This window comes from Erythrobacter sp. SDW2 (assembly GCF_021431965.1).
Classification (GTDB): domain Bacteria; phylum Pseudomonadota; class Alphaproteobacteria; order Sphingomonadales; family Sphingomonadaceae; genus Parerythrobacter.
Map to the genome: position 1 here is coordinate 1,246,171 of NZ_CP090370.1, position 53,860 is coordinate 1,300,030.

The window sequence follows — 53,860 nt, forward strand, 5'->3', positions numbered from 1 at the left end:
AGGTCGTCCCTAATTCTTGACTGAGCAGGAGTACACCAGCCGCTCGTTAGGCTGCTCCGGCAACACGCTCGTGACCGCGCTTTGCAGGTCGCCCAGCTTGGCGGCGGCGTCGTCGGTCTGGCAGGTCGGCGTCGAATAGGCCCCGCGCGCCTTGCGGGCCTCGGCCATGGCGCTGGCGGTGAGCAGGTAGCGGTCGGTGCGGTAGGTGCGGGTTTCGGGATCGTAGCGCGCGACCGAGACGGCGGCTTCCTCGTTGGGCACGAACACCCGGCTCCATTCGCCCGACTTGAAGCCGTACTGCGTGCGGCCGTTGACGCAGCCCCCGGCGGTCCAGTCGAATTCGACCATTTCGGCCGGGTCGCCGGTGATGCGGCTGCGCTCGGGAACAAGGGTACAGGTAAGCCGGGCGTCGGCTGCGACCGTGGCCGCGCCGGTCGGGGCGCCGGTCCGGTCCTCGGTCATGGCCTCGGCCACGCGGCGGTCGATCTCGTCGAGGCCGGGGCGGGTGAACCATGCTGCCAGCGCCGCGATCAAGGCCACCGCCGCGATCGTGCCCGCAATCATGCGCTCCCTTTCGGCCTCTGCCTGGCCGCGAAGCTGGAACAGCGTGTAGGCCGCACCGGCACCGACCAGCAGCAGCACCATCGCCAGCGCCATCTGGTTTTCGCGGTCGGCCTGCACCGCCATCCCGGCCTCCATCTGGGCGCGGGTGCGCTTTTCCCGCTGGTCTTCGCTGCGGGCGGCAAGCGCGGCCTGGGCCTCCTCCTGCGCCGCGCGGGCGCGCGCCTGTTCCTGGGCATCGAGCTCGGCGAGCGAGCGGCATGGCTGGGTGTTGACCCGCGCCGTGACGCCGTTGTCGCGCAGGAACGGCAGCAGCTCGCGATTGGACACGGCGAAGTAGAACTCGGCATCGGTCCCGTCGCTCTCCGCGCCGAAGCTGTTGACCCCCAGCACCCGGCCGCATTGGTCGAGCAGGGGCCCGCCCGAATTGCCGCGCGCGATGGGGGCGGTGTGGAGGATCGAATCGAATTGCTTGGCCGGGCGCTGGCCACTGATGAAGCCGGTCGAATTGACCGTGCCCTGCGGCTTGAAGATATCGCCGATCTCCAGTCCCTGCGCCCGGTCGACATTCATCGGATAGCCGACGGAGACCACCTCCGCGCCGTCACGCTCGCGCGCGCCCGCGAGAGTCAGGGGTGGCAGGCGCAGCGTGCCGGTGATCTCCAGCAAGGCAAGGTCCCGCTTGGGGTCTATTGCCAGCACCCTGGCATAGCTGGCATCGTCGCCATCGCTGGGGACGATGCCGATGCGCAGTTCGTCATCCATGGAGGCTTCGCGCACGACATGGGCATTGGTGACGATCTTGGTCGAGCTCACGGCAAAGCCCGTTCCGTGGCTCACCGGATAGACCTGCGAGCCATCGGTGCCGATGATGACGACCCGCACCACCCCGCGCGCCGCCGCCTGAATGTCCGCCGGGTCGGCCCCGGCCGTTTGCGGCAAGGCCGCCAGCACAAGGGCGAGCAGGGCGGCGGCAAGGGGCTTCAACCGGGTCAACATTGCGGCTGCATAGGATAGAGTGCAGAATGCGCGCCAGAGGATTCCTTGTGCAGGAGAGCGATATGCGGGTGCTGGCAGGAGTATTGATCGTGGTCGCAGCGGCAGGAGCAATCCCGGCATGGGCGCAAGGCGACATCCCTGGACCGTTCGCCTGCAGCCTCGGCGATTCGCAGGTTGTGCTCTACGCCAATGAGGACGCCAGCGAATATGCCGGCGAGCTGGCGCCCGCGGGCGACTATGCCGCCATGGACAGCGGCGAACCGCGCCTGCTGACACTGCGCCAGAAATACAATGGCTGGCGCACAGTGTATGAGAATGCCGAGATGACCATGGTCATCAACGCCGATGCAGCGCAGCTCTATGGCGCGTTCGGCACCAGCGAATGCTTTGCCTCGCGTTCGGTCGCGGTCGGCGAAAGCTGGCGCGGCGGCGGGCAACTGGTCTCCGGCGAAGGGCAGCGCTGGACCGAATGGGCCGCACCCGGCGGCGCGATCACCTGGGGCGGCAATGTCCGCTCCGGCCCGGGTCAGGAATTCAAGCGCGTTGCCGGGGTGCCGCTGGGGGTAAACGTCGAAACCATTGCGGTAACCGACCGGACATGGCTCGACGAATACCCGTGGTACAAGGTCCGCCTGCCCGACGGCACCGAAGGCTACATCGCCGGGGGCCTGCTGTGCAGCCGCGAGGGCCGATCCGGCATGTACAACGAACGCGATTGCACCGGCTGACGGTTTGACCGCAAGCAGCGGGACGCGGCATAGCGCGTCGGGGTCTAGGCAGTTCCTGCACCAAGCAGGAGACGACCCATGACCTATTCCATCACCGGCCTCGACCCCGCCGACTTTTCGCCACTTTTCACCCTCTCCGACGCCGAATTGGCCGAGCGCGGCGGCGTCCGCGTGACCGCTTCGGCAAGCCGCGGCTTTCCATGCCGGGTCAGCCTCGAGGATGCGCGCGAGGGCGATCAGCTGATCCTGCTCCACCACACCAGCCACGATGTCGCCACGCCCTATCGCAGCAGCTATGCCATCTACGTGCGCGAAGGGGTGCAGCCGGCGCGGTTCGTGGACGAGATGCCGCCGGTCTTAGCCGGTCGTCCGCTGGGCCTGCGCGGGTTCGATGCCGAAGGGATGCTGAGCGACGCGCGGCTGGCCCTGCCCGGGGAAGCCGATGGCAAGATCCGCGAGTTGTTGGCCAACCCCGATATTGCCACTATCCATGCCCATAATGCGGCCCACGGATGCTTTGCCGCCCGGGTCGAGAGGAGCGCGTGATGGACAGTGACAGCAAATGGGCCGCCGTCCTGCGCCGCGACCGTAGTTTCGACGGGCGCTTCGTCACCGGGGTGCTGACGACCGGGATTTATTGCCGCCCCAGCTGCGCCGCGCGCCATCCGCAGCGCGATAACGTCCGCTTCTTCGCAAGCGGGGCGGAGGCGCGGGCAGCGGGCCTGCGCGCCTGTAAGCGCTGCCTGCCCGATGATGTGGGCCGTGACGAGGCGGCAGTGCTGGCGGCGATCGACGAGATCAAGGCCACAGGCGGATCGCCGACGCTGGACGAACTGGCCCAGCTGACCGGCTATTCTCCGACCCATTTCCAGCGCGTCTTCACCCGCGCCACGGGTCTGTCCCCCGCCGCCTATGCCCGCGCCTTGCGCGAGGAGCGGGCCAAGGAGGCACTGGCAGGGGCAAACCGGGTGACCGACGCGATCTACGACGCCGGATACGAAGCGCCGAGCCGCTTTTACGCGGCGATGGAAGGGAAACTGGGCATGAGCGCGAGCGACTGGAAGAACGGCGGCGCAGGTCGCACGATTCACTATGCCGTGATCGAAACCACCATCGCCCCGATGCTCGTCGCCGCGACGGAGTGCGGCGTATGCTGCCTCAGCTTCCATGAGGGCGAGGCTGAGCTGCGCGCCCGCTTCCCCAAGGCCGAGCTGGTACCGGGCGGCGAGGAATTCCGGGAATTGTTCCAGCGTGTCGTCGCCGCGGTCGAGCAACCGGGCACGGGCGCGGACATCCCGCTCGACGTCAAGGGCACGGCGTTCCAGCAACGCTGCTGGCAGGCTCTGCGCGAGATCCCGCCGGGCGAGACCCGCAGCTATGGCGAGCAGGCCGCTGCCATCGGCAACCCCAAGGCCAGCCGCGCGGTCGGCAGCGCCAATGGCGCCAACAACATTGCTGTGCTGATCCCCTGCCACCGTGTCATCGCGCATGACGGCACGCTGGGCGGCTATGCCTATGGCCTCGAAATCAAAACCGAACTGCTGAAAAGGGAAGCCAAATGAGCAAGTACGAAACCTTTGCGGCACTGCACGTGCCGGGCGACCCGCTTATTATATTCAACATCTGGGATGCAGGCAGCGCCAAGGCCGTCGCGGCGGCGGGCGCGAAGGCCATCGCCACCGGCAGCTATGGCGTGGCCGAAGCGCATGGCTACAAGGACGGCGAGGCATTTCCGTTCGAACTCGCGCTGACGAATTGCCGCGAAGTGGTGAGCGTGACCGAGCTGCCGGTGAGCATCGACATGGAAGCTGGTTACGGCAGCACGCCTGAGCAGGTTGCCCGGTCGGCTGCCGCAGTGGCCGAGGCAGGCGCGGTCGGCGTAAACCTCGAAGACCGCGCACCGGGCGAAACGACACTCCGTCCCTTGGAGGAAGCCGCCGCGCGGGTCCGCGCCGTCGCCGGTGCCGGGCTGTGGGTCAACGCCCGCACCGACGTCTATCTCGGCAAGAAGCCCGACGACTACACCACCGCCATGATCGACGATGTCATCACCCGCGCACAGGCCTATGCCGACGTCGGAGCTGGCAGCCTGTTCGTCCCCTTCCTCGGCGACCACCCGACCATCGCCGCGATCTGCGAGCGTTCACCGCTCCCGGTCAACATCCTGTGGGCCCCGGGGCGCGGAACCAAAGCGGAATTGGCGGCACTGGGCGTCGCCCGTATCAGCTATGGCCACGGGCCCTGGGCTGCGGCGATGAACTGGCTGGGTGACAAGGCCAAGGCGGCCTTTGCTGGCGAGTTGTCGGAGTATTGAGGGTTAAGCGAATGACAACCATACCCTGCTAACCCGGAAGCGGTCCGATGCTTGTGCACAAAAAGCCGGAGCGTCGTCAGCAGGGGGGGGCACAGTTGTCACGCGACCGGATTCCGCAGGTTGACGCTGTGCGCGGCATTGCTGCGGCTGCGGTGGCGTTCGTGTTCCACGTCCATTTCCTGCTCGGCGACTATCGCACCGGGCCGCTCGACGGACTGCCGGTCTTCACCTGGCTGCATGCCTATGGCTGGACGATGGTGGACCTGTTCTTCGTCGTCTCAGGCTATATCTTCGCCCATGTCTATGCCAGCGGCGAGGTTTTCACGGCGGGCGCGCGACAGTTCTGGGTGGCGCGGTTCGCGCGGCTCTATCCGCTGCACCTGCTGACGCTGGTAATCGTCGCCATTGTTCTGGCGCTGGGCACCCCGGTGACCGGCGGCAGCATCCGGACCGACGGCTGGCACTTCGCGCTGAACCTGCTGATGCTGCAGGAAAGTGGCCTCAACGACCGGTTCAGCTTCAACATTCCGACCTGGTCGATCTCCGTCGAGATGCTGTGCTACGCTATCTTTTTCCTCGTCGCCGGGCTGCATTTCAAGTGGCTCGTAACATGGTCGGCCATGCTGGCGCTGGGCGGACTGGCCTTGACCATCTCGGGCGACCCCAGCGTAGTGCATATCGCGCGCGGCATCTGCGGCTTCTTCGCCGGGATCATCGTCTATCGCCATCGCAACGCACCTGTCGTCGTGCCCTTGGCCTTGTTGGCTGCCGGCGCAATTCTGTTCCTCCTGCCGAAGGTGTTCGACAAGGGCAGCGTCCTAGCCCTGACCTGCTGGGCCGGGGTCCTGATGCTGGCACCGAAGGTGGCGTTGCTCGGCTGGCGTCCGTTCACCTGGCTGGGCGATCTGAGCTATTCGATCTATCTCATCCATGCACCGGTGTTCTGGTCGCTCAATATCTTCGTGTTTGGCGGCGAGCGGGTGCCGGACGAGATGCAGCCAGTTGCGCTGGCCGGCGCAGTTGCATTGATCTTGCTGCTATCCGATCTCAGCTATCGCTTCTTCGAAACGCCGGCACGCCGGGCGATCAACGCCTTCGGGAAGACGCAACCGCCGCGGGCGGCGCTGGCGACCTGATTCCCTCTCAGACGTTCAGCCATTCAGTCGTGATCTCGCCCCTGTGGCCTTCCGGTGCGAGTGTGGCGCGCAAGGCGTGTAGCATTGGCGGCAGCGCCTGAGTAAAGGCGTAAGGCGGATTGACGATGAACAGGCCGGCGCCGTTGTAGATGCCGGTCTGTTCGGCATCATACAGCCAATGCTCGATCCCAAGGAATTTCGGGATACCGAGCCTCTGCAACTTGTCCTTCCAGCGCTGGTGCGCGGCGCGCTCCTTGAGCGGGAACCAGATCACCGTCACGCCATGTGCCCACTTGCGATGCGCGGCGGCGAGGGTCGCGGAGATGCGGGCGCGTTCGTCGGTCCGCTCGTACGGCGGGTCGACCACCACCACGCCGCGCGGCGTCCTGGTCGGCAGCATCGCCAGCCATAGTTCGTAGGCATCCCGCTCGTGCACGGCTGCGGGTGTCCCGCGCATTGCGCCCCGCAGGGCATAGGCATCTTCGGGATGTTTTTCGTTGAGGATCAGCACATCCTGCGGTCGCAACAGCTGCGCGAGTATCCGCGGCGATCCGGGGTAGAGGTGCGGTTCCTCCAAGCGATTCACCGCGCGGACGGCAGCGCGGTAGTCGTCCAGTAGCGGGTCGGCATCGGCGAAGGCCCGCATCACGCCATGTGCCGCCTCGCCGGTGCGCCGGGCCTGCTCGCCGCCAAGGTCGTAGAGCCCGCCGCCAGCGTGGGTATCGATCAGGGTCAACGGCCCCGGCTTAAGCTGCAGGGCCTGCACCAGGGCGATCAGCAGGCTGTGCTTCACCACATCGGCGCTGTTCCCGGCGTGGAAGGAATGGCGATAATTCATGAGAGTGCGGAAACCCGACGATCTGCCTTTTTGCAAGCCACCCGGCGTGCCTAGACAGAAATTTCCCGGTACTCGCCCGGCGCGATCCCGGCAACCGTCCACTCGCCGATCGACCAACGCACCAGCCTGAGGGTGGGGAGCCCGACTGCCGCCGTCATCCGGCGCACCTGCCGGTTGCGGCCCTCGCGGATACTCATCCTGAGCCAGCCGTCGGGGACCGACTTGCGCTGCCTGATCGGCGGGTCGCGGAGCCATAGCTCCGGCTCGTCGATGCGAGCAACCTCGGCCGGGCGCGTCATGCCGTCCTTGAGCACCACGCCTTGGCGGAGACGCTCAAGCTCCGATTCCTGCGGGTCGCCTTCGACCTGGACGAGGTAGGTCTTGGGCAGCTTGAAGCGCGGATCGGCGATGCGCGCCTGCAAGCGCCCGTCATCGCACAGCAGCAACAGCCCCTCGCTGTCGCGATCGAGCCTTCCGGCAGGATAGACGCCCTTCACCGCGATGAAGTCCGACAAGGTCGAGCGAACCGTCGGTGACCCGCGGTCGGTGAATTGCGACAGGACGCCATAGGGTTTGTTGAACAGCAGCAGTCGGGCCATGCCTGGGCCATACCGCCCGATTGCGGCTGTGTCTCGCAGTGAGGTCGCTACCCCCCCCTTCCTTCGCTGCGTCGAGCCCGTGTTAACCTCTGCCCCCTATCCGCGAATGGAAACGGGACAGCCACCCCCGGCCAATTGACAGCACAGGTGATTTGCGTTCCTTCCGATGCATACCGATTGACGAGGTTCGCATGACCACCCTTACTCACGACCAGCCGCTGTCGCGCAGAGTGCTCGATTTTCCGCTGGTGACGATGATAGCAGCTGGCGCGCTGGTGTTGGGCACCACGGCCGGTCTCGGCTTTGTCGTTGCGCGATTGCTCGAGAAGCTGGGCATGGCCCAGGGTGCGGCGGGCACCATCATCGGTGTGGTGCTGCATGTGCTGGTGCTGTTCGGGCTCTACAAACTGGTCATCCGCAACTTGGGCGCGCGCAAGCATGATGACCTGCCACTGGCAGGCGCGCTGCGCGACCTCGGGTTGGGCGGCGCCGGGGCCTTTGCCCTGATGACGTTGATCGTCGGACTCGCCGCAGTGCTTGGTGTTTACCGGATCGAGGGTTGGGGCGGGATGCAAAGCTGGCTCTGGCTGTTGTTCATTGCCGGGATCAACGCAGCATTCTTCGAGGAACTGCTGTTCCGCGGCGTGCTGTTCCGCTGGCTCGAGGAATTTGCCGGCAGCTGGGCGGCGTTGCTGGTCAGCTCGGCGATGTTCGGCGCACTGCACATCGGCAATCCGGGAGCGAGCTGGTTCAGCAGCTTCGCCATCGCGATGGAAGCGGGGATACTGCTCGGCGGCGCCTATATGCTGACCCGCTCGCTATGGGCGCCGATCGGCATTCATTTTGGCTGGAACGTGACTCAGGGGCTGGTGTGGGACGTGCCGGTTTCAGGCATCGATGTCGACGGGCTGGTCAATGCGCGGCTGGGCGGCAATCCGATCATCTCGGGTGAGCCGTTCGGGCTGGAGGCTTCGATCATCGCGCTGGTGGTGGCGACGACCTTCGGCATCTGGCTGGTCAAGCTGGCGATGGACCGGGGCGAGGTAATGAAGCCGTGGTGGTCGCGCGCCTGAGCTAGCGCGCCCAGCCTTCGCGGGCTGGCTCAAGCGTGTCGAGAAAAGCTTCGGCGCTGGCGAGGTATGCGGCTTGCCGTCCCTCGCCCATGCGGTCCCACGTAGAGTAGACCTGCCCGATGCGCGGGTTGCTTTCGAGCCGGTCGCGGTGGCGATCCATGAAATGCCAATAGAGCGCATTGAAGGGGCAGGCACCTTGGCCGGTTTTCTTCGAAACCGAGTAGGTGCAGCCCGAGCAGTAGTTGCTCATCTTGTTGATGTAATTGCCCGAGGCGGCGTAGGGCTTGGACGCCAGCCGCCCCCCGTCGGCATAGAGCACCATGGCGCTGACGTTGGGCAGTTCGACCCATTCGTAGGCGTCGGCATAGACCGCAAGGTACCAGTCCTGCACCGCCTTGGGCTCGATCCCCGCGATGAGCGCGAAATTGCCCAAAACCATCAGCCGCTGGATGTGATGGGCGTGGGCGTTGGAGCGGGTCGAGCGAACGCAATCGGCGAGGCAGCGCATGTCCGTCTCGCCGGTCCAGTAGAACTCCGGCAGCGGGCGGGTGGCCTCCAGTTCGTTGGCTTCGGCAAGCCCCGGCATTTCGTGCCAGTAGAAGCCGCGGACATATTCGCGCCAGCCGATGATCTGGCGGATGAAGCCCTCGACCGCGTTGAGTGGCGCGCGGCCCTCGCGGTACTCCTCCTCCGCGCGGCGGCACAGCTCGACGGGATCGAGGAGGCCGAGGTTGATGCTAGTCGAAAGCATGGAGTGGAACAGGTCATCCTCGCCATGCACCATAGCGTCCTGATAGTCGCCGAACTGCGGCAGCCGCTCGACGAAGAAGGCATCCGCAGCCTGCTCGGCCTCGTCGCGGGTGACGGGCCACTGGAACGGCTCGAGATCGCCGAAGTGTTCGGCAAAGCGCCCCGACACCAGGTCCAGAACTTCGCGAGTCGTCTCGTCCGGCTCGAACAGCGGGCGCTGCGGGGCGGAGAGGCCTTCCTTCGGCGGCTTGCGGTTCTCGCTGTCGTAGTTCCACTGGCCGCCCTCGGGCTCGCCGCCCTCCATCAGCAGCCCGGTCTTCCTGCGCATTTCGCGATAGAAGAACTCCATCCTCAGCGTCTTGCGCCCCTCGGCCCAGTCGGCGAATTCGGCCTTGGAACAGAGGTAGCGGTCGTCTGGCAGGATGGTGACAGGGCAGGGGAACTTGTCCGCCCATTCCTCCATGGCTTGCAATACCCGCCATTCACCCGCCTCGACCACATGCACTTCGCGCGGACCATGCCGCTCGATGGCGCGGGCGACCTCGCCGGTGAAGCTGCCGCTATTGTCCGGGTCGTTCAGCCTGACGTAGTCGACCGTCCAGCCCGCTCCTTGAAGCTCCGCCGCGAAATGGCGCATGGCGGAGAAGACCAGCGCGATCTTCTGCTGGTGATGTTTGACGTATGTCGCCTCGTCCCACACTTCCATCATCAGCACGACGGTGTCGTCCATGGCCCGCCCGCGCAGCGAGGCGAGCGTGCGGGTCAGCTGGTCGCCGAGGATGGGGACGAGGATCGGGCTGTCGGAAGGCATGCCAATCCCAATGCGCGAGCCTGCAAAGCGTTGCCAAGCTGCCCCTTGGGGCAGGGATCAGTCCAGCTTGGGCGGCATCCCCGGTTCGGCCTTGGCCATCGCTGCCTGGTAGGCGGGGCGTTCGCCGATGCGCTTGAGATAGGCTTGCAGGTTGGGCATGCCTTCAATGCCCATGCCGCTCATCGCCCGGCTGGTGGTGAGCTGGAAGCCCATCATGATGTCGGCCGTGGTCAGCTGCGATCCGCCGAAATAGTCCGCCTCGCCCAGCCGCTTCTCGACGATGCCCCAGCCCTTGGCGTTACGGTCGGCGACGAAGGGCGGCATCTCACCGCCCTGAACCATCCGGCCGGCGACCAGCGCCATCATGCCATTGGTCATGAAGGTCGCATTGGCCCAGTGGTAGAAGAACAGGTGGTCGGCGAAATCGGGGTGGTCCTTGGTCGGCACCAGCCCGCGGTCGCCATATTGGGCGATGATCCAGTCCATGATCGCGCCGCTTTCGCCCAGCACGAAATCGCCGTCGGTGATGACCGGGGCGATGCCCATCGGGTGCAGCGCCTTGTACTCGTCCGGCGCAAGGTTGTTGTCGGTCCGGCGGGTGTAGAGCTTGACCTCGTAGTCGATTCCCAGCTCCTCGCAGAGCCACACGATACGTTCGGATTGCGACAGGCGCAGGTGGTGGACGGTGAGCATCGGGCAGGTTCCTCTCAGACGAAGCTATAGGGATCGATATCGACCGATACGCGCACTCCGCGCGGCAAGTCCAGCGGGGCGAGCCATTCCCGGATCGCATCCTGCACCTTGGCGCTGCGGCGGGCGTTGATCAGCAGGCGGTAGCGATAGCGGCCGCGCAGCAGCGCCATCGGGGCCGGGGCGGGGCCGAGGATGGCGATGTCCTCGATCCTTGGCCGCGTATCGCCGATGCGGCGGGCGGCATCGCGGGCCTCGGCCTCGTCTTCGCTGGAGACGATGATTGCGGCCCAGCGGCCGAACGGCGGGGCACCGGCATGGCGGCGCGCATCGGTCTCGGTGGCATAGAAGGCGTCGCGATCCCCGCTGGCGAGCGCGGCGATTACGGGCGCATCAGGGTGCCGGGTCTGAATCAGCACCTCGCCCGGTTTCGATCCGCGCCCGGCGCGCCCGGCGACCTGAGCCACTTGCTGATAGGTCCGCTCGGCCGCGCGCAAATCGCCGCCTTCGAGGCCGAGATCGGCATCGACCACGCCGACCAGCGTCAGTTCGGGGAAGTGGAAGCCTTTGGTCACCAGCTGCGTGCCGACGATCACGTCGATTGCGCCCGCTTCGGCCATGGCGACGAACTCCGCCGCCTTGTCGGGCGTGTTGAGCGTGTCCGATGTCGCAACGGCCACCCGCGCCTCGGGAATGATTTCGGCCACTTCGTCGGCGATCCGCTCGACCCCCGGGCCGCAGGCGACCAGGCAATCGGGCTCGCCGCATTCAGGGCAGCGCGGCGGCTGCGGTTCCTCGTGACCGCAGTGGTGGCAGGCGAGCTTGCGGGTGAAGCGGTGCTCGACCAGCCAGGCGCTGCAATTGGCGCATTGGAAGCGGTGACCGCAGTTGCGACACAAAGTCAGCGGAGCATAGCCGCGGCGGTTGAGGAACAGCAGCGACTGCTCGCCGCGCTCCATCCGGGCGAACAGCTCGCGGGCCAAGCGCGGGGCGAGCCAGCGACCACGCTCGGGCTTTTCCTCGGTCAGGTCGATCAGCGAGATTGCGGGCAACTGCGCCGTACCGAAGCGACTGGGCAGGTCGAGTTTGCGATAGACCCCGCTCTCGGCCATTTGCAGGCTTTCTAAGGCCGGGGTGGCGCTGGCCAGCACCACCGGCAGGCTCTCGAAATGACCGCGCATCACCGCCACGTCGCGGGCGTTGTAGCGTACGCCATCATCCTGCTTGAAGCTGACCTCATGCGCCTCGTCGACCACGATCAGACCCAGATTGGCATAGGGCAGGAACAGCGCCGAGCGCGCGCCCACCACCACTTGCGCTTCCCCTGTCGAGATCGCACGCCAGGCGCGCCGCCGCTCGGTCGATTTCTGGCTCGAGTGCCAGACGATCGGGGCCGCTCCGAAGCGGTCCTCGAATCGCCGCAGGAAGGCCTCGGTCAGCGCGATTTCGGGCAGCAGGACCAGCACCTGCCGGTCCATCTTCAGCGCCGCCGCGATGGCCTCGCAATAGGTCTCGGTCTTGCCCGACCCGGTCACCCCGTCGAGCAGGATGGGTGCGAATTCGCGCGCCTCCACTGCTGCCACAAGTTCGTCGGCGACCTCACGCTGTTCGGGCGAAAGCACGGGCGCGGCGTGATCCGGCCGGGCGCGCGGATAAGAGCGGTCGATATCGACCAGCACGGGCTCCAGCACCCCCTGGCTCACCAAGCCGCGCAGCACGCCTTCGGAGACATCGGCCAGTTCCGCCAGCTCACGGATCGTCGCCTGCTCGCCCTCCAGCCGCTCCATCGCCCGCTCGCGTTGCGGGGTCATGCGTTCGGGCATGCCGCCCGACAGCCGGTATTCGGTCACGGTCGAGGGGCCGCGCATGGCCCCGCCGCTCGCCAGCACCATGCGCGCCACCGAGCCCATCGGCGCACAATAATAGTCTGCCGTCCATTCGATCAGCCGCCGCAACTCGGCCCGCAGCGGCGGCACCGGGATGATGTCGCGCAAGGGGCGCAGTTTCTCTTCGGGCACCGATTGGCCCGGCAGGCGTTCCTCCTCCCAGACAATGCCGAGGATCTCGCGCGGGCCGAGAGGGGCGACCACCACGCTGCCGGGCACCACGGTCATCCCTTGCGGCACCCGGTAGTCGAGTACCGGCACAGCATTGTTGAACGTAAGGATGCGGGCGCGGTTCATCTTGCTGCCATATGGGCAGTGGCAATAGGATGCCGCAAGCAAGGAGGCTGCGAAATGACCAGTATAGTTTCCCGTCGCGCGATGCTGGCAGGCACTGCCGCCACCGCCTTGCTGGCCTTGCCGGCGTGCTCGACCGTGGGCGGTGGCTTCAGCTTCACCGAGGCGATCCGCCGCCTGCTGCTGCTGTCAAGCGAGCGTGCCTTCGCCCGGCTGACCGCCGATGGCGGCTTCTGGGACGAGCAGGTGGCGCGGATCGGGCTCGGCCAGTTGCTTGGCGCGCGCGGCGATGTGCTGTCGGGCATTCTCACCTCGGCCCTGTTCAAGGACCGGCTGGAAGGAGCCTTCGCCGATTTCGCCATCGACGCCAGCTATCGCGCGGCACCGATCGTGACCGATGCGGTGCGGGTGATCGGCCTGCAGAACGCCATCGACCTGGTCCGCGGCGGGCCGAGCGCGGCGACCGATTATCTCAAGGCCGATCTCGGCCTGGCTCTGGTCGATGCCATGGTCCCGGGCCTCACCGACGCCATCCGCATCGCCGAGGATCCGCTGGTCGGGCAGGCGATCAATGCCTTGACCGGGATCAATGTCTCCGGCGTCGCCACCCGCCTCGGCAATCAGGTCAACGATGCGATCTGGAACGAGATGGGCCGCGAGGAAGCGCTGATCCGCTCCGACCCGCAAAGCACTCGCGATCCGCTGCTGATCGGTGTGTTCGGGGTCGGCTCGCGGCTCTAGCCACGCTGGGACAAAGGGCGGGGCTAGCCCCGCTGCGCGCGCTTCGGTAGGGAGACCGAGAATCACCCTTGCCGGAGCGTGCACTGCAATGAAATTCTTCGCCGACACCGCCGATATCGACGCCATCAGGGAGCTGGCCGCCACCGGCCTGCTCGACGGCGTCACCACCAACCCGTCGCTGATCGCCAAGTCGGGCCGCGATTTCATGGAAGTGACCAGGGAAATCTGCGGCATCACCGATGGCCCGGTCAGCGCCGAGGTGGTCGCGCTCGATCACGAAACGATGATGAAAGAGGCCGAGGTCCTGCGCAAGATTGCGGACAATGTCTGTATCAAGGTGCCGCTGACCATCGATGGCCTCAAGACCTGCAAGGCGCTGACGGGCGACGGCACCATGGTCAATGTGACGCTCTGCTTCAGCGGCAACCAGGCGCTGCTCGCGGCCAAGGCCGGGGCGACCTTCGTCAGCCCCTTCGTCGGGCGGCATGACGACAACGGCATGGACGGGATGGACCTCATCCGCGACATCCGCCTGATCTACGACAATTACGATTTCGGCACGGAAATCCTCGTCGCCAGCGTGCGCCACACTGTGCATGTGCTGGAAAGCGCCCGCATCGGTGCGGACGTCATGACCGCACCGCCCAAGGTGATCATGTCGCTCGCCAACCATGTGCTGACCGACAAGGGCATCGAAGGCTTTCTCAAGGACTGGGCCGCGACCGGGCAGAGCATCCTTTAAGGTAGCACCGAGTTGAGCGACGAATCTCCCCTCGACCAGTTCAAGCGCGCCCTGACCGGCACGGCACGCGCGCTCGCGCATGAGCCCGAGGTCGAAGTGGCGTGGAGCGCCGACAGCCCCAGTTCGCAGGGCAAGAACTTCCGCGTTCCCTTGCCCGGCCGCAATGTCCCGCGCGAACAGGCTGCCGAAGCGCGGGGATTCGCCGACAGTTTCGCACTCAAGCTGCGCCACCATAACCAGGCGCTGCACGATCGCGGCGCACCTTCCGAGCCGATTGCCCGCGCCTGTTACGATATGGTCGAGCAGGTCCGCTATGAGGCGATCGGTTCGAACGCCTACAGCGGCATCTCCGGCAATCTCGATGCCGCGGTCGAGCTGCGCACCGCGACCGATCCCATCGCCCGCGCCCAGAACGAAAGCGAGGTCCCGCTCCAGACCGCGCTCGGCCTGATGCTGCGCGAGGCGCTGACCGGCAAGCCGATCCCCGACCGGGCCAAGGCGGGCGTGGAGATGGTCCGCGAATTCATCGAGGCCCGCACCGGCGGCGACTTCGAAGCGCTGGCCGATTCGCTCGGCGACCAGAAAGCGTTCCAGTCGCTCGCGCTCGACATGCTCCAGCATCTCGAGCTGACCCAGCCGACCGACGCGCCCGATGATGCGGGCGAGAACGGAGAGGACGACCAACAGGGCGAGGACGAGCAGGACGAGGGCGACGAGGACGAAGCCGCCGGCGACCAGCAGCCGCAACCCGCCGAAATGGCCGGCGAGCAGCAGGACGGCGAGGCCGACGGCGAGAGCGAAGTCGAAGCCAGCGACGAAATGGCCGATGGCGAGGCCGGCGACGAGGGCGAGGAAGGCATGATGCCGGTCCGCCCCAACCGCCCGTGGACCGACCTGCCCGAAAACTTCGACTACAAGGCCTTCACCGAGGCCTTCGACGAAGTCGTCGAAGCGCCCGAGCTGTGCGATGCCGAGGAACTGGACCGGCTGCGCGCCTATCTCGACAGCCAGCTGACCGGTCTTCAGGGCGTGGTGACGCGGCTCGCCAACCGGCTCCAGCGCCGCCTGATGGCGCAGCAGAACCGCAGCTGGGATTTCGACCAGGAGGAAGGGCTGCTCGATGCCGCAAGGCTCGCCCGCGTGGTCATCAGCCCCGGCCACTCGCTCAGCTACAAGATCGAGCGCGATACCGAGTTCAAGGACACCATCGTCACCCTGCTGATCGACAATTCGGGCAGCATGCGCGGCCGCCCGATCAGCATCGCCGCGATCAGCGCCGATATCCTCGCCCGCACGCTCGAACGCTGCGGGGTCAAGACCGAGATTCTCGGCTTCACCACCCGCGCGTGGAAGGGCGGGCAGTCCCGCGAAAAATGGCTGGCCGACGGCAAGCCGGCGCAGCCCGGCCGCCTCAACGATTTGCGCCATATCCTCTACAAGAAGGCCGACGAACCCTGGCGCCGCGCCCGCCGCAACCTCGGCCTGATGATGCGCGAAGGGCTGCTGAAGGAAAACATCGACGGCGAGGCGTTGCTATGGGCGCACAACCGCCTGATCGCCCGACCGGAGGATCGCCGCATCCTGATGGTCATCAGCGACGGCGCCCCGGTCGACGACAGCACCCTCAGCGTCAACAGCGCCGGATACCTCGAAAGCCATCTGCGCAAGGTGATCGACTGGATCGAGAAGCAGTCCCCGGTGCAACTCGTCGCCATCGGCATCGGGCATGACGTGACCCGCTACTACAAGCGCGCAGTGACGATCATGGATGTCGAACAACTGGGCGGGACGATTATCGAGCAGCTGGCTGATTTGTTCGAGGTGGAGTGAGGACGGATAATTAAATGAAGCGGGATATGGATCTGATCCGCGAAATCCTTTTGTGGATGGAGGCGCATGAAGATCGACTAATCCGTCTCCTAGGCTTCAAGATATTTCGCGATGATGAGGAACTGACCCTCGGCCACATCAGCATGCTGAAATCTGGCGGGCTCATCGATGAACCCCAAAGGGGTCTCTTGCGGGTTACGTGGGAGGGGCATGAGTTTCTCGACAAAATCCGTGATCCGGAGATTTGGGCGAAAACAAAAGCTGGCGCTTCGCAGCTAGGGTCATGGAGCGTAAAGTTGCTTGGTGAAATGGCTACAGGTTATCTCAAAGCCAAAGCTGCGGAGTTGGGGCTTCCATTGGCATAGAAAGAGGTAAAGATGCTCGTGGTGATTGCCCCAATCACACATCGTATGATAAAGTATGCGCATGGCTAAGCTCGAACGCATCACCGTCACCATGCCCGAGGAAATGGTCGCCAAGCTGCGCGCGGCGGTCGAGTCGGGGGAATACGCGACCACCAGCGAGATCGTGCGCGAGGCGATGCGCGACTGGATCGGCCAGCAGGAACGCCGCGAAGCAGCGCTGGCCAAATTCCGTGAAGAGATCGAAAAAGGGCTCGCCGGACCGTTCCATGATGGTGAGACAGTGATGCAGGAATTGCGTGATTATGTCGCCAAGCTGGTGCGCGAACAGGCCCACGACGAAGCTGCATGAAGTACCGCGTTTCCGATGAGGCGCGGCGTGACCTTGTCGACATTGGCCGTCATATCGCCGAGGACAATCCATCGAGAGCACTGTCGTTCGTCGATGAACTCACCACGAAGTTCCGAGTAATAGCCGAGCGCCCATTGTCCTTTCCCGCGCGGGAGGAATGGCATCCCGAGCTGCGATCTGCCTTGCACCGACCCTACGTCATTCTGTTTCGCGTCGCTGGCGATCATGTCGAGATTGCCCGGGTATTCCACGGCGCACGAGATATTCCCAACCTGCTTTGAATGGGGCCACTATGAATGTCACCGAAGCCGTCCAGACCCGCCGTTCCGTGCGCGCTTTCCTCGACAAGCCCGTCGAGCGCGAGGTGCTCATCCGCATCCTCGAAACCGCGCAGCGCAGCCCTTCCGGCGGGAACACCCAGCCGTGGCATGGGATCGTCCTGACCGGCGCGCCGATGCAGGCGCTGTTTGCCCGCATCGCGCAGGACCTGCCCAAGGGCCGCGAGGCCTTTGCGCCCGAATACAACGTCTATCCGCCCGAACTTGACGGCGCCTATGAGCAGCGCCGCCGCGGGGTGGGCGAGGACATGTATGGCGCGCTCCAAATCGCCAAGGAGGACAAGGGCCAGCGGCTGATGTGGTTCGCCAACAACTTCCGTGCCTTCGGGGCGCCGGTGCTGATGCTGGTCCACACGCCGCGCTACATGGGCCCGCCGCAGTGGAGCGATATCGGCATGTGGCTCCAGACCATCGGCCTGCTGTGCCGCGAGGAAGGGCTCGACACCTGCTTCCAGGAGGCGTGGGCGGTCTACACCCCGCAAATCCGCGAGATGGTGGACATTCCAGAGGATCACATCTTTTTCTGCGGCGTCGCCATCGGCTACCGCGACCCCGATGCGCCGGTGAACAACTTCACCGTCGCCCGCGCGCCCTTGAGCGAGAGCGTGCGGTGGGAGGGGTGGTGATCCCATCCGTCATCCCAGCGGAAGCTGGGATCTCTCTCGGCTTGACACTACAACGCAGGCAGATCCCAGCTTGCGCTGGGATGACGTGACTGTATCACGCCCCGCATGACCGACACGCCTCTCAAGCTGTTCAACAGCCTGACCCGCCAGCTGGAGGAATTCCAGCCCGTCCACCCCGGCGTTGTTGGTGATCCGGCTCAACCGCCGGAGGCGCGGGTCTATTCATGCGGCCCGACGGTCTACAACTACCAACACATCGGCAATATGCGCGCTTACGTGTTCGCCGACACGCTCGGGCGGACGCTGCAGTGGAAGGGTTACAAGCTCACCCATGTGATCAACATCACCGATGTCGGCCACCTCACCTCCGACGCCGACGAGGGCGAGGACAAGATGGAGAAAATGGCCGCGCGCGAGGGCAAGAGCGCGTGGGACATCGCCAAATTCTACCAGGAGGATTTCGAGCGCGACCTCGCCCGGCTCAACGTGCAGCCCAAGCAGCACCCGCGCGCGACCGAATTTGTCGAGGCGATGATCGCGTGGGCTGAGCGGATCGCGCCACGGCATTGCTACGAGCTAGAGAGCGGGCTCTATTTCGATGTCTCGACCGTGGCCGATTACGGGCGGCTGGCGCGTGCCGTCACCGATGAAGGCGAAGGCCGCATCGAGAGCGTCGAAGGAAAGCGCAACGCCGCCGACTTTGCCATCTGGCGCAAGACCCCGCCGGTCGAGACGCGGCAGATGGAATGGGACAGCCCTTGGGGCAAGGGCGCGCCCGGCTGGCATCTCGAATGCTCGGTGATGGGCGAGGCGCTGCTCGGCTTCCCGTTCGACATCCACACCGGCGGGATCGACCACCGCGAGATCCACCACCCCAACGAGATCGCCCAGAACCAGGCTTACTGCTGCACGAATGGCTTGGACGACGCGCGCAATTCGGGCGCGAAGATCTGGATGCACAACAACTTCCTGGTCGAACGGTCGGGCAAGATGTCCAAGTCCTCGGGCGAGTTCCTGCGGCTGCAACTGCTGATCGACAAGGGCTTCCACCCGCTCGCCTACCGCATGATGTGCCTGCAAGCGCATTATCGCAGCGAGCTGGAGTTCTCGTGGGAGGGGCTGGAAGCGGCATTGGTGCGGCTGAAGCGGATGGTGATTGCGGTATCCCGCTTTGCCGATTCAGCGTCGCCGCTTGGTCCGGATCAGATGGACCTAATTCCGCTCGATACGATTGACCGAGCAAGCCTCAGCACTGTGATTATTGGTCAACCCATCAAGCCATCCGAAGCAGTTTTAGAGCTCTGGGACAAGTTTGACGCCGCGCTTTCGGATGATTTGAACACATCAGTGGCATTGACCGTTCTCGAAAACTTCGTGTCGCTACCCGACATTCACAACGTCGTTCGCAGAGCGGTCGTTGACCGGTTCGATAGTGTTCTTGGCTTCGGTCTGACCTCTCTCACCCGCGCAGACCTCCGCATCCGCCCTAAGTCCGCGCAGATCACCGAAGCCGAAATCGAAGCCGCGCTGGCCGAGCGCAAGGTGGCCCGCGCCGCCAAGGACTTCGCCCGCTCCGACGCGCTGCGCGACGAACTCGCGGCCAAGGGCGTCGAGGTGATGGACGGTGACCCGCTTGGCTGGGAGTGGAAGCTCTCTTGAAACTCTGGCGGCTCACCCGTGCGCCGTTTCTGGCGCTCGACGGGTCGGGGCCGGTGAAGCACGGTGCGCGGTGGGTTTCGCCGGGGCGGCCGGTGGTCAACTTCGCTTCGGAACCCGGCCTCGCGGTGCTGGTGGTGCTGCGCTACCTGCCGCGTGACCTGAGCGGGATTGATGACGACTACCTGCTCGGCTGGACCGAGATCGATGCCGTCCCCGAACGCCTGCCCTTCGTCTCGGATCGGGCCGACAAGCGCCGTATCGGCGACGACTGGCTCGCGTCGGGCCGTTCGCTGCTGGCGGCGGTGCGCTCGGCCGTCTTGCCCGAAGCCGATGTGGTGATGATGAACCCCGCGCATCCCGATGCCGCGCATGTGCCGCCACTGGTCACACGACCGTTCGAATTTCGCGCAACGCTGAGCCTGCCGCCCGATCCTTGAGGGAGAAAAGGGTAGGGGGCCGCAGTCGGTGTGTTGGGGTGGGATATGCGGCCCCGCGGTGCCCCGTGTGAGTGAACAGGTGCAGTCACGTCCTTACCCGGCAGCCCCTTTCGCAAAGCTCTCCCAGTCGTAAAAATTTGAGTTTGCGAGGCTTTTTCTCGCAGTCAGCGCGCCCGCAGCAGCCAGCAGTTAATCGAAAAACGCGCGTCTTCCCAGGCATTGTCGGGGACATGGGTCGGCTCGACCTCGTGCCGGGCGAAGGAGGGGAAGGCGACCAGCCGATTGTGTATGGGCGCGACCCGGGCTTCGCTGTCATTGCCGAAGAAGGGCCGCAGAACCAGTTCGCCGCCGGTGAAGCCTGCGCCGGGGCGATGCAGGTAATAGACCAGGCTGATGATCCGGTCGCCCGGCTGCCCGGGCCGGTTCTCGGCGGTCATGGTGTCGATATGTTCGTGGAAGAAGCCGCCGTCGCGATGCGCGGCCATTTCCACATCCCACGCGGCGATGGGGAACGGGGCGAGCCCGACCTCGCGGCACAGATGTTCGAAATGCGCCTCGATAGCCGCGGTGAAATGCGGGCCGGCCGGGCCAAGGTCACTCATGGAAAAGGCCTGCCGGTCCTCCTCCGATACGCGATAGCCGCCCCCCGCCCGCACCAGCGCCGGCTGGAACAGCGCCTCGTTCTGCAGCGCATGGTCGAGCAGCGCCTCCGCCACATCCCCGGCCAGGAAGCCGTCGACGATCGCATGTCGGGCCACCGCATGGCCGTTCATCGCCGCTTGCCCGCCCGGCCATTCCCGCTAGGAGAAAGTTTCAAAAGAAAACGCCAGAGGTGCCGCATGCCCGTTGCTGTCCTGTCCGCTCTCGTCCGACCGCTGGTCGAACCGCATCTGCCGGATGCCATAGAAGCGAAGTTCTTCACCTCTGTCGAGGAATTGCTGGAGCTGGCACCCGAGGCGGAGATCGGCTGGTTCGATCTCGACAACAAGGCGATGATGGTCGAGGCGGTCAATCGGGCCGGGAAGCTCAAGTGGTTCAGCTCGATCTATGCCGGGCTCGACTTCCTGCCGCACGAACTGATGCGGGAGCGTGGGGTCACAGTCACCAATGGTGTCGGCATCAACGCCATCACCATCGCCGAATATGTCGTGATGGGGATGCTGGTCCATGCCAAGGGCTACCGCGAAGTGGTCCGGGCGCAGGAGCGGCACGAGTGGCTGCTCGATTCGCCGGGCAAGATCGAACTGGCCGGGTCGAAGGCGCTGCTGCTCGGCTATGGCGCGATCGGGCAGCTTATCAAGCCGCGACTCGAAGCTTTCGATGTCGAGGTGACGGTGGTGCGGCGCTCGGGCGGTGCCAATGGACAAGAGGGCGTGCTGACGCCCGACCAGTGGCGCGGCAAGCTCGGCGAATTCGACTGGGTCATCCTCGCCGTACCCGCAACGCCGGAGACCACCGGCATGATCGGCGCCGACGAACTCGCCGCCATGAAACCCAACGCCGTGCTGGTGAATATCGCCCGCGGCGAAGTGGTCGACCAGCCGGCGCTGGTGGCCGCGCTCGAGGCCAAGAGCATCGGCGGGGCCTTCCTCGATGTGACCACGCCCGAACCGCTGCCCGCCGACGACCCGCTGTGGTCGCTCGACAATGCCCATGTCACCATGCACCTGTCCGGCCGGGCGCAGACGAAGATGTTCCAGCGCTCGGCCGAGAGGTTCGTGACGAACTGTCACCGCTATGTCGCAGGCGAGGCGGTCGAGCCGCAGTTCGACCTGACCTTGGGGTATTAGGCGAACCTTTCCCTTTCGTTCGGGCTGAGCGTGTCGAAGCCCAGCCACGAAGCTTGCGGAAGCGTTGCGCCTGCCCTTCGACAGGCTCAGGGCGAACGAAGGTAGATTCAAGCCTTGCTTCTGCGATCCACCGACGCCGAAAGGTCACACCAAGTTCACACCAAAACCCAACAACCTAGACCTACGCATCCTCCAGCAGCAGCAGTTCGCACTCCACCACCATGCGAACCTCGGGAACCAGCCTGCTTTCGACCCCGCATACCGCTGCATCGGCCACCAGCTGGCGCGGGATGGCAAACTCGTGCTCGGGCAGGGCGGCGACGAGTTCCTCTCCGCCCGCAACGGCCTCGTCCCCCTCGAAGGCAATCCGCAGCCGGTGCCGTGTTCCGGTAAAGGTGATGCTGGCCCAGGCAGTTTCGGAGTGGAGCAACACATCGCCATGACCGCCGGCGAGCGCCAGAACGGCTTCGCGTAAACGCTCGCCGGTGCTGCGGCGACCGGTGCGGGTGGCGGTGGAAAGGTCGATCGGATCAGCCCGCATGGCGCATCTCCCCGTAGCTGCGCATGAAGCCGTCGACACGGCGCTCCGTGTCGGTGCGCGGGGTCCTGCCGTTGCGCAGGTCGAGCACGAAGCGCGGGTCGTGCGTCGCCAGGCGACCGAACTTGGTCGCTGGCATATCGTGTTCGCGCAGGAATTTTTCGATCCGTCTGATAAGCATTGCGTCCCTTGAACCTCCAAGCCGAGTCGCCGTCCGTGGAGTGATTCGTGCAAAGCGAAATCCTACTTGTCTAGGAAAAATCTTTCATCTACGTAGGAAATAGGAGGCATGACCGCATGATCGCAGAAACGTCCGAAGCGGGTGATCCCCGCCGCAGATTGCTCGAACTGGCCGACGGGATGGGGGTCAGCCTGTCGCGCCTTTCTGCCTTGATCGGACGCAATTCCAGCTATTTGCAGCAATTCATCCGCAAGGGCAGCCCCAAGAAGCTGGAGGAAGGGGATCGGCGAACCCTGGCTGATTTCTTCGGGATCAGCGAATCGGAACTCGGTGGAACAGAGGAAAAATCCTACAAAGTGTCGAGCGCGCTGCGTGACGAGGAGTTCATCGCCGTTCCGCGCCTCGCCATCGCTGTCTCGGCCGGCCCCGGCCAGTTTGCCGGCGGCGAGACACCGTTCGACAATTTCGGCTTCTCGGGCCGCTGGCTGCGCGACAACGGGCTCGACCCCAAGATGCTCAGCGCGGTGACGGTGGAGGGCGATTCGATGGAGCCGCTGTTGCGCCACGGCGACGAAGTGCTGGTCGACCGCACCCCCGGCCCGTGGCGCGACGGCATCCACGTCGTCCGCGTCGGCGAGACCCTCAGCGTCAAGCGCCTCGCCCGATCCGGCCAGGACCGCGTCAGCCTGCTGAGCCAGAATCTCGCCTATCCCCCGGTCGATCTGCCGCTTGACGAGGTCGACGTCATCGGCCGGGTGGTGTGGAAGAGCGGGCGGGTGTGACCCTTGCGCTTCATCGCAAGCCAAGCCACATCCCCATCATGACCGAAACCGCCACCCAGCCGCCAATGAAAGCCGGGATCATTCCCGTCACGCCCTTGCAGCAGAACTGCTCGCTGATCTGGTGCACGAAAACCAACAAGGCGGCGCTGATCGATCCGGGCGGCGATCTGGCCAAGCTCAAGGAAGGCCTCGCCAAGACCGGAGTCGAGCTGGAGAAGATCCTCATCACTCATGGCCATATCGACCATTGCGGCGAGGCGGGCGTGCTGGCGCAGGAACTGGGCGTGCCGATCGAAGGCCCGCACGAGGCCGACCGGTTCTGGATCAGCCGCCTCGACGAGGACGGCGCCAAATACGGCATCCGCGGGCAAGTGTTCGAGCCCGACCGCTGGCTCGTCGATGGTGACAAGGTCACGGTCGGTGAGCTCGAGCTCGATGTCATCCATTGCCCCGGTCACACCCCCGGCCACGTCGTCTTCTACCACGCGCCGAGCCGCTTTGCCGTGGTCGGCGACGTGCTGTTCGCCGGCTCGATCGGCCGCACCGATTTCCCGATGGGCAACCATCAGGACCTGATCGACGCGATCACACAGAAGCTGTGGCCGCTGGGCAACGACGTGACCTTCATTCCTGGCCACGGGCCAACCAGCACCTTCGGGCGCGAACGCCAGACCAACCAGTTCGTCAGCGATTACATGCTGGGTTGAGCATCCTCCCCATCAACTTGTGATGGGGAGGGGGACCATGCGCGGCATGGTGGAGGGGCGAGAGGCGCTAGCCAAATCCCTTGTGCGTGATGACGGGCATTGCTCGCCCCTCCACCCCGCCGCTGCGCGTCGCGGTCCCCCTCCCCATATTGGGGAGAATTACATCACCCCCAGCACGATCAGCACTGCCACCACGGCGAGTCCGATCTGGGTGAGCATGGTGATCAGCGTGCCGATCATGCGGCCTTTGCCCAGCGCGCCGCCATCCATTCCCAGACCATGGGCCACCCGGCCGAGCATGTAGATGGCGGCGACCCAGGCCAGCCAGGGCTGGCCGCGCCCGCTCAACTCGATGGCGGCGATCAGGATCAGGACGAAGGCGGTGTTTTCGACATAGTTGAGCTGGGCCCGCATCCGTGCGGTGAGTGGCCCGCCGGCGTCGTCACCGATCGAGACCTTGAGCTTGCCGCGCATTTGGCCGACGCGAATCCCCAGCCAGAGATTGATGATCGCGGCAGCGGCGGCGGCGCAGAGGGTGACGGGAAGCACGGCGGTGACGCTAAGCATGACGGAACTCTCCCTTTCCGGTTCGGTTTCGATCGGCTACCCGTTGCTGTGGCCCCGTGCAATGCCGCCACGCAAAGAGTCCGGTGATGGCTTGCAAGTCGGCAGGATTCGGCTATAGGGCGCGTCTTCCCGTCAGGGTCGGCCCCCCGATACCGGCGCACTTGTGCGCTGCGGTGGCTTCGCCTAGTGCGGCTTTGACTTAGACAATTTGAACGAATTCAAGGAACAGGTGCCGCCATGGCTGTCCCTAAGAGAAAAGTATCGCCGCATCGCCGTGGCAACCGCCGTTCGCATGATTCGCTGAAGGTCGAAGCCTTCCACGAATGCAGCAACTGCGGCGAACTCAAGCGTCCGCACAACCTGTGCGGTCACTGCGGCTTCTACAACGGCCGCGAAGTCCTCGCCCCGAGCCTGTAATACCCTTTAGAGGGAGAACGCCATGAGCCTGCCGCGTATCGCCATCGATGCGATGGGCGGTGATGAAGGCGTGCGCGTGATGATCGACGGTGCGGCCGAGGCCCGCCGTCGGCACGACCGGTTCAAGTTCCTGCTGGTCGGCGACCAGGCGCGCATCGAACGCGCGCTGGAAACGCACCCCAATATGCGCGGTGCGTCCGAGATCCTCCATTGCGACGATGTGGTCGGCGGTGACGAGATCCCGACCCAGGCACTGCGCCGGGCCAAGACCACCAGCATGGGCCTCGCGGTCAATGCGGTGAAAGCCGGCGATGCCGGCGCTGCGGTCAGTGCCGGCAACACCGGCGCGCTGATGGCGATGAGCAAGCTGGCGCTGCGGACCATGCCCGGCATCGACCGGCCGGCGCTCGCCGGCATCATGCCGACGCTGGGCGACAACGACGTCATCATGCTCGACCTCGGTGCCAATACCGAGGCGGATGCGCGCAACCTCGTCCAGTTCGCCATCATGGGCGCGGCCTATTCGCGCATCCTGACGGGCCGTGAGCGGCCGCGTGTGCGCCTGCTCAATATCGGCACGGAAGAGATCAAGGGCTTCGACCGCCTGCGCGAGGCGGCGGCGCAGTTGCAGGAAGCCAGCGGGCTGGAGCTGAAGTTCGATGGCTTCATCGAATCGGACAAGATCAACCGCGGCGAGGTCGACGTGGTGGTGACTGACGGCTTCTCCGGCAATATCGCTCTCAAGGCGATCGAAGGCACCGCGCGCTTCGTCACCGACCTGCTGCGGCGCGCCTTCACCAGTTCGATCCGATCGAAGTTCGGCTTCCTCGTGTCGCGCCCGGCGACCGAACTGCTGCGGCACCATCTCGATCCCAACAACCACAATGGTGCGGTCTTCCTCGGCCTCAACGGGGTGGTGGTAAAGAGCCACGGCAGCGCCAATGCCAGCGGCGTTGCCAATGCCGTCGCTGTTGCGGCGCGGCTGCTGGAAGACAACCTCACGCAGCGGATCGCATCGGACCTGCACGAGTTGGGCGACCGGATGTGGCATGCCACAGGCAACGGCAACGGCAACGGCACGGGCGGGGACGCCAAGTGATCCGTTCGGTGATCCGGGGCAGCGGTTCGGCCCTGCCGCAGCGCTGCGTCACCAATGCCGAGCTTGCCGCGCAGGTCGATACCAGCGACGAATGGATCGTCGAGCGGACCGGCATCCGCCAGCGCTATATCGCAGGGGAGGACGAGACCACGTCGAGCCTCGCGATCGAAGCTGCGCGCAAGGCGCTCGCCGCTGCCGCGATCGAGGCGAACGAGATCGGGCTGATCATCCTCGCCACCGCCACGCCCGACAACACCTTTCCCGCCACCGCCACCAAGGTGCAGGCGGCGCTGGGCTGTGCCGGTTGCATCGCGTTCGACGTGCAGGCGGTATGTTCGGGCTTCCTCTACGCGCTGACCACGGCCGATTCGCTGCTGCGCACCGGTGCGGCGAAGAAAGCGCTGGTAATCGGCGCGGAAACCTTCAGCCGTATCCTCGACTGGGAAGACCGCACCACCTGCGTCTTGTTCGGCGACGGGGCGGGCGCAGTTGTGCTCGAGGCGGTCGAGGGCGACGAAAGCGGTCCGGGCATCATCGCCAGCCGCCTCCATGCCGACGGGACGCAGCATGACCTGCTCTATGTCGATGGCGGACCGTCGACCACCCAGACCGTCGGCCAGCTGCGCATGAAGGGGCGCGAGGTGTTCCGCCATGCCGTGGTCAACCTGGCCGACGTTCTCAACGAAGTGCTTGAAGAAGCGGGTGTTTCGGCTGCCGACATCGACTGGGTCGTACCGCACCAGGCCAATGCCCGCATCCTCGACGCGACCGCTCGCAAGCTCGGCCTGCCGATGGAGAAGGTGGTGGTTACGGTTGACCGGCACGCCAATACCTCGGCCGCATCGGTACCGCTGGCGTTCGACGCGGCGGTGCAGGACGGGCGTATCAAGCCCGGTGACCTGGTGATGTTCGAAGCCATGGGCGGCGGCTTCACCTGGGGTGCGTGCCTCGCCCGGCTCTAGTCCCGAACTGGTATGCCACACAGGTTTCGGAGGCTAAAATAGCGCCGACAAACGATTTCTTCTCCCGCTGGCGTTGCAGAAATGCGCCAGATTGGATAGGCTTGATGCGCGTAGTGTTTATCGGGTCGCCACCACGCATCTGGAGCAACAACAGGGAGTAGGCCGATGTCACGATCGGTGGGAACGCTGACACGCGCCGACCTGGCGGAGGCCATCAACCGCAAGATGGGTTTCAGCCGGGCCGAATCGCTCGACATGGTCGAAGCGATCCTGAGTCACATGACCGAGGCGCTGAAGAACGGGGAAAACGTCAAGATCTCGGGCTTCGGCAGCTTCGTCCTGCGCGACAAGAAGGAACGCATCGGCCGCAACCCCAAAACCGGCGTCGAAGTGCCGATAACTCCCCGCCGGGTCATGACTTTCCGCGCCAGCCAGCTATTGCGGGAACGTATCGCCAAGGGAGGCTGAACGTGACCACATTCGACGATGGCAAGGAAGACGGCGCTCTGCGCACCATCGGCGAAGTCGGGCAGGCGCTGGGTCTCAAGCCCCATGTCCTGCGATACTGGGAAGAACAGTTCCCCATGCTTCAGCCATTGAAGCGCAGCGGCGGGCGGCGATACTATCGCCCCGAAGACGTTGCGCTGGTCGAAACCATCGACCGGCTGGTCAACCGCGAAGGCTACACGCTGAAAGGCGCGCGGCAGGCGATCGAGGAGGGGAAAGCTGTCCTTGGCGAACCTGCCACAGCCAGCGCGCCTGAAGCGGAAGTGGCTGAAGAACATGCGCCGCAGGCGCCCGTTCTCGAAACGAGTGCAGTCAAGCCTGGTGAGTCGGCACCCGTCGCCGCGGAAATCATTGCTGAGCTGAAGGGTATCCGCGAACGCCTTGCGGCTGCGGTGGGGGCTTAGTCGGGCTTGCGACCGCAGACGCCGGTCGCGCATCCGAAGAAGAATTTGCGATACTCGACCTGAAGGCCGTTCGCGGCAAGATCCTGGGCAAAGCCCTGTGCATTCCCGAAGTTGGTCGAATAGGCACCGATCATCGAAAAGTCCTGGGCCCCGCGCAGGAGGATTCTTTCCACCACCGGAAGCACGAACTTCAGGTGGAAGAGATAGAGCGGTCGCAGAAACCATCCAATGGGATCGGATGCCTCGATGAACGCAAAGCTGCCTCCGGGCTTGAGCACCCGCGCCGCTAGCGCGGCAAGTTTCTTGTGCTGGGTGCGATTGAACGTCTTCAGGCCAAAGGTGGAAATGACGAAATCGGCGCTTTGCGGGAGCAAATCGCTAGCAAGGACATCGTCCTCAATGAAGCTGATCCGATGGGCGCGCATGGCATGGAGCCGTTCTAATGCCCGCTTGTGCATGCCGGACGAGATATCGACCGCGCGAATATCGTCGATATTCGGAAAGCGTTCCAGCAAGTGCGGCCAGACTTCGCCGGTCCCGGCCATCAGGTCGTAGCCGGACAGCGGCCCGTCGGGCAGATCAAGCATTGCCACGCATTGCTTGCGCCAGCGCTCGGTGAACCCCATCGAACAGACGTAGGAGAAGGTGATGTACTTGTCAGAGCAGCGGTCGAACACATCCCGCACATAGGCCGGATCATAGATGTCTTGCGCCGCCAACCTACTCCGCCGCCATCAGTTCGGCTTCCTGCAGGTCCACGCTGACGAGGCGGCTGATGCCGCGTTCGACCATGGTCACGCCGAACAGGCGGTGCATACGGCTCATGGTCACGGCGTTGTGGGTGACGATGAGGTAGCGGGTGTCGGTCTCCTGCACCATCGAATCGAGCAGGTCGCAGAAGCGGTCGATATTGGCATCGTCGAGTGGCGCATCGACTTCGTCGAGCACGCAGATGGGTGCCGGATTGGTTAAGAACAGTGCGAAGATCAATGCCGTTGCGGTTAGCGCCTGCTCGCCGCCCGAGAGCAGGGTGAGCGATTGCAGCTTCTTGCCCGGCGGCTGGGCGTAGATTTCCAGCCCGGCCTCGAGCGGATCGTCGCTATCGATCAGCGCCAGATGGGCATGGCCGCCCTGGAACAGCTTGGTGAACAGTTCCTGGAAATGGGTGTTGACCTGCTCGAACGCGGCCTGCAGCCGCTGGCGGCCTTCTCGGTTGAGGTTGCCGATGCTGCCGCGCAGGCGGTGCACGGCTTCGACCAGTTCGGCCTGCTCGGCGGCGCTGGCACCGTGCTCCTGCTCGATCCGCGCGAGTTCATCGGCAGCGACGAGGTTGACCGGCCCGATCCGCTCGCGGCTGGCGACCAGCCGGTCCATTTCCTCGGCCTCGGCTTCCTTCGACTGGACTCGTTCGGCCTCGAAGGCGAACTTTTCCGCCAGCAGAGGCGGGGGGCACTGGAAGCGTTCGCCCGAAATGCGGGCCATTTCCGCACGGCGGGCTTCCTCGTTCTCGGCCCGCGCGACCAGCGTGGCGCGGGTTTCGCGCGTCGTCGCAAGGCGTTCCGTGATATGGGCAAGCTCGCGGTCTGCCGCATTGGCGGCGGCTTGCGCTTCCTCGACCGCGGCATTGGCGGCGGCGAGTTCCTCGCCTAGCCGCGCACGGACGATATCGCCCTGCTCGATCTCCCGCATCAGCCCTTCGGGCTTGGCGGCGGTGACGGCGCGTTCGGCCTCGATTTCCTCGAAGCGGGCTTCCATGCCCGCAAGGCGCTGCGCCGCTTCGCCTGAGCGGGCCTGCCAGCTGGCCTTCTCGGCGCGCTGGGCTGCGGTGCGTTCGCGCGCGACGGCGAGACCCTGGTCATGTGCGGCGAGTTCGGCGGTGGCGGCCTGCATGGCCGAGCGGGCGGCGTCGTTCCTCGCCTGGGCGGCTTCAAGCTGCGCACGACCGGCGGCGGGATCGGGCAGGGCGGCGCGCTTGTCCTGCGCGGCGAAGAGATCGGCATCGGCCTGCTTGCGCTGCTCGGCAAGATCGGCTTCGCTCTCCTTCAGTTCCGCCAGCCGCGCCGCGATCCGCTCGCGCGCAGCCTCGGCCTGGTCGAGCGCCCGCAGCGCCTGCCGCTCGCGCTCGGCGGCCTCGCCGACACCGCGTTCGGCAGCAACCAGCCCGCGCTGGAGCTCGGACAATTCGTCCTGCGCCTTGGCCTGGGCCGCCTGTGCTTCTTCGCGTGCGGCGCGTTTGGCCGGGAGTGCCGCTTCGAGCTCGGCCAGCCGGTTCGCTGCCTCAAGCCGCGCCGCTTCCGCCGCACCCTGGCCGCGGGCCACCAGCCCGTCCCAGCGCCGCAGCGCGCCGGCCTTGGTGACGAGCCACTCGCCCGGATCGAGCACCTGCCCGTCATCGGCTTCGGCCACATGCACCAGCGCCAGCCGCGCGGCGAGCTGCGGCGGGCAGTCGAGCACATGCGCCGCAAGGCTGTCGGATACCTGTTTCGGTGCCTCGCTCCCGGTCCAGAAACTGCCCTCGGGATCGCCCTCCGGCCGGCCCAGCGGTGCCTTGCCTTCGCGGCCCAGCACCGCAGCAACCGCGCGCTCGTATCCCGGCGCGGCACGGATCTTGTCGAGCGCGGCGGGCAGGCCCTGCCGCCCCGCCGCCTGCTTCTCGCGCGCCTGCCGGTCGCGGTCGAGCGCGGAGAATTCGCGTTCCAGCCCCGTCAGTTCGGCCTGTGCAGCCGACAAGGCATCGGCGGCGGCATCGCGCGCCTGTTGCAGCGCTTCCTTGCGACTGCGCTGCGCCTCCAGTTCGTCACGCAAGCGAGCAAGTTCGCGGGTCGCAGCCTCCGCCGCAGCCTTGGCCTCCTCGACCGCCGCCTCCGGATCGCCACCTTCGGCCAAGGCCGCGCGAGTTTGCGCCTGCCGCTCGGCATCGCGGTCGAGCCGGGCCAGCCGGGCCTCGGCCTGTTCGATCGCGGCCCCGGCCACGCGCCATTCGGCCTCGACCCCGGCATGGTCGGCAGTCGCCTTGGCCAGCGCCAGTTCGGCAGCGCGGCTGGCACGTTCGGTATCTTCCAGCTTCGCTGCAAGAGCCGGCCGGCGAGCCTCGTCCTCCGCCAGCAGAGCCTCGCCAGCCAGCAGATCCTGCTCCAGCCGCTTGAGCGCATCGGCTGCATCGCGGGTCATCCGGTCCGCCTCGACCCGGTCCTCCTCCAGCCGCGCCTTCTGCCGGTCGAGATCGGCCAGCCGCTGTTCGGCAGCCTCCAGCTGGCTGGTCAGCGCCGCCATGCGGTGGCCGTGCGCGCTGGCATCGTCGCGGCGGTCGGCCTGCTCCTCGCGCGCTTCGGCCAGCTTCTCGGCGGCTTCGCGCTGCGCCTTCTGCGCCGCTTCCACCTCGGCCTGGGCTTCCAGCACCCGTGCCTCGGCACCCTTGGCCTCGGCCCGCGCCGCTTCCGCCGCCGCCGCCGCATCGCGCCAGCGGGCGAACACCAGCCGCGCTTCGGCCAGCGAAATCTCGTCGGTCAGCTTGGTATAGCGTTCGGCCTGCTTGGCCTGCCGCCGCAGCGAGGAGATCTGGCTGTCGAGCCCGGCCATCAGATCCTCGAGCCGTTCGAGATTCTTCTCGGTCGAGCGCAGCTTGCTCTCGGCATCGCGCTTGCGCACGTGAAGGCCCGCGATCCCCGCGGCTTCCTCCAGCATCATGCGCCGCTCGACCGGCTTGGCCGAGATGACCTGGGCGATCTTGCCCTGGCTCACCAGCGCCGGGCTATGCGCCCCGGTGGCGGCATCGGCGAAGGTGAGGGCCACGTCCTTGGCGCGCACATCGCGCCCGTTGACGCGATAGGCACTGCCGGCGCCACGCTCGATCCGGCGGGTCACTTCCAGTTCCTCGCCGTTGCTGTCGGTGCCCTGTAGCACGACTTCGGCGAAATCGCGCTGCGGGCGGGTTTCGGTCCCGGCGAAGATGACATCGTCCATTCCGCCCGAGCGCATCGACTTGGCCGAGGTTTCCCCCATGACCCAGCGGATCGCTTCGAGCAGGTTGGACTTGCCGCAACCATTGGGGCCGACGACGCCCGTCAGCCCCGGCTCGATCTGCAGTTCGGCAGGCTCAACGAAGCTTTTGAAACCGCTAAGCTTGAGCCGCCGGATCTGCATCAGGGCGCCTTACCGGGCCCCGGCGCGCTGGAGGATGGGTTCGAGCTGTGCCCAGTTGCTGGCTTCGACCTTGCGGCCGTTGACGAGGAAGGTCGGGGTCCGGTCGACGCCGTCCTTTTCGGCATTGGCCTGCGAGGCATTGGCCAGTCGCTCGATCGCCTTGGTGTCGGCGAGACAGGCACGGGCCTCGTCACGGTTCAGGCCGAGCTTGGCGAAGAAGTCATAGATCTGCGCCCCTTCGGCATAGGCCACGAAACGCTGATCTTCCGGCAGGTCGAGGGTCTTGGGATCGGCCGCCTGGAAATTGGGGACGATGGTCTCGATGTTGAGCCACACCTGGTCGGCGCGCGGGATCACTGCTTCGGCCAGGCCGCACTCGGCGAGGCGGGTCAGCACGAGATCGGGCGGGCCATGGATCAGGAAGCTGCGGAATTCGAAGCTGACACGGCCGGAATCGACATATTCGGTCTTGAGCGCTTCGAACCCTTCCTCCGCGAAAGCGGCGCAGGCCGGGCAGGTCAGCGAGCCATACTCGATCAGCTTGATCGGGGCATCGGGGTTGCCGATCATGTAGCCGCTTTCGGGCGTCACGACGGCCGTGTTGGACCAGGTGGTCCCGGCCGGCGGGGCGACGCTCTCGACCTTGGCGCCCTCGGGCACTTCGCCCTCGGTTGTGTCGGAGCCGCAAGCGGCAAGGCCCAGTGCCAGCGGCGCGGCAAGGGCGGCGAATGTCAGGCGGCGAAGGATCGTCATGATGCAAGGGGTCCTTTGTCGAATGGGAAAGGCTAGCCGGGAGAATCGCGCGGTGAAAAGGGTGTTAGTGGTCAACAGGCTTAGTATCCACAGGGCTTCCCACAAATACGGTCCGCAGGGACGGCCTATTGCGGGCCGTAAAGCGGTGTCTGGATGCCTGCCAGCAGCGGCGCGAGCGAAGCCCAGTCGTGGACGTGGTCCAGCGTCTTGCCGTCGAGCGCGAAGCTGGGCGTGCTGTCGATGCCGTATTTGGCCATGTCGGCGGTGGAGGTTGCGGACAGCTTGGCGGCGAAGGCATCGTCAGCCATGCAGGCGTCAAGCTCGCCGCGGCTGACGCCTTTCGGCTCCAGCAACTGGTAGATTTCGAGATCCCACATGATCGCGCGGCGCTTGCTCGGACCGGGGCCGGTAAACCAGCGGCCTTGCTGGGTGGTGCTGGCCATCTGCACCTTGGGCAGCCACTGCGGCTGCGACCACATGATCGCGCTGTGGATGCCCTTGAACTTGTCCTTGCCGCCGCACCAGGCGGCCATGGTAAGGGCGACATCGATCTCGTTGCGCTGGAGATAGCGCACTTCGAACTTGAGCTTGCCCGGCGCGACATAGCCCAGCTTGACCACTTCCTCACCCATGCGCGAGAAAGTGGCGCAGGCCGGGCAGGTGTAGCTGACGAATTCGGTCAGCGTTCTGGTGGCGGCGGGGTCGCCGATGATGTGCGAGGTATCCGTGCGCTCGACCTCGTTGACCCAGTTCCGGGTCTGCGCGGTCAGCGCAGCCCCCGCGACCAGCGCCAGACCTGCCCCGAGCAGGCGGGTTGCGATCATTTCTCTCGTTCCTCCTGTTGCCCCAGGCTGCGCGCCAGACCTTCGAGCACGGCCCGCATTTCCGGATCGCCGATATCGCGCAAGCTGTCCCCCAATTCTATCGGAATGGGTTTGAGCGACGGCGGCGCCGTAGGGCGGCTTGCAGCATCCTGCGCCTTAACCGTGCCTTGCCGCAGCTTGACCCGCGCCACCGCGTTGTAGCCGAAGAAACGGTTCACCCGCTCGATGATCTCCGGAATCACGTGCTGGATGATCGGCGCATGGGCGGGCACAACGACCAGTTGCAGGATACCCTCGGCCTTTTCGCCTGGAGGGAAGCGGATCGCTTCCGGGGCGCAGATCCTGGCGTGGCGGTCACCGACGATCTCGGGCCAGCGGGTGACGACGGAGCTTTGCACGAAGCCGAACCGGCGGAAGGCGGTGCGGCCGATTTGCGGCATCAGGTCACCCACGGCCTTGGCCCCCATGCCCCTTGGCCGTTCGAACGGCCTTACGCCTTTTGACCGGCCTACCGCTTCGCTGCTTGAGGCCTTGCTGGGGCTAGTCTTCTTGCCACGTTCCATCGTGCGATCGCCCATGCCATAGGCGACGCGTGACTGCCAGCGACAACACGATCCCGACAGCATTGCTCGGTTGGTATGACCGCCACGCGCGCGGCCTGCCGTGGCGGGCGCGGCCGGGTGCGCCCGCGCCCGATCCCTACCGCGTGTGGCTGAGCGAAATCATGTTGCAGCAGACCACCGTGGCGGCGGTGAAGCCCTATTTCGAGAAGTTCACCGCGACCTGGCCGAGTGTGGAAGCGCTCGCAGCTGCGCCGGAGGAAGCGGTGATGGCTGCCTGGGCCGGGCTGGGGTATTATTCGCGCGCCCGCAACCTGCTGAAGGCCGCTCGGGAAGTGGCGGCGCGGGGCGGCTTTCCCGAAAGCGAGGCTGAGTTGCGCCAGTTGCCTGGCGTCGGCGACTATACGGCGGCGGCCATTGCCGCGATTGCTTTCGGCCAACGGGCGGTGGTGGTCGATGCCAATGTCGAGCGGGTGGTCTCGCGGCTGTTCGCTATCGATGACCCCCTGCCACGGGCGCGCAAGGCGATCCGTGCGGCGACCGATACGATCACACCCGCCGGGCGCGCCGGCGATTTCGCGCAGGCGATGATGGACCTCGGCTCGCAGGTCTGCACCGTGCGCCAGCCGCAGTGCCTGCTGTGCCCGCTGGCAAGTCACTGCACGGCTCGCACGCTCGACCCGGAGCGGTTTCCGGTCAAACCGGCCAAGAAGGCGCGGCCGGTGCGGCAAGGGCGTGCGTTCTGGATCGTCCGCGAGGACGCAGTGTGGCTGGTGCGGCGGCAGGGCAGCGGCATGCTGGGCGGGATGCGGGCGCTGCCGGACGATGGCTGGAGCGCGCGCGGCGACGGCCATGGCGAGCCGCCGCTACCGGGCGAATGGGCCTCACGCGGGGTCGTGCGGCACGGCTTCACCCACTTCGAGATCGAACTCGAGGTCTTGGCATGTGCCGGGAACAACGACATGCCGGGACAGGGCGAATGGTGGCCGCTCGAGCGGCTTACAGAAGCTGGCCTTCCGACGCTGTTTGCCAAGGCGGCCCAGCGGGCGCTGGCGGGTTAGAGAATTCCGCCGCCCAGGCTCAGCCGCACCACGGCGATCAGCCCGACGATCAGGCAGAAATTGCGTCCGCCGTTCTTCGACGACAGCGCGCCGAGCACCACGCCGATGACGATCAGCGGCAGCGCGATCCAGTTGGCCCAGCCGAGTAGCGGGATGGTCGCCGGGATGACGATCACCAGCGAGACGAGTCCGATCAGGAAAGAGAGGATATTGAGCATGTGTGTTATATGGATAAAACAGTGCACGTTGGCAAGACCCGGTTCAGCCGGAATCGCCAATTGACGCTCCCGCCCGCTTCGCCCAGAGAAGCGCAAACAGTTTCAGAAGAGGACTTGCCGCCGATGGCCTACCGCGATTTTGCCGCCGACCAGATCTCGCGCCGCTCGCTGCTCAGGGGCAGTGCCTATCTCTCGGCGGCGGGTCTGCTGGCGCAAGTGCCGTTCAGCCGCGCGCTGGCCAGTTCGGCAGCGATGTGGCCCACGGTCACCGCCACGGTCGAGGATTATGTCGCCAAGCAGAAGGTCGCCAATATGATCGCGACTTTCGGTTGGGGCCAGCAGGCACCCACCGCCATCGCCCGCGGCACGCTGGAGCTGGGCGGCGCGGCCAAGGCCGACATGGACAGCCTCTATCGCATCTATTCCATGACCAAGCCGGTCACCGGCATCGCCGCCATGATGCTGATCGAGGACGGCAAGCTGGGGCTGGACCAGCCGCTGGCCGACATCCTGCCGGCCTATGCCGAGATGAAGGTCCAGAAGGTCTATGACGGCCCGATCACCGAGGACAATCTCGAGCCGGCGGTCCGCCCGATCACCATCCGCCAGCTGATGACCCACACCGCCGGGCTCGGCTACGGGATCGTCCAGAAGGGCCCGATCGCTCGCGCCTATGAAGATGCCGGGCTGATCCCCGGGCAGGTCAGCCGCATCCCGATCCCGGGCCTCAGCCGGGGCAAGCCGGTGCGCAGCCTGCAGGCCTTTGCCGACGGTCTGGCCAAGATGCCGCTGGTGCTGCAGCCGGGGACCAAGTGGAGCTATTCGGTCGGCCTCGACTTGCTCGGCCGGGTGATCGAAGTAGCCGAAGGCAAGCCGTTCGACGAAGTGCTGAAAGAGCGCATTTTCGAGCCCTGCGGGATGGACAGCACCTGGTTCCAGGTGCCCGAAAGCGAGATCGACCGCTTCACCACCAATTACGGCATTCTGGCGGGTGTCCCGCTGCCGATGGATCCGGCGGCCAGCTCGATCTACCTCGACACGCCGCCCTTCCCGATGGGCGGAGCGGGGCTGGTTTCCAGCCCGCGCGACTACGACCGCTTCCTCGCCATGCTGCTCGGCTATGGCAAGATCGACGGCAAGCGGGTGATGAGCGAAACCGCCGTGCGGGTCGGCACCGGCAATATCCTGCCCGCGACCGCGACGACGCAGGGCACCTGGATTGCCGGGCAGGGCTTCGGCGCGGGCGGCCGCGTGAGCGACGACGCCTTCGGCTGGGGCGGGGCGGCGGGCACCGCGGCCTTCGTCAAGTTCGGAGGCGGGGGCCTCCGCGCGCAGCTCTTCACCCAATACATGCCGAGCGAGGCCTATTCGATCCAGACCAAGTTCCCCGAGCTGGTCGCGGCCGATCTGGCCGTCATGGCGGGCAAGTAAGTTTGGCCCCGCCCGTCGCATTCGCGGGTTCGCCGCTCGACCGGGCCGACCATGTCCGTGCCGACCCGGAGCGGTTGGCGGGCTACATGAACTGGAAGGCCCGGCTGCTGGCGCTCGATGCGCTGATGCCGTCGTTGGATGACTATGGACGGCTGGCCTGGGGTAGCCTGGCCGATGCGGCGGAGGATGCCGAGTTGGTCTTCCTCGGGCTCGACCGTTCCGATGGCGGCGAGCGCGCCTGCTTCGCTGCGGTGCCGCCGCGTGGCGATGCCAGCCCGCGCATGGCCAACCCGCAGCTGTGGGCGCTGATGGCAAGCCTCGAACCGGGCGACCTCGCACTCTATGGCGGTGCGCGCAGCCTGGTCGACTGGCATGCGCGGCACCGCTTCTGCGCCCAGTGCGGCGCACCTACGAAGCCCGCCAAAGCCGGCTGGCAGCGCAATTGCGGGGCGTGCCACGCGCAGCATTTTCCCCGTACTGACCCGGTTACGATCATGCTGGCCGAACACGATGGCCGCCTGATGCTCGGGCGCGGCAAGGGCTGGCCCGAGGGGCGCTTTTCCGCGCTGGCCGGCTTTGTCGAACCCGGCGAAACCATCGAGGAAGCGGTGGCCCGCGAGGTCTTCGAAGAGGCCGGCATCCGTGTCCGCGACGTGACCTATGTCGCCAGCCAGCCGTGGCCGTTCCCCAGCCAGCTGATGATCGGCTGCCACTGCCATGCGCTGAGCGATGAACTGGAAATCGACACCACCGAAATGGCCGAAGTGCGCTTCTTCACCCGCGAGGAAGTGGCGGCATCGATGGCGGGCGACGGCCCTTTCGCCACCCCGCCGCGCCACGCCATTGCCCATACGCTGATAGAATGGTGGCTGAAAACATGACCGAGACCGCACCCTGTTCGCTCACCATCGACATCTGGTCCGACGTGATGTGCCCGTGGTGCGCGATCGGATACGGCCAGTTGCAGAAGGCGCTCGGCCAACTCGAGGGCGAGATCGATGCGCACATCCGCTGGCACGCTTTCGAACTCAACCCCGAGATGGCCGAGGCGGGCGAGGAGCAGGCGGCGCATATCCAGCGCAAATACGGTCGCACGCCGGACGAGAGCGCGGCGGTGCGCGGGCAGATGCGCAGCATCGCCGAAGGGGCGGGTGTTTCGCTCGATTACGAGGGTGACGGCGAAGCGCCGCCCGCGATGATGTGGAACACCTTCGCCGCGCATTGCCTGCTGACCTGGGCGCTGGAGACTGCCGGACCCGAGAAGCAGACCGAGCTCAAGCTCGCGCTGTTCCGGGCGCATTTCAACGAGCGCCGCAATATCGGCGCGCGCGATGTGCTGCTCGATGTGGCACAGAGCGTCGGCCTCGAACGCGCCGGGGCGCTCGCTGCGCTGACCGACCCCGAAATCGCCACCCGCGTCCGCGCCGAGGAACGGCAGGCATGGGACATGAACATCACCGGCGTTCCCGCCATGGTGATCGAAGGCAAGCTCCTGATCCCCGGCGCGCAGGTGCCCGAGACCTATGTCAACGTGCTGCGGCGCGTGGCGGAGAAGACTGCCGCATGACCGGCTTCGCTGGCAAGATCGCCGTCATCACCGGCGGTGCCAGCGGGATCGGCCTGGCGATTGCCCGCAAGCTGGTGGCACTGGGCGGCGGCGTGGTACTGGCCGATGTCGACGAGGCCGGACTCGCCAAGGCAGCGGCGGAATTCGGCGACCAGGTGCTGACGCAGCGCTGCGATACATCCGATATCACGCAGGTCGAGGCGCTCGCAGATGCGGCGTTCGGCTGGCAGGGCGAGGTCCATCTCGTCCTCAACAACGCCGGCGTCGGCGGGCCGCGCGGCAGGCTGTGGGAGATCGACGCAGCCACCGCCCGCGGACATTTCGATATCAACTATTGGGGCGTGTGGCACGGCTGCAAGGTTTTCGCCCCGCGGCTGGTTGCGCAGGAGGCTTCAAGCGCGATCTACAACACCGGCAGCGAGAACAGCCTGTTTTGCGCCGTGCCCCAGAGCGGGTCCTATATCGCTGCCAAGCACGCGGTGCTGGGCCTGACCGAAAGCCTGCGCGAAGACCTGCCGCCGCATGTCCACGCCGGCACGATCATTCCCGGCTGGGTCTTTACGGCGATTGGCGAGGAACGCTTCATGAAGTTCGGCATGGAGGCGACCGAACATGCGGAGATCGTGGTGCCGCAGATCCTTGCGAACGAGCGCTTCGTGGTCAGCCACGCTTCCAATGTGAAGCGCATCAGGGAGCGGATCGACCCGCTGCTGGCGGCTTACGAAGAGCACGCCGTCACCGGTGATGCCGACACGGCCTATGATGTGCGGGATGTGATTGCGGCGCTGACGGCGCGCAAGAACTAGAGCAACCCCAGCTTCTCCAGCTTGCCTGCCAGCCTGCCGGGTATTGCGTCGCCGATATCCTCGCCCTCGGCCAGGTCGCGGGGGACATCGCCCTTGAGGTAGCGCCAGCCCTGGTGGGCGCGCTTGGGGCGGGGGTGGACGCGGACCAGCCGGGGTTCGAGATCGATCGACCAGCGCCCGTCCTTGGTTTCGCTGAAGCCGAGGATCGTGCTGCGCGCAACGATGCTGTGCTGGTGGATCCAGAACAGCGAGCCGCCGATACATTCCTGCCAGCGCGTCGGCCGATAGCGGGTGGTGAGGTGCGGGCTGCGCCGCTGCGCATACCAGTTCTCGATATCCTGGTAGCTTTGCGCCCCGAAGGCGATCTTGGTCAGATGCAGCGGCATGGGGGGGATGTAGAGGTTCCGCCTCAAACCACAACAGTGCCGCTCGCGCATTCTCTCGGCACGCGCTTTTCCCGTCACCCCGGGCTTGACCCGGGGTCCCGCTTCTTTGCGACGGAGCGCCGCACCTCGAAGAAAAGCGGGACCCCGGCTCGGGGGCCGGGGTGACGTTGAAGGTGTGGAGATAGTTTTGCTGTCCTACAGCCGAGTAGCGGGTGCAGAGTTGGCGGATGCCTTCCTGCGCTGCCTCCCAACTGCTTGAAACACCAGCCTTTCAGCAGGCTTCGCGCCCACCCCGAGTTTTGCCTCAGGACAGTGTGACGAGTGTGACATGGCCGGTGAAATTAACCCACGACCCCGCTCAACACCGCCAGCCCGAGGAAGGCGAGGAAGCCCATCGAATCGGTGATCATGGTCACGAACACGCTCGAGGCCACCGCCGGGTCCTGGTCGAGCCGGTCGAACGCCACCGGGACCAGCACGCCCGCGAGGCCCGCGATGCAGATGTTGACGATCATCGCCATGGCGATCACCGCGCCCAGTTGCGGGGTGAAGATCAGCGCGGTCGCCGCGCCGATCAGCAGGGCGATGGTCCCGCCGTTGAGCAGCGCCACGCGCGCTTCGCGCCACAGGATGCGGCCGGTGTTGGAACGGGTCAGCTGGTTGGTGGCGATGGCGCGGACGGTCACCGCCATGGTCTGCGTCCCGGCATTGCCGCCGATGCTGGCGACGATCGGCATCAGCACGGCGAGCGCCACCAGCTGCTCGATCGCGGCGCCGAAATACCAGATTATCGCGCTGGCCACGAGCGCAGTGCCGAGGTTGGCGACCAGCCAGCGCACGCGCGCCGAATAGGCATCGCGGATCGGCTCGTTGATATCGCCGTCGCCCGCACCCGACAGCAGCAGCGCGTCCTCGCCAGCCTCTTCGGAGATGATGTGGACGATGTCGTCGACCGTCATCTGCCCGACCAGCCGCCCGTCCTCGTCGACCACGGCGGCGCTGATCAGGCCGTATTTCTGGAACATCAGCGCGACCTCTTCCTGGTCGAGCGTGACGGGGATCAGCGTCTGGTCGCGCTTCATCACATCGCCCAGTGCGACCTGGCGCGGGGTGGTGAGGATCCAGCTCAGCGCGCAGGTGCCGACCGGGTGATGCTTGGCATCGACCACGAAGATCTCGAAGAACTCGGTCGGCAGGTTCTCGTCGGTACGCAAATAGTCGATCAGGTCGCCGACCGTCATGTGCTCGGGCACCGCGACCAGTTCGCGGCTCATCAGGCGGCCGGCGGTCTCTTCGGGATAGGCCAGCGCGCTTTCGATGGCGGCGCGGTCCTCCGCCTCGATTTCGGCGAGAACCGCCTGCTGGTCTTCCTCGTCCAAGTCCTCGATCAGCTGGACGGCGTCATCGGTGTCGAGCTGCTCGATGATGGTCGCGACCGCTTCCGGCGCGAGCGATTCCATCATGTCCTCGCGGACGTAGTCGTTGAGCTCGGCGATCACGTCGCTGCTCATCAGGTCGCTGATGGCGGCGGCGAGTGGCCCTCGCTCGTCCTTGTCGCACAGCTCGAACAGGTCGGCGATGTCGGCCGGGTGGAGCGGTTCGACGAGGTCGTAGACCGTCTCGTTCTCCCCCGCCTCCAGCGCCTCGCGCACGGCACGGACGTATTCCGGCTTGAGGATGTTCTCCTCGTCCAGCCGCTCGTCGTCCATCCGGTCGTCGGGGCGAGCGGCTTCCTCTGCCGCGGACGCGGTCAGCAGGTCGTCATCGAGGCGCTCGTCGCTGGACATGTGCCCGCTCTAGGCGGAGGCTTCCGAAAAGCAACCCGTGACAGCCGCGCCGGGCCTGCTAGAGAACGCCCAAACACCCAACCTCCGTTCGGGCTGAGCCTGTCGAAGCCCAGTCGCCACCTCGCGGCTGCCCTTCGACAGGCTCAGGGCGAACGGACCATAGCTACGGAGATACCCATGGCAGATACACTCACCCTTACCCTCGACACCGGCAATGGCACTGGCGGAGATGTCGTCATCAAGCTGCGCCCCGACCTTGCACCCGGCCATGTCGCGCGCATCACCGAACTGGCGCAGGAAGGCTTCTATGACGGGGTCAAGTTCCACCGCGTGATTCCCGGTTTCATGGCGCAGGGCGGCTGCCCCAACGGCACCGGCATGGGCGGCAGCGACAAGCCCGACCTCAAGGCCGAGTTCAATGCCGAGCCGCATGTCCGCGGCGTCTGCTCGATGGCCCGCACTGCCGTTCCCGACAGCGCCAACAGCCAGTTCTTCATCTGCTTCGACGATGCCACCTTCCTCGACCGCCAGTATACCGTCTGGGGCCAGGTCGAGAGCGGCATGGAACATGTCGACGCGTTGCCCAAGGGCGAGCCCCCGCGCGAGCCGGGCAAGATCGTCAAGGCTACCGTTTCCTGAAGCCTGCCGGGCAACCCGCGTGACACCCCGCCGCCTGCTTGCCGCGCTTGCGCCGCTGGTGCTGGTGGGGTGCATTACGCCGCTGCCCGACCTGACCCAGAGCCGCAGCCCGTGCCGGATGGAGCCGGGCGGCTGGTGCGACTTCGTGCGCGAAGCGGCGCTGGCGAGCTACGGCTATGCCATGCTCTCGAGCAATGCCTATCAGGACGAGGACACCTATCTCGCCCTGCCGTTGGCATTCCAGCCTCGCCAGGCTGCCGGCAATGACGGAAGCGGGCTGGCCTATTCGATGTTCGACCGGTTCGAGGTAAAGGACGGCAAGCGCGGAAAACTGCTGGCGCGGGTAATCGCCTTCCGCGGGACCGAAGGTGCCTCGTGGAACGATCTGTTCTCGGGCACACTCGGAGACCGGCAGAGGTCCGGCGCGCGGACCGTTTATGCCGCCGAACGTGCGGCGCTCGACGAAGCGGGCATGTCCGAGGTCGCGATCGAAGTTACCGGTCATTCGCTGGGCGGGGCACTGGCGACGCAGATCTCCATCGAGCATCCCGAAGTGAAGGCCTACCTCTTCAACACCTCGCCCTTCTTCACCGGCGATCCCATGCTCAACGACATCAATCGGCTGGCGATATCCGAGCGCGGCGAATTCCTCCGCCTACTGCGCCGCTACAAGGTGAGCGCGGCGTCCGAACAGGTCGTCATCAACTGCAATCCCACGGTCAATGCGGGATCGAAGCATTCGATCAGGAAGCTGGCCGACTGCCTGACATGGATCGCCGCCTATGGCGACAGCGAGGCACTGACGCTGGTCCGGCGCAACCTGGTGAAGAAGCCCGAGGTCGAATGCGGCCCCGCCGACAAGGTCCACCCCGGCCTCGGATCGCGCCGAATGGCCGAAGGAGAAAGCCTGCCGGTGTGCGTGCATGAAGCCCGGCCACCGGCGAAGGGGCAGGTGCAGCCCTAGAGTCCGGCCTTCACCAGCCAGTCGTGGAACAACCGCACCGGGCGGCTTTCCAGCGCGGTCGGTTTGCATACGAACCAGTAGCTGTAGGGGCTTTCGACCTCGATATCGAACAGCTCGGTCAACCGGTCGTCGTCGGCGCGGCGCAGGTGGTCGTCATGCATGATGGCAATGCCGAGTCCCTGTGCCGCGGCTTCGAGAATGATCTGGCCGGAATCGAAGTGGTCGATCGCCATGGGGTCGAGATCGCGCATCCCCAGCGCATCCTTCCACGCCATGAAGCTTTCGGGCAGCTCATTGTGGATCAGGAAAGTCTGCCGGGCGAGGATGGCCTGTTCCGGGCTCTTGCCGATCCGCCCGGCGAGCTCCTTGCTGCAGATCGCGTGGACCTTGTTCTCGTCCAGCCGGACTGCGTGCAGGCCCCGCTCCGGCCCGCGGCTGAGGATGATCGCAGCATCGAGCGTGTCGCCCACGCGCTGCTCCAGATGCGGGCCGGAATCGATGTCGATATGCAGCAGCGGGTGGAGCTTGCGCAGTTCGGCGATGCGTGGAAACAGCCGCTGGGTGCCGAACAGCGGCAGCACGCCCAGGCGCAGACGCAATAGCGAGAGATTGTCCGACTGTCCCTCGACCGCACGGGCGAGTGCTTCGAAATGCGGATTCACCGCTTCGTAGAAATGGTGCCCCTCATCGGTCAGCGCCATGGCTTGGCGGGCGCGGGTGAACAGCTTCTTGCCGACGAACTCCTCGAGATTGGCGATGCGGCGACTCAACGCCGAAGGACTGAGGTTCAGTTCTTCGGCCGCCGCCCGCGCGGAACCAAGGCGGACAGTGCGCATGAAAGCTTCGAGCGCGCGCAGCGGGGGAAGGCGGCGAGTGACCATAGCGCCACCTTGGAGTGCAAAAACTGCAATGTCGAGGCGGGATTTGGGCGGTAGTTTGCAACTTTCGCGCTTAAAGGTCCGCCTCGTGCACCTTCCTCGGCGGCGCGTGCAGGCGCAGGCGCGTCACATGGGTCTCGTCGCCTGCGGTGACCTCGATCTTCCATCCGCTCGGGTGTTCGACGATTTCGCCGACCTTGGGCACGCGTTCGGCGAGGACAAAGGTCAGCCCGCCCAGCGTGTCGACCGATTCCTCTACCTCTGCGAGGCGCGGGTCGATCTGTTCGGCGACATCGTCCAGCTCGGCGCGGGCGTCGCAGTCCCACATTCCTTCGCCAATGTCGGCGATCCAGATCTCCGGCGCGTCGTCGTGCTCGTCCTCGATCTCGCCGACGATTTCCTCGACCAGATCCTCGATGGTGATGAGCCCATCGGTGCCGGTGAACTCGTCGAGCACGATAGCAAGGTGGGTGCGGTTCGAGCGCATGTCGGCCAGCACATCCAGCGCGCCGCGCGTCTGCGGCACATAGAGCGGCTGGCGCATCAGCGTGGTCCAGTCCTCCGGCGGGGTTCTGCCGCCAACGAGGAAGGGAAAGACGTCCTTGATGTGGATCATGCCGATGACATCGTCGAGCTGGTCGCGATAGACCGGCAGGCGCGAATGGCCGTGTTCGGCGAAGGAATCGAGCAGTTCTTGCCAGGTTGACTTGGCATCGACTGCGATGATCTCGCCGCGCGGCACCGCGACATCGTCAGCATCGTGCTCGCTGAAGTGGAGGAGGTTGCGCAACATTTGCCGTTCGATCGGCGACAGGTCGCCATTGGCCGCAGGCTCCCCGCCCGTTCCTTCGTCATCCTCGTGTTCGTCGATGGCCTCTTCGAGTTGCGCGCGCAGCGAGCGGTCGCCGACGTGCGGATCGAAGAACTTGCGTATGGCGAGCATCAGCCCGCCCCTACTCTCCGCGTCTCCCGCGGATTGGTCACTGTCGGGCATGGCCCTTGTGGCGCTCCTGTTCAATTGCGGTCCCCATATGGGTCCGCGATGCCCAGTTTGGCAAGCGCCGCAATCTCCAGCGCTTCCATTTCCTCCGCCTGTGCGGCGGAATCGACATGATCGTAGCCCGCCAGGTGCAGCAGGCCATGGATGATCAGGTGGCTGGCATGATGCTCCAGGCTGATGCCTTTCTCTTCCGCTTCGCGCGCGCAAGTCTCGTGTGCCAGCGCAATATCCCCCAGCATTTCGGGCGGGCCGTCGCGGGGCAGGTCGAACAGGTCGTCGCGGCCGAGCATGGGGAAGGACAGCACATTCGTTGGCTTGTCACCCTGGCGCCATTGACGGTTGAGGAAATGTATCTCGGCATCGCTGGTAAACAACAGGCTGACTTCCAGCCGGGCATTGGCGAGCAGGGGCTCCATCGCTTCGGCAGCGGCTGCCGCGCGCTCGGCCACGGCGGCCCAGTCGCCAGTCGGCCAGTGTTCGACATCTATCTCCAGTTCCATTGCCGCGCCCTAGCGCGATCGACACGGGACCGGAAGGCGCCGCGTATCCCTCGCCGTCACGCACCATGCGAACCTGCACGGCTCACCGTGTCAGTGCCTCCGACCGCCCCCGACTCCATGGTTTCGCCGTATTTCGTTCATCGGGCCGACAGGCTCGGGGGAACAGGCCGCTCCGCAAGGGCGGCGAACCGCGGAACGCATCCGCGTGTTCGACGATAGCTTACCAACAGGGGAAAATTCATCGCGGGGCCAAGCCAGGACCCGCCGCCAACAACCGTCCGGCGCAAGTCGCGGCGGCAATGACAAGTACAAGGAGTCGTACCTATGCGTAACACCACATTCGCCTCGAAGGCGGCATGCACCCTCGCGCTGATGGCTTTGCCGATGACAGCCAGCCTCTCTGCCCAGCAAGCCGAATTGCCGGCCCAAGGCAGCCAGATCACGGTCACCGGCATGGTCCCTGCCGACCTTGAAGGCATGCCGGCAGGTCCCGAAATCGATGGCTTCATCTCGGCCCGCAAGGGCGAGCGGATGCAGGTCACCACTGCCGAGGGCGTGAGCACCACTGTCGCTATCAGCGACGCCAGCCAGATCCGCGCTTCGGGCGGGTTTCTTGGCCTCAGCAAGGACAAGCTCGGTGCCGATGCGCTGCTGAACGGATTGCCGGTGACGGTCGAAACCGTCCAGTGGGGCAACACCCTGATCGCCAGAAAGGTGGCCGTGAAGAACCGCGATCTCAAAACCGCGCGCATGATCAGCACCGGCACCGCCCAGGGCTTTGCCGAACAGACCGCCGCAACCGACGCGCTGCGCAGCCGCGTGGCCGATATCGATAACTACAACGTCGTCGGCACTACCAATGTCTACTTCGATACCGGCAAGTGGGCGCTCTCGAGCCAGGCCCAGCAGGAACTCTGCGCCGCCGCGCAGCAGGCCAATGCGACCGACAACGCGCTGCTCCTGGTCGTCGGCTACACCGATTCGACCGGCAGCTACGAGATCAACCAGGAACTGAGCGAAAAGCGCGCCACCCGCGTGGTCAATTACCTGCAGCAGGCCTGCGGCTGGAAGCCCTATCGCATGCTGACCCCGACCGGCATGGCCGAAGCCGATCCGGCCGCCGATAACACCACCGACTACGGCAAGCAGCAGAACCGCCGCGTGGCGGTGAATATCCTCGTCAGCAAGGCTGTCGAAGGATTGTAGGGAAAGTCTGGGTGGCGGGCCTGCAGTCTGCAAGCTGACCATCTGCGATTACCGCCAGAGACCGACCCGCTCTCCTAGCCGGAGAGCGGGTCGCCCGTCCGGTGCCGACGTTACCAGTAGGGCGTAGCCACCCAGTAGGAATAGACCTGGGTCTGATAGTCGCGATCAAATTGCTGGTCGCGGTCGTTCTCGGAATAGGTCGGCGCTTCGCGCAACTGGTCTTCAGTCACGTCGAGCTTGTACCCGCCCACGTCCGTGTCATACTCGAGCTTCTCCCACGGCAGGCTGTGAAGTTCGCCGCCCATTCCCAAGAATGTGCCGACTGACACTTCGACATCACGGGCTTGCCCGCTCCTTTTGTCGAGCAGAATGCGCTTGACCGAGCCAATCTTGTCCCCGTTCTTGCCATAGACACTCGTTCCTTCGACGCGGTCGCTTTCAATAACGCTGCGTTCCCTTGTCTGTTGGTCTTGCATGAGATCCTTCTCCTTTTTGTCGTTTCCTCAGAAGAGGAGAGGTCACGGGGCCGGCCCGATCGACTCCTCATGGGAATCAATGGGCGACGACCACAATTGTGCCGAGAAAGATGCCGGACGGGCTAGGCGCAGGACGGGACGCAGATTTCCTGCCGAACCTTATGCAGGAAAGGATTGTCGCTAGCTGGGCATCCCCTCATAGGCCTCGACGATCCGGCCCACGATCGGGTGCCGCACCACGTCCGCTGCGGTGAAGCGGATGGTGCCGAAGCCTTCGACGCCTTCCAGCTTCCCGACCGCGTCGGCAAGGCCGCTCATGCGGTCGCCGCCGGGGATGTCGACCTGGCGCGGGTCGCCGCACACCACCATGCGGCTGTTCTGGCCGAAGCGGGTAAGGAACATCTTCATCTGCTCGCGCGTGGTGTTCTGCGCTTCGTCGAGGATGATGAAGCTGTCGGCCAGCGTCCGCCCGCGCATGAAGGCGATGGGCGCGATCTCGATCTCGCCCGATGCCAGCCGCCGTTCGACCTGCTCGGGCGGCATGCAGTCGTACAGCGCGTCGTAGAGCGGGCGCAGGTAGGGATCGACCTTGTCCTTCATGTCGCCGGGCAGGAAGCCGAGCTTTTCGCCCGCTTCCACCGCCGGGCGGCTCAGGATCAGCCGCTGGACACTGCCGGTGATCAGCTGCGCCACCGCCTGTGCCACGGCAAGGTAGGTCTTGCCGGTGCCCGCAGGACCCAGCGCGAAGATGATGTCGTCGCGGGCGAGGCTGCGCATGTAGACTGCCTGCGTCGCGCTACGCGGGACGATGGTCTTGCGCCGCGTGCGGATCATGATCGGCGGGCCGCCGTTGTCGCCCTCCATGATACCCGCCAGCGTTGGCTCGTTCGACATCACGATCATGGCCTCGATCGCACCGGCGTCGAGTTCCTGCCCCTGTGCCAGCCGGTCATACATCGATTGCAGCGTGTCGCGGGCGCGGGCGACGCTGTCCTCCGGCCCTTCGATCTGGACATGGTCGCCGCGCGCCGAGATGAACACGCCGAGCCGGTTCTCCACCTGCACCAGATTGGCATCGAACTGCCCGAACAGCGGGACCAGCAGCGACTGGTTGTCGAATTCCATATCCACCTTGGCCCGGCGGATCTCACGAAGCGGGACCGGATCGGGGGAGAAGCCCCGGTCGCCGGTGCGGGAAGGTTTACGGCCCATGCGGCTCCTTTGTTTGCGACTCGGATTCTAGGACAGAACGCACGAGACGCAAGGACGGGTGCCGAACGGGGTTGGGGAAAGTCACTGCGGTGTCATGCAAGTGCCGCGCGCAGCGCCTTTTCTGGTTCGCGCCCAGACGCCAAGAAGCCAAGAAAAGGTGCTGGGTAGCCGGCTCAGCACAACATCTTGGTTTTCTTGGCGTCTTGGCGCGAGATATGCCCCGGCAAAGCCGGGGCGTTACGCTGCCACAGTCGTGAGCAGCCGCCCGGCCAGCGAATTCGGTCCGGCCTCGACCAGCTCGACCTCGACCAGATCGCCAAGAGCGCAATCACCCCCATCGTCTTTGGCAAACCACACGCTCTGAAGCCACGGCGACTTGCCGAGCCACTGCCCCGGCAGCTTGCCCTTGCGCTCGACCAGAACCTCGCAGCGCCTGCCCACACTCGCCTGATTGAACGCGAGCTGGTCGCGGCCCAGGGCGGCTTGCAGCCGGGCGAGGCGATCTTCCATCACTTCCTTGGCGACCTGCCCCTCCATGCTGGCGGCAGGCGTGCCGGGGCGGGGGGAGTATTTGAAGCTGAAGGCCTGGGCGTAGCGGACTTCGCCGACGATCTTCAGCGTGTCCTCGAACTCGGCCTCGGTCTCGCCGGGGAAGCCGACGATGAAATCGCCGCTCAGTGCGATGTCGGGCCGCGCCGCGCGAAAGCGTTCGAGCAGGCGCAGGTAACTCTCCGCCGTGTGGCTGCGGTTCATCGCCCTCAGCACCCGGTCGTTGCCGCTCTGCACCGGCAGGTGGAGATAGGGCATCAGCTTGTCGACCTCGCCATGGGCGGCGATCATGGCGTCGTCCATGTCGGCCGGATGGCTGGTGGTGTAGCGGATGCGGGCGAGCCCATCCACGGCGGCGAGCGCCTTGATCAGGCCTGCCAGACCCTGCGCGCGGCCCTTGTCGTCCTCGCCGCGCCAGGCGTTGACGTTCTGGCCCAGCAGGGTGATTTCCTTGGCCCCGGCCTCGACCAGCCTGTGCGCTTCGGCGACAAGGTCCTTGTAGGGCCGCGAGATTTCCGCGCCGCGGGTATAGGGCACCACGCAATAGGTGCAGAACTTGTCGCACCCTTCCTGCACGGTGAGGAAGGCCGTAGGGCCGATCTTCCTGCGTGCGGGCAGGGCATCGAACTTGGCGATCGGGGGCATGTCGGTGTCGGTCGCGCGCTCGCCCCTGACCGCCTTGTCGAGCATGTCGGGCAGGCGGTGATAGGCCTGCGGCCCGACCACCATGCTCACCGCCGGGGCGCGGGCCATGATTTCCTCGCCTTCGGCCTGGGCGACACAGCCGGCGACCGCGATCAGCGGTTCCCTGCCCGCTTTGCGTCCCGCCTTCACCAGCCGGCCGATATCGGAATAGACCTTCTCGGCCGCCTTCTCGCGGATGTGGCAGGTGTTGAGCACCACCAGGTCCGCCTCCTCGCCCTCGGGCGCGGGCGTGATGCCCTTCTCGGCCAGGAGTTCGGCCATGCGCTCGCCGTCATAGACGTTCATCTGGCAGCCGAAGCTCTTGACCCGGTAGGTGCGCGGGTTCCTTGGGGGGGCGTCAGTAGGTTTCATGAGCGCGCGCCTTTAGGGCAAAAGCTGCGCCGATGGAACAGGCTTAGAAAGGCTCGAACCTCTCGTCCGCCACGGTCTTCGCATCGGTCATCCCGCCGAGCGGAGGCGCGGACATGTTCGACGGGATCGCCGCCATCGAGCAGAAATAACCCTGTTCCGCATAGGGGTGATCGGGGCCGTAGCCGATCACGGCGAACTCGTAGGTGTAGCCCGAATGGTCGATCCGCGCAGTGGCGGATACGGCCGTGGCGGAACGCTTCCACTGCACCGCGTCCATGTCGAACCGCAGCGATGGGTCGTCGAACACCCGCGCCAGCGGCTGCGCGAATTGTTGCGTTTTCGACCAGGTCGAGGGATAGCAATCGACCCCGTTCGGACCTTGCCCGAGCATTGTCTCGACCTTGTCGCGCGGTGTCGCAATGCGCGTGCTGCTCTCGCCGCTATTGGATTGGTCACCGCAACCGGCGATCATCGCGGCCAACACCAGGACAGGAAACAGTCGCACCGCCATCACTCTATCGGCACCGCCGGCGCGCTGTAGCGGACGGGCGGGACATCGTGCTGGAACGGGCGGACCGGGTGGCCGAGGCATTCCTCGAGCTTGGTCTCGATTTCCTCGCGCGCCTTGGCGGCGATGGCCTTGCGGCCACGATATTCCTCGGGGCTGAAGGGCTCGAGGAAATGGATGCCGAGCCGGAAGCTGCCCTTGCGGCTCAGTACGCGGCGGAAGTTGTTGATCCCGCTCTCGTTGCCGACCCAGCCGATCCATTCGGCCACCTCGCCGTAATCGAGCACAATTGGCTGCACCAGCACGCCGGGCGGCGGCGGTTCCAGCACGCTCAGCATGCTGCTCTTGAACGGCAGCAGCGAATGCCCATCGGTGGTCGTGCCTTCGGGGAAGACCGTCACCGACCAGTTGTCCATCAGCGCCTCGCGCAGGTGGTTGATCTGGTCTGCCACGCCCAGCCGGTTCTCGCGCTTGACGAAGACGGTGCGGTTGAGGCCGCACAGCCACCCGACCACCGGTGCTTCGGCCAGTTCGGCCTTGGCCACGAAGGCGGTGCCACTTGCCCCGGCGATGGTCAGGATGTCGACCCAGCTGACATGGTTGGAGATGAAGAACACATCGCGCCGCAGCGGGGTACCGTAGCGCTCGACACGCGCGCCGACGATCCAGCCGGTGATGCCAAGGAACCACATCGGGAAGGGAGAGCCGTAGGAGATAACGCGATATAGGTAATGCAGCGGCACGAAGATCATGATCGCGAGCAGGATCAGGAAAGTGCGGAACACGAACCGCATATTCCCCATCAGGCTGAGCGGGGTTTTCTCGCCGGTTGCTGCCGCCTGGCGCAGCTTCCACGCATTTTCGTCGAAGCTGGCGCTTCCCGGATCAGTCGTCACGGCCGATCCGCACCCCGTACAGTTCCATCCGGTGATCGACCAGGCGATAGCCGAGCTTTTCGGCGATCTGCTTCTGCAGTGCCTCCAGCTCAGGGTCGACGAATTCCACCACCTTGCCGGTTTCGACGTCGATCAGGTGATCGTGATGCGCTTCCGGCGCAGGCTCGTAGCGGGCGCGGCCGTCGCCGAAATCGTGCCGGTCGAGAATACCGGCCTCTTCGAACAGGCGGACGGTGCGATAGACCGTGGCGATGGAAATCTTGGGATCGACCGCGCTGGCACGTTCGTGCAGCAACTCGACGTCGGGATGATCTTCGCTCTCCGACAGCACCTTGGCGATGACGCGCCGCTGTTCGGTGATGCGCAGCCCCTTGTCGGCGCACAATTGTTCAAGGTCGATCCGTTCGGGCAAGCCCACTTTCTCCTGCAAAAAGGAAACGCCCCGCACCCTTATAGGGGCGGGGCGCTGCACTCAAGCGGGGGTTATCCCCCGCAGTCATCGGCAAAGCCGATTACGCGGACTTTTTCTTGCGGCCGCGCTTCTGGCCAGGCTGGCGACCGAGGCCAATCTTGACCGCGAGGTCACGACGGGTTTCGGCATAGTCGGGTGCGACCATCGGATAGTCGCCGGCAAGGCCCCAACGGGCACGGTATTCGTCAATGCTCAGGCCGTGTTCGGTGTTCAGGTGACGCTTGAGCATTTTCATCTTCTTGCCGCAATCGAGGCAGACGATGTGATCTTTCTTGACCGACGAGCGGATCGGCACGGCGGGGTCGGGACGCACTTCTGCCGGTGCGGGTGCGTGGCCGAGGCCCGCCAGGGCGCCGTATACGCTGGTAATCAGGGCAGGCACGTCAGCCACTTCTACGTTGTTGTTGCTGACATGCGCGGCGACGATGTCGGACGTCAACGTGATCAACGTTTCCGACATATCGGTTCCTAGTTCTTCCATAAGTTCCTCAACTTCTTTGCGATCGATATTTAGGTTCGGCTTTTGCCGTGCGACCCGCGCAAGGTCATGCGCCATGATTGCAGTCTTTTCAAGTGAAGCTTGGCGAAGAGAATGATCAATTCAGTCGAGATTGATCTGCACCGAAGCAAATTAGAGGATTTTTAGAAAGGTAATGGCGTCGATCCGCGTGCCATCGCCGGCAGTATAGTAGCCTTTGCGGCGGCCGATCGGTGTGAACCCCTGGCGCTGATAGAGCGAAACGGCCGGATTGTTCTCGCGCATTTCGAGAAACAGCTTGTCCGCCCCGCGCGCGCGCGCGTCACCCGCCAGCAGGGCGATCATGCGCGCGCCCAGGCCCCTGCCGCGCAATTCGGGCTTCGTCGCGATCAGCAGCAGTTCCTCTTCGCCCGGCGCGGCGCGCACCATGGCAAAGGCGGCGGCGTCGGTATCTTCGACAGGTTCCGCACCGGCGGCATCGAGCAGCCGGTAATGCGTGCTCGACATCATCAGCGAACCTTCCACTTGCCGTCTTGTCCAGGCCTCGCCCCACTGCGGATCGAACGCGGCCTCCATGACAGCCATGATCCGGTCGATATCATCCATTATCGCGCCACCTGCGCGGCCGGCTTGGCATCGGGCGCGCGGCCATAGATCGGCTGGATCTGCGGGCTCAGCAGGCTGTCGGGCAGGTCGAGAGCGTGGCAGGCGTCGGGATGGAGCTGATACGCAGAGCCGCTGCCGCGCCGCTCTACCATAGCTTCGGCCTGCGTCCCTGCGACCAGCGAGGCGCCGGCCGCTAGCGCCGCTTCTTCCGGCACCAGCGAGGCGACTGGTGCGAGTGGCTCGCCATTCGCGGCAAAGGGCTGGACGAACCATTCGCCATGCCCGCCGTTCATCGCCACATCGACTGGCTGCGCCCCCGCTTGCGCGCGCGCCATCGTCGCGACCAGCGCCAGTGTCGGATAGCCCAGCACCTCGGCCCGCCACACCAGCGCCAGCGCGCGGGCGGTGGCGATGCCGATGCGGATGCCGGTAAAGCTGCCGGGTCCGAGCGCGACGAGGATCCGCTCTGCCTGTCCCTTGTCAGGTAGGGCCTGGACCATCGGCACCAGCTGTTCGGCATGGCCGCGCCCGAGGATGCGGTGGTCATGCGCGACAAGAGCCGCGCCGTCGAACAGGGCGATCGAGCAGGCTTCGGTCGAGCAGTCGATGGCGAGCGTTTTCATCGTCCCGCCGGTAACGCCTCAGGCGAAGCGCGTAAACTTGCCGAATTCGGGGCGCGGGCTGCGATCGAAGATGGTCGAGGGATCCCCATAGCCGATCGAACAGATCCAGTCGGCCTTCACCTGCGGCTCTTCGGCGAAGAAATGCGCCGTCACACCGTCGAGATCGACGCCCGACATCGGCCCGCAATCGAGGCCCAGAGCACGCGCGGCGATGATCATGTAGGCACCCTGCAGGGCCGAATTGCGCTTGGCCCCTTCAATCCGCCCGGCTTCATCGCCTTCGAACCAGCTCTTGGCATCGGTGTGCGGGAACAGCCACGGCAGTTCCTCGTGGAAGTCGATATCATAGCCGATGATGACAGTGACCGGGGCGGCCAGGATCTTGGCCTTGTTGCCCTCCGATGCCAGCTCGGCCAGCTTGGCCTTGCCATCGTCGGAGGTCACGAACACCAGCCGCGCTGGCTGCATATTGGCCGAAGTCGGCCCCATCTTCATCAGGTCGTAGATCCGCCGCAGCTGGTCTTCGTCGACCGGCTTGTCG

63 protein-coding genes (2 of these 63 running past the window's edge) are annotated in these 53,860 nt (G+C 65.5%); 32 read left to right on the forward strand and 31 right to left on the reverse strand.

Features of this window, described 5'->3' with window-relative positions; translation table 11 throughout:
• On the forward strand, positions 1–2 hold a 2-nt sliver of the coding sequence (locus LY632_RS06025) for a hypothetical protein (RefSeq protein WP_234092899.1). It extends 208 nt beyond the left edge of the window; just 2 of its 210 coding nucleotides fall inside the window; its start codon lies off the left edge, out of view; only part of the stop codon is in view: it crosses the left edge, with 2 bases visible at positions 1–2.
• Between the two features lie 7 nt (positions 3–9).
• Here the strand turns inward: LY632_RS06025 and LY632_RS06030 are convergent, their stop codons facing one another.
• On the reverse strand, positions 10–1,560 hold the full coding sequence (locus LY632_RS06030) for a S1C family serine protease (protein WP_234092900.1): 1,551 nt from the start codon (positions 1,558–1,560) through the stop codon (positions 10–12).
• Positions 1,561–1,586: 26 nt separating this feature from the next.
• Between LY632_RS06030 and LY632_RS06035 the strand changes: the two genes are divergently transcribed.
• From LY632_RS06035 to LY632_RS06055, 5 genes are all read left to right on the forward strand, one after another.
• Positions 1,587–2,288: an SH3 domain-containing protein gene (locus LY632_RS06035; RefSeq protein WP_234092901.1), complete on the forward strand. Its 702-nt coding sequence runs from the start codon at positions 1,587–1,589 to the stop codon at positions 2,286–2,288.
• 78 nt (positions 2,289–2,366) lie between these two features.
• The gene (locus LY632_RS06040; RefSeq protein WP_234092902.1) at positions 2,367–2,834 is read left to right on the forward strand and encodes a DUF1203 domain-containing protein; all 468 of its coding nucleotides are present in this window, start codon (positions 2,367–2,369) and stop codon (positions 2,832–2,834) included.
• Positions 2,834–3,850, forward strand: a complete 1,017-nt coding sequence (locus LY632_RS06045; protein ID WP_234092903.1) for a bifunctional transcriptional activator/DNA repair enzyme AdaA — start codon at positions 2,834–2,836, stop codon at positions 3,848–3,850. The genes LY632_RS06040 and LY632_RS06045 overlap by 1 nt, the downstream gene beginning before the upstream one ends.
• Complete coding sequence (locus LY632_RS06050; protein WP_234092904.1) at positions 3,847–4,602, forward strand: isocitrate lyase/phosphoenolpyruvate mutase family protein; 756 nt, start codon at positions 3,847–3,849, stop codon at positions 4,600–4,602. The genes LY632_RS06045 and LY632_RS06050 overlap by 4 nt, the downstream gene beginning before the upstream one ends.
• Before the next feature lie 95 nt (positions 4,603–4,697).
• Positions 4,698–5,738, forward strand: coding sequence for an acyltransferase (locus LY632_RS06055; RefSeq protein WP_234092905.1), 1,041 nt, complete (start codon positions 4,698–4,700; stop codon positions 5,736–5,738).
• 7 nt (positions 5,739–5,745) lie between these two features.
• Here LY632_RS06055 and LY632_RS06060 read toward each other — a convergent pair whose 3' ends face one another.
• Together LY632_RS06060 and LY632_RS06065 are read right to left on the reverse strand one after the other, a co-directional pair.
• Positions 5,746–6,576: a 23S rRNA (adenine(2030)-N(6))-methyltransferase RlmJ gene (locus tag LY632_RS06060; protein ID WP_234092906.1), complete on the reverse strand. Its 831-nt coding sequence runs from the start codon at positions 6,574–6,576 to the stop codon at positions 5,746–5,748.
• 50 nt (positions 6,577–6,626) lie between these two features.
• Positions 6,627–7,175: a pseudouridine synthase gene (locus tag LY632_RS06065; protein WP_234092907.1), complete on the reverse strand. Its 549-nt coding sequence runs from the start codon at positions 7,173–7,175 to the stop codon at positions 6,627–6,629.
• 191 nt (positions 7,176–7,366) lie between these two features.
• Between LY632_RS06065 and LY632_RS06070 the strand changes: the two genes are divergently transcribed.
• Positions 7,367–8,248, forward strand: a complete 882-nt coding sequence (locus tag LY632_RS06070) for a CPBP family intramembrane glutamic endopeptidase (RefSeq protein ID WP_234092908.1) — start codon at positions 7,367–7,369, stop codon at positions 8,246–8,248.
• Position 8,249: 1 nt separating this feature from the next.
• Here LY632_RS06070 and LY632_RS06075 read toward each other — a convergent pair whose 3' ends face one another.
• From LY632_RS06075 to LY632_RS06085, 3 genes are read right to left on the reverse strand one after another with little or no spacing between them, the layout of a single operon-like run.
• A complete protein-coding gene (locus LY632_RS06075) occupies positions 8,250–9,809 on the reverse strand; it encodes a cryptochrome/photolyase family protein (protein ID WP_234092909.1) in 1,560 nt (519 codons plus the stop codon).
• Positions 9,810–9,866: 57 nt separating this feature from the next.
• Positions 9,867–10,502 (reverse strand): glutathione S-transferase family protein, encoded by a 636-nt coding sequence (locus LY632_RS06080; protein WP_234092910.1) that lies wholly within the window; start codon positions 10,500–10,502, stop codon positions 9,867–9,869.
• Between the two features lie 14 nt (positions 10,503–10,516).
• A complete protein-coding gene (locus tag LY632_RS06085) occupies positions 10,517–12,682 on the reverse strand; it encodes a primosomal protein N' (RefSeq protein ID WP_234092911.1) in 2,166 nt (721 codons plus the stop codon).
• A 54-nt stretch (positions 12,683–12,736) separates the two neighbouring features.
• Between LY632_RS06085 and LY632_RS06090 the strand changes: the two genes are divergently transcribed.
• The 9 genes from LY632_RS06090 to LY632_RS06130 all read left to right on the forward strand — a co-directional run bounded on the left by LY632_RS06090 (position 12,737) and on the right by LY632_RS06130 (position 19,766).
• On the forward strand, positions 12,737–13,420 hold the full coding sequence (locus tag LY632_RS06090; protein ID WP_234092912.1) for a DUF4197 domain-containing protein: 684 nt from the start codon (positions 12,737–12,739) through the stop codon (positions 13,418–13,420).
• An 88-nt stretch (positions 13,421–13,508) separates the two neighbouring features.
• Positions 13,509–14,162 carry a fructose-6-phosphate aldolase gene (gene fsa / locus LY632_RS06095; RefSeq protein ID WP_234092913.1) on the forward strand — a complete coding sequence of 218 codons (654 nt, stop codon included), beginning with the start codon at positions 13,509–13,511 and terminating at the stop codon, positions 14,160–14,162.
• Between the two features lie 12 nt (positions 14,163–14,174).
• Complete coding sequence (gene cobT / locus LY632_RS06100) at positions 14,175–15,992, forward strand: cobaltochelatase subunit CobT (protein ID WP_234092914.1); 1,818 nt, start codon at positions 14,175–14,177, stop codon at positions 15,990–15,992.
• Positions 15,993–16,006: 14 nt separating this feature from the next.
• A complete protein-coding gene (locus LY632_RS06105; protein ID WP_234092915.1) occupies positions 16,007–16,357 on the forward strand; it encodes a DUF2513 domain-containing protein in 351 nt (116 codons plus the stop codon).
• Between the two features lie 61 nt (positions 16,358–16,418).
• A complete protein-coding gene (locus LY632_RS06110) occupies positions 16,419–16,706 on the forward strand; it encodes a ribbon-helix-helix domain-containing protein (RefSeq protein WP_234092916.1) in 288 nt (95 codons plus the stop codon).
• Positions 16,703–16,987 (forward strand): type II toxin-antitoxin system RelE/ParE family toxin, encoded by a 285-nt coding sequence (locus tag LY632_RS06115; RefSeq protein WP_234092917.1) that lies wholly within the window; start codon positions 16,703–16,705, stop codon positions 16,985–16,987. The genes LY632_RS06110 and LY632_RS06115 overlap by 4 nt, the downstream gene beginning before the upstream one ends.
• 11 nt (positions 16,988–16,998) lie before the next feature.
• Positions 16,999–17,670 (forward strand): nitroreductase, encoded by a 672-nt coding sequence (locus tag LY632_RS06120; RefSeq protein ID WP_234092918.1) that lies wholly within the window; start codon positions 16,999–17,001, stop codon positions 17,668–17,670.
• 105 nt (positions 17,671–17,775) lie between these two features.
• Positions 17,776–19,329, forward strand: coding sequence for a cysteine--tRNA ligase (cysS, locus tag LY632_RS06125; RefSeq protein ID WP_234092919.1), 1,554 nt, complete (start codon positions 17,776–17,778; stop codon positions 19,327–19,329).
• Positions 19,326–19,766 (forward strand): RES family NAD+ phosphorylase, encoded by a 441-nt coding sequence (locus tag LY632_RS06130; protein ID WP_234092920.1) that lies wholly within the window; start codon positions 19,326–19,328, stop codon positions 19,764–19,766. The genes cysS and LY632_RS06130 overlap by 4 nt, the downstream gene beginning before the upstream one ends.
• 164 nt (positions 19,767–19,930) lie before the next feature.
• Here the strand turns inward: LY632_RS06130 and LY632_RS06135 are convergent, their stop codons facing one another.
• A complete protein-coding gene (locus LY632_RS06135; RefSeq protein WP_234092921.1) occupies positions 19,931–20,539 on the reverse strand; it encodes a 2OG-Fe(II) oxygenase in 609 nt (202 codons plus the stop codon).
• 66 nt (positions 20,540–20,605) lie between these two features.
• Here LY632_RS06135 and LY632_RS06140 point away from each other — a divergent pair, with 66 nt between their 5' ends.
• Entirely contained in the window at positions 20,606–21,556 is a 951-nt protein-coding gene (locus LY632_RS06140) for a D-2-hydroxyacid dehydrogenase (protein WP_234092922.1), read from the forward strand.
• A 181-nt stretch (positions 21,557–21,737) separates the two neighbouring features.
• Here the strand turns inward: LY632_RS06140 and LY632_RS06145 are convergent, their stop codons facing one another.
• Both LY632_RS06145 and LY632_RS06150 read right to left on the reverse strand, forming a co-directional pair.
• On the reverse strand, positions 21,738–22,097 hold the full coding sequence (locus LY632_RS06145; RefSeq protein WP_234092923.1) for a hypothetical protein: 360 nt from the start codon (positions 22,095–22,097) through the stop codon (positions 21,738–21,740).
• Positions 22,087–22,275, reverse strand: coding sequence for a hypothetical protein (locus tag LY632_RS06150; protein WP_234092924.1), 189 nt, complete (start codon positions 22,273–22,275; stop codon positions 22,087–22,089). Before LY632_RS06150 ends, LY632_RS06145 begins: the two co-directional genes overlap by 11 nt.
• 116 nt (positions 22,276–22,391) lie before the next feature.
• Here LY632_RS06150 and LY632_RS06155 point away from each other — a divergent pair, with 116 nt between their 5' ends.
• Both LY632_RS06155 and LY632_RS06160 read left to right on the forward strand, forming a co-directional pair.
• Positions 22,392–23,057: a S24 family peptidase gene (locus LY632_RS06155; RefSeq protein WP_234092925.1), complete on the forward strand. Its 666-nt coding sequence runs from the start codon at positions 22,392–22,394 to the stop codon at positions 23,055–23,057.
• 38 nt (positions 23,058–23,095) lie between these two features.
• Complete coding sequence (locus LY632_RS06160) at positions 23,096–23,764, forward strand: MBL fold metallo-hydrolase (protein ID WP_305040829.1); 669 nt, start codon at positions 23,096–23,098, stop codon at positions 23,762–23,764.
• Positions 23,765–23,923: 159 nt separating this feature from the next.
• On the opposite strand, the gene LY632_RS06165 is transcribed toward LY632_RS06160, so the two are convergent.
• A complete protein-coding gene (locus LY632_RS06165) occupies positions 23,924–24,331 on the reverse strand; it encodes an MAPEG family protein (RefSeq protein ID WP_234092926.1) in 408 nt (135 codons plus the stop codon).
• A 237-nt stretch (positions 24,332–24,568) separates the two neighbouring features.
• Here LY632_RS06165 and rpmF point away from each other — a divergent pair, with 237 nt between their 5' ends.
• The 5 genes from rpmF (at position 24,569) to LY632_RS06190 (ending at position 27,720) form a co-directional block, all read left to right on the forward strand.
• Positions 24,569–24,748 carry a 50S ribosomal protein L32 gene (gene rpmF, locus LY632_RS06170; protein ID WP_234092927.1) on the forward strand — a complete coding sequence of 60 codons (180 nt, stop codon included), beginning with the start codon at positions 24,569–24,571 and terminating at the stop codon, positions 24,746–24,748.
• A gap of 22 nt (positions 24,749–24,770) precedes the next feature.
• Positions 24,771–25,847 carry a phosphate acyltransferase PlsX gene (plsX, locus tag LY632_RS06175; protein WP_234092928.1) on the forward strand — a complete coding sequence of 359 codons (1,077 nt, stop codon included), beginning with the start codon at positions 24,771–24,773 and terminating at the stop codon, positions 25,845–25,847.
• A complete protein-coding gene (locus LY632_RS06180) occupies positions 25,844–26,809 on the forward strand; it encodes a beta-ketoacyl-ACP synthase III (RefSeq protein ID WP_305040830.1) in 966 nt (321 codons plus the stop codon). The genes plsX and LY632_RS06180 overlap by 4 nt, the downstream gene beginning before the upstream one ends.
• Before the next feature lie 165 nt (positions 26,810–26,974).
• On the forward strand, positions 26,975–27,277 hold the full coding sequence (locus tag LY632_RS06185) for an integration host factor subunit alpha (protein ID WP_234092929.1): 303 nt from the start codon (positions 26,975–26,977) through the stop codon (positions 27,275–27,277).
• Positions 27,278–27,279: 2 nt separating this feature from the next.
• Positions 27,280–27,720 (forward strand): MerR family transcriptional regulator, encoded by a 441-nt coding sequence (locus LY632_RS06190; protein WP_234092930.1) that lies wholly within the window; start codon positions 27,280–27,282, stop codon positions 27,718–27,720.
• Here the strand turns inward: LY632_RS06190 and LY632_RS06195 are convergent.
• From LY632_RS06195 to LY632_RS06215, 5 genes are all read right to left on the reverse strand, one after another.
• Positions 27,717–28,439 carry a class I SAM-dependent methyltransferase gene (locus LY632_RS06195; RefSeq protein WP_234092931.1) on the reverse strand — a complete coding sequence of 241 codons (723 nt, stop codon included), beginning with the start codon at positions 28,437–28,439 and terminating at the stop codon, positions 27,717–27,719. The genes LY632_RS06190 and LY632_RS06195 overlap by 4 nt on opposite strands.
• A gap of 1 nt (position 28,440) precedes the next feature.
• Positions 28,441–31,863 carry a chromosome segregation SMC family protein gene (locus tag LY632_RS06200; RefSeq protein ID WP_234092932.1) on the reverse strand — a complete coding sequence of 1,141 codons (3,423 nt, stop codon included), beginning with the start codon at positions 31,861–31,863 and terminating at the stop codon, positions 28,441–28,443.
• A 9-nt stretch (positions 31,864–31,872) separates the two neighbouring features.
• On the reverse strand, positions 31,873–32,616 hold the full coding sequence (locus tag LY632_RS06205; RefSeq protein ID WP_234092933.1) for a thioredoxin domain-containing protein: 744 nt from the start codon (positions 32,614–32,616) through the stop codon (positions 31,873–31,875).
• A 125-nt stretch (positions 32,617–32,741) separates the two neighbouring features.
• Positions 32,742–33,440, reverse strand: coding sequence for a thioredoxin domain-containing protein (locus tag LY632_RS06210; RefSeq protein ID WP_234092934.1), 699 nt, complete (start codon positions 33,438–33,440; stop codon positions 32,742–32,744).
• A complete protein-coding gene (locus LY632_RS06215) occupies positions 33,437–34,018 on the reverse strand; it encodes a DUF721 domain-containing protein (protein WP_234092935.1) in 582 nt (193 codons plus the stop codon). The genes LY632_RS06210 and LY632_RS06215 overlap by 4 nt, the downstream gene beginning before the upstream one ends.
• Positions 34,019–34,032: 14 nt before the next feature.
• Here LY632_RS06215 and LY632_RS06220 point away from each other — a divergent pair, with 14 nt between their 5' ends.
• The gene (locus LY632_RS06220) at positions 34,033–35,061 is read left to right on the forward strand and encodes an A/G-specific adenine glycosylase (protein ID WP_234092936.1); all 1,029 of its coding nucleotides are present in this window, start codon (positions 34,033–34,035) and stop codon (positions 35,059–35,061) included.
• Here LY632_RS06220 and LY632_RS06225 read toward each other — a convergent pair.
• Positions 35,058–35,279 (reverse strand): hypothetical protein, encoded by a 222-nt coding sequence (locus LY632_RS06225; RefSeq protein ID WP_234092937.1) that lies wholly within the window; start codon positions 35,277–35,279, stop codon positions 35,058–35,060. The two genes, LY632_RS06220 and LY632_RS06225, sit on opposite strands and share 4 nt — an antisense overlap.
• A gap of 123 nt (positions 35,280–35,402) precedes the next feature.
• Here LY632_RS06225 and LY632_RS06230 point away from each other — a divergent pair, with 123 nt between their 5' ends.
• The 4 genes from LY632_RS06230 (at position 35,403) to LY632_RS06245 (ending at position 39,083) form a co-directional block, all read left to right on the forward strand.
• Entirely contained in the window at positions 35,403–36,710 is a 1,308-nt protein-coding gene (locus tag LY632_RS06230) for a serine hydrolase (protein WP_234092938.1), read from the forward strand.
• A gap of 86 nt (positions 36,711–36,796) precedes the next feature.
• The gene (nudC, locus tag LY632_RS06235) at positions 36,797–37,591 is read left to right on the forward strand and encodes an NAD(+) diphosphatase (RefSeq protein ID WP_234093161.1); all 795 of its coding nucleotides are present in this window, start codon (positions 36,797–36,799) and stop codon (positions 37,589–37,591) included.
• Positions 37,588–38,277, forward strand: a complete 690-nt coding sequence (locus LY632_RS06240; protein ID WP_234092939.1) for a DsbA family oxidoreductase — start codon at positions 37,588–37,590, stop codon at positions 38,275–38,277. The genes nudC and LY632_RS06240 overlap by 4 nt, the downstream gene beginning before the upstream one ends.
• Complete coding sequence (locus tag LY632_RS06245; RefSeq protein ID WP_234092940.1) at positions 38,274–39,083, forward strand: SDR family NAD(P)-dependent oxidoreductase; 810 nt, start codon at positions 38,274–38,276, stop codon at positions 39,081–39,083. Before LY632_RS06240 ends, LY632_RS06245 begins: the two co-directional genes overlap by 4 nt.
• Here LY632_RS06245 and LY632_RS06250 read toward each other — a convergent pair.
• A complete protein-coding gene (locus LY632_RS06250) occupies positions 39,080–39,469 on the reverse strand; it encodes a DUF1489 family protein (RefSeq protein ID WP_234092941.1) in 390 nt (129 codons plus the stop codon). The two genes, LY632_RS06245 and LY632_RS06250, sit on opposite strands and share 4 nt — an antisense overlap.
• 341 nt (positions 39,470–39,810) lie before the next feature.
• On the reverse strand, positions 39,811–41,256 hold the full coding sequence (gene mgtE, locus LY632_RS06255; RefSeq protein ID WP_234092942.1) for a magnesium transporter: 1,446 nt from the start codon (positions 41,254–41,256) through the stop codon (positions 39,811–39,813).
• Positions 41,257–41,433: 177 nt separating this feature from the next.
• Here mgtE and LY632_RS06260 point away from each other — a divergent pair, with 177 nt between their 5' ends.
• Together LY632_RS06260 and LY632_RS06265 are read left to right on the forward strand one after the other, a co-directional pair.
• Positions 41,434–41,895 (forward strand): peptidylprolyl isomerase, encoded by a 462-nt coding sequence (locus LY632_RS06260; RefSeq protein ID WP_234092943.1) that lies wholly within the window; start codon positions 41,434–41,436, stop codon positions 41,893–41,895.
• A gap of 19 nt (positions 41,896–41,914) precedes the next feature.
• Positions 41,915–42,859, forward strand: coding sequence for a hypothetical protein (locus tag LY632_RS06265; protein WP_234092944.1), 945 nt, complete (start codon positions 41,915–41,917; stop codon positions 42,857–42,859).
• Here LY632_RS06265 and LY632_RS06270 read toward each other — a convergent pair.
• From LY632_RS06270 to ybeY, 3 genes are all read right to left on the reverse strand, one after another.
• Positions 42,856–43,740: a LysR substrate-binding domain-containing protein gene (locus LY632_RS06270; RefSeq protein ID WP_234092945.1), complete on the reverse strand. Its 885-nt coding sequence runs from the start codon at positions 43,738–43,740 to the stop codon at positions 42,856–42,858. The two genes, LY632_RS06265 and LY632_RS06270, sit on opposite strands and share 4 nt — an antisense overlap.
• A gap of 70 nt (positions 43,741–43,810) precedes the next feature.
• Positions 43,811–44,680 (reverse strand): hemolysin family protein, encoded by an 870-nt coding sequence (locus LY632_RS06275; protein WP_234092946.1) that lies wholly within the window; start codon positions 44,678–44,680, stop codon positions 43,811–43,813.
• Positions 44,681–44,751: 71 nt separating this feature from the next.
• A complete protein-coding gene (ybeY, locus tag LY632_RS06280) occupies positions 44,752–45,237 on the reverse strand; it encodes an rRNA maturation RNase YbeY (RefSeq protein WP_234092947.1) in 486 nt (161 codons plus the stop codon).
• 324 nt (positions 45,238–45,561) lie between these two features.
• Between ybeY and LY632_RS06285 the strand changes: the two genes are divergently transcribed.
• Positions 45,562–46,443 (forward strand): OmpA family protein, encoded by an 882-nt coding sequence (locus LY632_RS06285; RefSeq protein ID WP_234092948.1) that lies wholly within the window; start codon positions 45,562–45,564, stop codon positions 46,441–46,443.
• Positions 46,444–46,553: 110 nt separating this feature from the next.
• Here the strand turns inward: LY632_RS06285 and LY632_RS06290 are convergent, their stop codons facing one another.
• The 10 genes from LY632_RS06290 to LY632_RS06335 form a co-directional block, all read right to left on the reverse strand.
• The gene (locus tag LY632_RS06290; protein WP_234092949.1) at positions 46,554–46,919 is read right to left on the reverse strand and encodes a PRC-barrel domain-containing protein; all 366 of its coding nucleotides are present in this window, start codon (positions 46,917–46,919) and stop codon (positions 46,554–46,556) included.
• Positions 46,920–47,099: 180 nt separating this feature from the next.
• Positions 47,100–48,131, reverse strand: coding sequence for a PhoH family protein (locus LY632_RS06295; RefSeq protein WP_370636561.1), 1,032 nt, complete (start codon positions 48,129–48,131; stop codon positions 47,100–47,102).
• Between the two features lie 237 nt (positions 48,132–48,368).
• Positions 48,369–49,736 carry a tRNA (N6-isopentenyl adenosine(37)-C2)-methylthiotransferase MiaB gene (gene miaB / locus LY632_RS06300; RefSeq protein ID WP_234092950.1) on the reverse strand — a complete coding sequence of 456 codons (1,368 nt, stop codon included), beginning with the start codon at positions 49,734–49,736 and terminating at the stop codon, positions 48,369–48,371.
• A 43-nt stretch (positions 49,737–49,779) separates the two neighbouring features.
• On the reverse strand, positions 49,780–50,241 hold the full coding sequence (locus tag LY632_RS06305) for a hypothetical protein (protein WP_234092951.1): 462 nt from the start codon (positions 50,239–50,241) through the stop codon (positions 49,780–49,782).
• Between the two features lie 5 nt (positions 50,242–50,246).
• Positions 50,247–51,047, reverse strand: coding sequence for a lysophospholipid acyltransferase family protein (locus LY632_RS06310; protein ID WP_370636569.1), 801 nt, complete (start codon positions 51,045–51,047; stop codon positions 50,247–50,249).
• An 82-nt stretch (positions 51,048–51,129) separates the two neighbouring features.
• Positions 51,130–51,552 (reverse strand): Fur family transcriptional regulator, encoded by a 423-nt coding sequence (locus LY632_RS06315; RefSeq protein ID WP_234092952.1) that lies wholly within the window; start codon positions 51,550–51,552, stop codon positions 51,130–51,132.
• A 100-nt stretch (positions 51,553–51,652) separates the two neighbouring features.
• On the reverse strand, positions 51,653–52,093 hold the full coding sequence (locus LY632_RS06320; protein WP_234093166.1) for a MucR family transcriptional regulator: 441 nt from the start codon (positions 52,091–52,093) through the stop codon (positions 51,653–51,655).
• A 150-nt stretch (positions 52,094–52,243) separates the two neighbouring features.
• Entirely contained in the window at positions 52,244–52,696 is a 453-nt protein-coding gene (locus tag LY632_RS06325; protein WP_370636562.1) for a GNAT family N-acetyltransferase, read from the reverse strand.
• Positions 52,696–53,319 carry a tRNA (adenosine(37)-N6)-threonylcarbamoyltransferase complex dimerization subunit type 1 TsaB gene (tsaB, locus tag LY632_RS06330; protein WP_234092953.1) on the reverse strand — a complete coding sequence of 208 codons (624 nt, stop codon included), beginning with the start codon at positions 53,317–53,319 and terminating at the stop codon, positions 52,696–52,698. Before tsaB ends, LY632_RS06325 begins: the two co-directional genes overlap by 1 nt.
• 18 nt (positions 53,320–53,337) lie before the next feature.
• Positions 53,338–53,860: the 3' portion of a malonic semialdehyde reductase gene (locus LY632_RS06335; protein WP_234092954.1), read on the reverse strand. It continues 86 nt past the right edge of the window; only the last 523 of its 609 coding nucleotides appear in the window; its start codon lies beyond the right edge, outside the window; it ends in the stop codon at positions 53,338–53,340.

Bases quoted from the DNA above. Each gene is read 5' to 3' on its own strand.
- LY632_RS06275 (WP_234092946.1), bottom strand. From the start codon at position 44,680: ATGCTCGCCATACGCAAGTTCTTCGATCCGCACGTCGGCGACCGCTCG.
- LY632_RS06320 (WP_234093166.1), bottom strand. From the start codon at position 52,093: ATGGAAGAACTAGGAACCGATATGTCGGAAACGTTGATCACGTTGACG.
- LY632_RS06040 (WP_234092902.1), top strand. From the start codon at position 2,367: ATGACCTATTCCATCACCGGCCTCGACCCCGCCGACTTTTCGCCACTT.
- LY632_RS06075 (WP_234092909.1), bottom strand. From the start codon at position 9,809: ATGCCTTCCGACAGCCCGATCCTCGTCCCCATCCTCGGCGACCAGCTG.
- LY632_RS06205 (WP_234092933.1), bottom strand. From the start codon at position 32,616: ATGACGATCCTTCGCCGCCTGACATTCGCCGCCCTTGCCGCGCCGCTG.
- LY632_RS06050 (WP_234092904.1), top strand. From the start codon at position 3,847: ATGAGCAAGTACGAAACCTTTGCGGCACTGCACGTGCCGGGCGACCCG.
- LY632_RS06035 (WP_234092901.1), top strand. From the start codon at position 1,587: ATGCGCGCCAGAGGATTCCTTGTGCAGGAGAGCGATATGCGGGTGCTG.
- LY632_RS06270 (WP_234092945.1), bottom strand. From the start codon at position 43,740: ATGGTCACTCGCCGCCTTCCCCCGCTGCGCGCGCTCGAAGCTTTCATG.
- ybeY (WP_234092947.1), bottom strand. From the start codon at position 45,237: ATGGAACTGGAGATAGATGTCGAACACTGGCCGACTGGCGACTGGGCC.
- LY632_RS06150 (WP_234092924.1), bottom strand. From the start codon at position 22,275: ATGCTTATCAGACGGATCGAAAAATTCCTGCGCGAACACGATATGCCA.
- fsa (WP_234092913.1), top strand. From the start codon at position 13,509: ATGAAATTCTTCGCCGACACCGCCGATATCGACGCCATCAGGGAGCTG.
- LY632_RS06120 (WP_234092918.1), top strand. From the start codon at position 16,999: ATGAATGTCACCGAAGCCGTCCAGACCCGCCGTTCCGTGCGCGCTTTC.
- LY632_RS06260 (WP_234092943.1), top strand. From the start codon at position 41,434: ATGGCAGATACACTCACCCTTACCCTCGACACCGGCAATGGCACTGGC.
- nudC (WP_234093161.1), top strand. From the start codon at position 36,797: ATGAACTGGAAGGCCCGGCTGCTGGCGCTCGATGCGCTGATGCCGTCG.
- plsX (WP_234092928.1), top strand. From the start codon at position 24,771: ATGAGCCTGCCGCGTATCGCCATCGATGCGATGGGCGGTGATGAAGGC.
- LY632_RS06090 (WP_234092912.1), top strand. From the start codon at position 12,737: ATGACCAGTATAGTTTCCCGTCGCGCGATGCTGGCAGGCACTGCCGCC.
- LY632_RS06085 (WP_234092911.1), bottom strand. From the start codon at position 12,682: ATGAACCGCGCCCGCATCCTTACGTTCAACAATGCTGTGCCGGTACTC.
- LY632_RS06110 (WP_234092916.1), top strand. From the start codon at position 16,419: ATGGCTAAGCTCGAACGCATCACCGTCACCATGCCCGAGGAAATGGTC.
- LY632_RS06145 (WP_234092923.1), bottom strand. From the start codon at position 22,097: ATGCGGGCTGATCCGATCGACCTTTCCACCGCCACCCGCACCGGTCGC.
- mgtE (WP_234092942.1), bottom strand. From the start codon at position 41,256: ATGTCCAGCGACGAGCGCCTCGATGACGACCTGCTGACCGCGTCCGCG.
- LY632_RS06065 (WP_234092907.1), bottom strand. From the start codon at position 7,175: ATGGCCCGACTGCTGCTGTTCAACAAACCCTATGGCGTCCTGTCGCAA.
- LY632_RS06115 (WP_234092917.1), top strand. From the start codon at position 16,703: ATGAAGTACCGCGTTTCCGATGAGGCGCGGCGTGACCTTGTCGACATT.
- LY632_RS06185 (WP_234092929.1), top strand. From the start codon at position 26,975: ATGTCACGATCGGTGGGAACGCTGACACGCGCCGACCTGGCGGAGGCC.
- LY632_RS06215 (WP_234092935.1), bottom strand. From the start codon at position 34,018: ATGGGCGATCGCACGATGGAACGTGGCAAGAAGACTAGCCCCAGCAAG.
- LY632_RS06295 (WP_370636561.1), bottom strand. From the start codon at position 48,131: ATGGGCCGTAAACCTTCCCGCACCGGCGACCGGGGCTTCTCCCCCGAT.
- rpmF (WP_234092927.1), top strand. From the start codon at position 24,569: ATGGCTGTCCCTAAGAGAAAAGTATCGCCGCATCGCCGTGGCAACCGC.
- LY632_RS06250 (WP_234092941.1), bottom strand. From the start codon at position 39,469: ATGCCGCTGCATCTGACCAAGATCGCCTTCGGGGCGCAAAGCTACCAG.
- LY632_RS06160 (WP_305040829.1), top strand. From the start codon at position 23,096: ATGACCGAAACCGCCACCCAGCCGCCAATGAAAGCCGGGATCATTCCC.
- LY632_RS06165 (WP_234092926.1), bottom strand. From the start codon at position 24,331: ATGCTTAGCGTCACCGCCGTGCTTCCCGTCACCCTCTGCGCCGCCGCC.
- LY632_RS06240 (WP_234092939.1), top strand. From the start codon at position 37,588: ATGACCGAGACCGCACCCTGTTCGCTCACCATCGACATCTGGTCCGAC.
- LY632_RS06070 (WP_234092908.1), top strand. From the start codon at position 7,367: ATGACCACCCTTACTCACGACCAGCCGCTGTCGCGCAGAGTGCTCGAT.
- LY632_RS06225 (WP_234092937.1), bottom strand. From the start codon at position 35,279: ATGCTCAATATCCTCTCTTTCCTGATCGGACTCGTCTCGCTGGTGATC.
- LY632_RS06285 (WP_234092948.1), top strand. From the start codon at position 45,562: ATGCGTAACACCACATTCGCCTCGAAGGCGGCATGCACCCTCGCGCTG.
- LY632_RS06060 (WP_234092906.1), bottom strand. From the start codon at position 6,576: ATGAATTATCGCCATTCCTTCCACGCCGGGAACAGCGCCGATGTGGTG.
- LY632_RS06140 (WP_234092922.1), top strand. From the start codon at position 20,606: ATGCCCGTTGCTGTCCTGTCCGCTCTCGTCCGACCGCTGGTCGAACCG.
- LY632_RS06080 (WP_234092910.1), bottom strand. From the start codon at position 10,502: ATGCTCACCGTCCACCACCTGCGCCTGTCGCAATCCGAACGTATCGTG.
- miaB (WP_234092950.1), bottom strand. From the start codon at position 49,736: ATGAAACCTACTGACGCCCCCCCAAGGAACCCGCGCACCTACCGGGTC.
- LY632_RS06290 (WP_234092949.1), bottom strand. From the start codon at position 46,919: ATGCAAGACCAACAGACAAGGGAACGCAGCGTTATTGAAAGCGACCGC.
- LY632_RS06030 (WP_234092900.1), bottom strand. From the start codon at position 1,560: ATGTTGACCCGGTTGAAGCCCCTTGCCGCCGCCCTGCTCGCCCTTGTG.
- LY632_RS06210 (WP_234092934.1), bottom strand. From the start codon at position 33,440: ATGATCGCAACCCGCCTGCTCGGGGCAGGTCTGGCGCTGGTCGCGGGG.
- LY632_RS06245 (WP_234092940.1), top strand. From the start codon at position 38,274: ATGACCGGCTTCGCTGGCAAGATCGCCGTCATCACCGGCGGTGCCAGC.
- LY632_RS06325 (WP_370636562.1), bottom strand. From the start codon at position 52,696: ATGGATGATATCGACCGGATCATGGCTGTCATGGAGGCCGCGTTCGAT.
- LY632_RS06105 (WP_234092915.1), top strand. From the start codon at position 16,007: ATGAAGCGGGATATGGATCTGATCCGCGAAATCCTTTTGTGGATGGAG.
- LY632_RS06230 (WP_234092938.1), top strand. From the start codon at position 35,403: ATGGCCTACCGCGATTTTGCCGCCGACCAGATCTCGCGCCGCTCGCTG.
- tsaB (WP_234092953.1), bottom strand. From the start codon at position 53,319: ATGAAAACGCTCGCCATCGACTGCTCGACCGAAGCCTGCTCGATCGCC.
- LY632_RS06155 (WP_234092925.1), top strand. From the start codon at position 22,392: ATGATCGCAGAAACGTCCGAAGCGGGTGATCCCCGCCGCAGATTGCTC.
- LY632_RS06135 (WP_234092921.1), bottom strand. From the start codon at position 20,539: ATGAACGGCCATGCGGTGGCCCGACATGCGATCGTCGACGGCTTCCTG.
- LY632_RS06045 (WP_234092903.1), top strand. From the start codon at position 2,834: ATGGACAGTGACAGCAAATGGGCCGCCGTCCTGCGCCGCGACCGTAGT.
- LY632_RS06310 (WP_370636569.1), bottom strand. From the start codon at position 51,047: ATGGGGAATATGCGGTTCGTGTTCCGCACTTTCCTGATCCTGCTCGCG.
- LY632_RS06200 (WP_234092932.1), bottom strand. From the start codon at position 31,863: ATGCAGATCCGGCGGCTCAAGCTTAGCGGTTTCAAAAGCTTCGTTGAG.
- cysS (WP_234092919.1), top strand. From the start codon at position 17,776: ATGACCGACACGCCTCTCAAGCTGTTCAACAGCCTGACCCGCCAGCTG.